The sequence below is a fragment of the Chryseolinea lacunae genome, from assembly GCF_016735595.1.
Taxonomy (GTDB): Bacteria; Bacteroidota; Bacteroidia; order Cytophagales; family Cyclobacteriaceae; genus Chryseolinea; species Chryseolinea lacunae.
Genome location: NZ_JAERRB010000006.1, coordinates 57,672 through 115,342, shown reverse-complemented (window position 1 = coordinate 115,342; position 57,671 = coordinate 57,672). Strand labels below are relative to the sequence as shown.

Sequence of the window (57,671 nt, the reverse complement as noted above, 5' to 3'; positions counted from 1 at the left end):
GCTGGTAGACATTGCCGATCTGCACTGGGCCATCATTTCGGAAATTGACCTGAGCGAAGCCATGGCCCCGATCAACAGCCTGCGAAACTACCTCATTGGCATCACGCTGTTCATTCTGCTGTTCATTGTGGTGGTTACCTACTTTGTGTCCAATGCCATTGCGCGCCCCATTCTTCAATTACGCGAAATCATCGTAACCTTGTCGAAAGGCATGATGCCGCCGCGTCATCATCAGATCACATCGTCAGACGAGGTGGGCCAAATGGCGCATGCCATCGACCAGCTAACGGAAGGGCTGGAGCGCACCACTGCCTTTGCCAAGGAAATCGGGGGCGGCAATTTCAACACCACGTTCACCACGCTGAGCGAACACGACACCTTGGGCATGGCCTTGCTGCGCATGCGCGACGAACTGCACAGCTTTAACGAACGCGAACTGCGCGTGGCGCGCGAGCGGGCCGCAGCACTCATGGAAGGACAGGAGAACGAACGCCGCCGCATCATCAAAGACCTTCACGACGGTGTGGGGCAGCTGCTCACCGCCATCCGCATGCGCGTGGAAGCGCTGGAAGGCAACGCCGAATGGAAAGATGAAGTGAAAGGACACATCAACGCCACCATTGCCGAAGTGAAACGCATCTCCTACAACGTGATGCCGCAGGCCCTCGTGGACTTTGGTCTGGAAGCCGCCCTGAAGGGTTTGTGCGATACGGTTAAAAAGTATGCCGCCTTCACCATCGATTTTCGGTATATTAAGGAGTATGATCATACCTTGAATTTCGAAGTGAGCACGGCCGTGTTTCGCATTGCGCAGGAGGGCCTTAACAACATCGTGAAGCATGCGGCGGCCACCCATGTGAATCTTCACCTGCTGGACAAGGAAGATGAACTATATTTGTTGCTGGAAGATAACGGCCGTGGCTTTGACACTGCCGCGGTGCAACACAATGCCGGGCAGGGCCTGCGCAACATCCAGGAACGTGCAAAGTTGCTGGACGGCAGCGCAGAAATTCATTCCCTGCCGGGCGAAGGCACGGTGGTGGAAGTGCACATTCCCGTAGTGTAGTGTCCAACCCAAAGCAATTTCAAGACCCATGACAAAAATAAAACTACTTCTGGCCGACGATCACCCGCTCATCCGTGCGGGCTTCAAATCGTTGCTGGCAAAAAACGAACGTTTCGAGATTGTGGGCGAAGCCGAAAACGGCAACGAGCTGATGACGCTGGTAGCCGAAACATCGCCCAACATCATCCTCACCGACATCAGCATGCCGGGCATGAGTGGTCTGGAAGCTTTGCAGAAGCTGAAGAAATCTTTTCCCGACATCCGCTGCATCATCCTCACCATGCACGAGGAACGCGAATATATCATGAATGCGCTAAAGGCCGGCGCAGAAGGCTACCTGTTGAAAAATATTGAATGGCCCGACCTGGAAAAAGCGATCGTCACCGTGTTTAATGGCGGCAAATATTTCAGTCCTGTGGTGGCCAACATCCTGGCCGACTCCGTGGCCCGTCCCGAGACCTACGATGTGGGCGAGATCACACCCCGCGAGAAAGAAGTGCTTGAGCGCGTAGCCCAGGGCAACAGCACCAAACAAATTGCCGACATGCTGGGCATCAGCATCCGCACCGTGGAATCGCACCGCATCAACATGCTGAAGAAAATGAAGGTAAACAACACCGCCGAGCTGATCCGCAAGGCCATAGACATGAAAATTCTGACCTGATCCGGGAAAATACGGAGACGCACCCTGCGATAAATCGCCATCCCCATCGCGTACAATTCCGGAACGCACGCCCTCCTCTGACGCCGTTTATTTGTATAGAACCAAATAAGCAATGTTATGAAAAAGTGTATGAATGTGTGGATGAAAACCATAGCCATGATGGGTTTAGTAATGATGAGCGTTTCCTTTGCAAACGCACAAACCGGCAACGATCCGGCATGGCCTATTTCAAAAGATGTGCAACGGGTGGCCAACAAAAAGGCACTGAACGACCCCAACCTGGGCAAGTCGCACATTCGCGCAAAGTCTACTGACGCCGGCTGGGTGGTTTCCAAAGGTGTTCATCGCGGAAGCGGAACAGCCATGGCCAAGGGCAATGTGGCTTCAAAAGGATATCCTGCGTGGGCCATCTCCAAGGGCGTTCAGCAAATTGGACGCTAAGGCATCGCGATCTCAATATTAGTTTTAGGTAGTGCAAGCACAGGGATCTCTGGTCGGCAACGGCAGATGATTCCTGTTTGCATTTTACCCCCTTTCCACCGTTTCATAACAGTTTGAATTTTGTTATTTTTGATCAGATCAGTTTGTTCGCCGGCTGGTGGACAGACCAACCGGCATCACAAAATTCCAACGCTATGAATGACGTTCTTCCCAAACCCGATCATAAATACAACGCCGTTGCCGAGCGCATCGAAACGCTGATCACCAAAAATGTTTTTAAGGTGGGCGACAAGTTGCTTTCGGTGCGGGCCCTCAGCAAGGAGCAGGGCATCAGTCTCAGCACCGCTTTTCAGGCCTATTATTTATTGGAGAGCAAAGGCCTCATTGAGGCGCGCCCCCAGTCGGGCTATTACGTGAAATATTCTCCCGAACACATTCTCGATCTTCCCCGCACCAGCGAACCACTCGACGACGCGCTGCCCGTCACCATCGACGACATGATCAACAGCGTGTATGTGGACCTCAATGCGAAAAACATTCTGAATTTTTCGATGGCGGCACCGGCCATCGAGTTGCTGCCCACAGCCAAACTCAACAAAGCCGTGACGCACGTGCTGCGCGAATCGAAAACCAGTTGCCTGCACTACGAACACATTCAGGGCAACGTGGCGCTGCGCCGGCAAATTGCGCGACAGGCGTTTAACTGGGGTGGCACACCCAGCGAGGAAGACATCGTGGTCACCGCGGGTTGTGTGGAAGCGTTGTCGCTTTGCATCAAGGCCATCACCTCGCCGGGCGATGCCATTGCCATTGAAAGCCCAACCTACTTCGCCATTTTTCAGGTGATGCAAAGTCATGGATTGAAAGTGGTGGAGATCCCAACCGACCCCGTGCTGGGGCTCGACATCGACTATCTGGCGCAAGCCATACCACGCTTCAACATCAAGGCGTGCCTGGTGGTGAGCAACTTCAACAATCCCTTGGGAAGCTGCATGCCCGACGCACGCAAAAAGCATCTCGTGGAAATGCTGGCAAAGAAAGACATACCGCTCATCGAAGACGATATTTACGGCGAACTCTACTTCGGAAAAACACGCCCGAAAACGTGCAAGAGTTTTGATAAGAAAGGACTGGTGCTGCACTGCGCATCATTCTCAAAGTCGCTTGCGCCTGGCTATCGGATCGGGTGGACCATTCCGGGTAAGTTCAAAGACAAAGTGATCCGCCTCAAACGCATGCACACGGTGTCGACCAACACATTGGCGCAGGCTGCCGTGGCCGACTTCCTCAGCAACGGAAGATTTGAACTGCACCTGCGGCATTTGCGCAAGGCATTGCACACACAAGCCCTTCGCTACCTTCAGGCGGTGTGCGAATATTTCCCGGAAGACACCTGCATCTCGCGTCCACAAGGCGGCTTCACGTTGTGGATCGAGATGAATAAAAAAATCAATGCCTACAAGCTTCACAAGCGTGCCCTCAAACACAACATCGGCATTGCGCCGGGGCCAATATTTTCGTCGCAGGGAAGATTTGAAAACTGTTTTCGCATCAGCTATGGCGAGCCGTGGAGTCCGAAAATTGAAGAGGGCCTGAAGACCCTGGGCAAACTGGTGAGAGAGTGGCGGTGAGATTCTTATTTTACGCTGGCGGTGTGAGTGATTTTATAAACCGCCGCGATGTTTCTAAAAATCCTTTCTTCAAATAAAACTCGTGCGTACGGCTCCGTCTCATGTTGCTGGTAACTTCCACGGCGTGGCATCCCTGCTCTGAAAGAAATTTGTAGGAAGTTTCCAACAAGTGGTGACCAATGCCCGTGGAGCGCAACTGCTCATTCACACAAAACGCGGTGATGCGCGCCAGCATGCCGGGAGAGTGAAACACTTCGAACCAATGGAGCGAAATGAAACCCGACACACCCTGGTTTTCTTCGGCCACCAGCAATTGAAAGAAGGGCCGGCTGTAGTATTCAATTTTTTCTTTCACAAACTCAGGGTTGCTTTCCGGTGGCGGATAACCTAGTTGAGCGAGCAGCGTGCCAATGGCAGCAGCGTCCGATGCGATAGCCTGGCGAATGATCATGTTATGAAGTTAGAAAAAATGCGCGAACAATAGCGCGGTGTGTCATCCTGTATAAAAAGCAGACAGAAACCACGATTTGATGACGTGGAATGACGTTGACTTTACGTCGTGTGTTTGCTACCGTATTGGTGAATGGATAACCAGGCATATATGCCGGTAAATGCGTGCTGAAGAAAACAATGTTTGCAGGTTTGGGTTGGACGACATTATTCCTTTGCCTGCCGCATCCGTAGCCAAAGATCATTCGGAAAAACAGGATGAAGAACACTATGCCAACCGTTGGCAGCAACTGACTTTGCGCATCTGCATCGTGTGATTCAAACTTTTTTATGCAATCGTTGTAGTTATCAATAAGTGGAATAAAATTACATGTTGCGCAAATCACCGCAACGTTTTAATAGCTTTGTCTCGTTAATATCATCAAAACCGAAGTCGGTTGATGATTGCAAAACAAACGATATGAATACAATACAACTTATTGGTCTTGCCGCAGGGATGTTGACAACCATTGCCTTCCTGCCCCAAGTTCTTAAAACCTGGAAAAGCCGGTCGGCAAAAGATTTGTCGCTGGGAATGTTCTCGATGTTCTGTCTCGGTGTAGCCCTGTGGTTGGCCTATGGCATTCTGGTGCGCGACATCCCCGTCATCGCTGCCAACCTGCTCACGCTTATGCTGGCGTCGACCTTGTTATTCTTCAAACTTCGCTTCAAAGAATAAGAACACCACGTCCATTCGTTTCAATGAGACGTAGGCAACGGTCTATAAATAATATATAGAGTAATAGAATAGTCAGGAGGTTGTCTCAAACGGGACAACCTTTTTTGTTTTATGGGATACGTCAGATTTTGACGCCGGCGATTTCCAGGATGCTGGCAATGCACGATGCAAAACCTTCTACCGTGGTGGGCTTGGTAAGAAACTCGGTGGCGCCCGCTTCGAGGCAATATTCTTTTTCCGACTGCGCCGAGGAGGTGGTGAGGATCACCACCGGGATGTGTTTCAGGTCGGCGTCTTCCTTAAGCTTAACAAGCACTTCGCGGCCGTGAAGCTTGGGCAGGTTCAGGTCGAGCAGAATAACGTTGGGGAATTTTTTACACGATTTGAGGAATGGAATCACCGCGTCGCCCTGTTTCACCACGTCGAGGTTAAACGCAATGTCCTTTTCCAGGAGCGCGTCGCGCATCAATTCTACGTCGTCCGGATCGTCTTCTACTAACAGTATGCTCAGGGATTCCATAGTGCTGCGGTTGCGGGGATAAAAACAGGCACAGATTTTATCCTACAAATCTAAATTTTATTTTGAGTTTTACTTACCCCCGTATGGCAAAAAACACATCTGACAGCGTAGCCCCTGCCGCAAAACACAGGGTTGTGGGCATCGGCGCTTCGGCGGGCGGTTTGGAGGCTATTCACGATCTCTTTGATTATCTGCCTTCGAATACCGGATTTTCTTTTATCGTAATTCAACATCTTTCGCCGGACCATAAAAGCCTCATGGGCGAACTGCTTTCCAAGCACACCGACATGCAGGTGCATGAAGCCACAGAAGACACGGCCATCGAACCGGATTGTATTTATGTGATCCCCAGCAAAAAGCTAATGACAATCAATGCCGGGCGACTGCACCTCGTAGATAAGCTTCGCTACAACGGCCCCAACAACGCCATCGATGTATTCTTCGAATCGTTGGCCGATGATCAGGGTGACAATGCGGTCGGCATCATTCTGTCGGGCACCGGCACCGACGGAACCAAGGGCATTGAAGCGATCAAACGCAAAGGTGGTTTAGTGATCGCACAGGACCCGCTCACGGCGGCCTTCGACGGTATGCCTAACAGTGCCGTAGCCACGGGCTATCCCGACCTCATTTTGCCGCCTGAAATGATTGGCGAAGAGTTGATGGAATATTACAAAGACTCCCCAACACTTCAGGCGCTTCACAACATGAGCCGCCAGGACGAAAACATGATGCGTGAAATTCTGGAGGTGCTTTTTAAATTAACACGAAACGATTTTCATCACTACAAACGCCCTACATTATTGAGGCGCTTGGCCAAACGTATGACCGAGCTGGGACTCACCACGCTCGCCGAATATAAAGTGCGTCTTTCGGGCGACGAGGCCGAAGCAAAATTGCTGGCTCGTGAGTTTTTGATCAACGTAACAAAATTCTTCCGCGACGAGGAAGCGTTTGATTGTCTGCGTAAGGAAGTGATACCCGCCATACTGGCCAACAAAGCTACGGACGGCTCCGTGAAAGTTTGGGTGGCGGCGTGCAGCAGCGGCGAAGAAGCCTATTCGGTGGCCATGCTGTTTCGCGAAGCCATGGAAAAATTAGAGAAGCCCGCCATGACCCTGAAGATCTTTGCCACTGATATCGATGTGGAAGCGTTGGAGACGGCATCGCGCGGCGTGTATGGCGAAGCGATTGTGAAGGATATTCCTTCGCACTTGCTATCCAAATATTTTACACGTGAAGGTAAATCCTATCGCGTCACCCCCGAGTTGCGCAAGCACGTGGTGTTTGCCAATCACGATTTGCTGAAGGATGCACCGTTCAGTCATCTTGATCTGATCTCCTGCCGCAACATGTTCATCTACGTGAACGCGGCGCTTCAGCGCAAGGCGTTAAAGAAATTTCATTTTGCATTGGATTTGGATGGCTACCTGATGCTGGGACCCAGCGAAAACATTGGGCCACTCAAAGATGTGATGAAGGAAGTGAGCCGCAAATGGAAAGTATATCGCTGCTTCAGCAAGTCGGCCGTGATGGATGGCGACACCATGCTGGTGCCTCTCGACAGAAAAGCATTTGCCACCAGCCTCACATCCACCCCGCTGCGCAACGCCTCGATGAGCGTGTCTGACATTTTGAAAGACACGCTCATGGAAGACCGCAAGATCGCGGTGATCCTTATTGACAAAGACCTGACCGTGAAGCAGGCGGCGGGCAGCTATAAAAACTTCCTGTATTTCCCGGAAGACAATTTCAACTTCAACCTGCTGAAACTTGTTGGCGCCGACCTCGCCGTGGCATTGGGCGTGGGGGTTCGCAAAACCCTGGCCCAAAACGAAAAAACCGTGTTGAAGCGTGTGATGGTGCACGAGAACGACTCCGAGCGTTTCATCAACATCATTATCCGACCCTACCTGCAGCAGAATGAATTCCAGCAGTCCTTCATCGCCATCGTGCTCGAAGAAGAGACCGCAGAGCCAAAGGCGGTGCGCACCGTGAACATTACCTCGGTAGAAAGTGCCGACCGCATGGAGGAACTGGAGCGCGAGCTGCGCGACACCCGCGAAAACCTGCAAGCCGTTATTGAAGAACTGGAAACGGCAAACGAAGAAATGCAGTCGAGCAATGAAGAGATGATCTCTACCAACGAAGAGTTGCAGAGCACCAACGAGGAATTACAGTCTCTTAACGAAGAGCTGCACACGGTTAGTGCCGAACACCAGGCTAAGATCAAAGAGTTGTTCGAAGTGAACGACGACCTCAACAATTATTTCAACAACTCCGAAATCGGTCAGGTGCTGGTAGATCAGAAACTCATCATCCGGAAGTTTAGCCCTTCGGTACGCCGCATGGTGAATTTTATCGAGGCCGACATTGGTCGTTCTATTGTGGACATCACTACAAACCTCCCGGGGGTGGATGTGATCCGCGAGATAAAAAAGGTGATTTCTACAGGGCAGAATTCCGAAACGGAAGTGCACACCAAGGACGGTTTTTATTTCCTGATGCGCCTCACGCCCTACATCCGTCGCGACAAATCCATCGACGGTGTGGTGGTTAATTTCGTCGACATCTCGCACACCAAAAAACTTTCGGGAATCATTCAGGGTATATTCGAGAGCTCCACCAGCGGCATTGCCGCCAAGCGCGCGGTGCGCGACAATCAAAATCGCATTGTCGACTTCGAATACATTGCCGTGAACGAGGCCGCCGAGCGCATGTTTGGCGTGGCGCCGCGTTCTCTTACAGGCAAGCGTTTGCTCGATGTTTTTAAAGACGAGAGTCGTGAGTTCTTCAATACCTATGTGAATGTGATAGAAACCGGCGAATCGGCACAACTTGAATTCTACAACGAAGCCAACGACAAATGGTACGACACCAGCATCGTGAAAATGATGGATGGCATTGTGACCACGCATACCGACATCACCGCCAAGCGAAAGGACGCTGACATTATTGCGCAGAATTTTGAAGACCTTGAAATCACGTCAAAAAAACTTTCCGACAGCAACAACCAGCTTGAGCGATCAAACTTCGACCTCATGCAATTTGCGTCTGTGGCTTCGCACGATTTGAAGGAGCCCCTTCGGAAAATTCAGGCGTTTGGAAACCTTTTGCAATCCAAGATTAAAGACAAACTGTCGGACAGCGAGCTGAACTATTTTCACAAGATGATCAACGCTTCCAACCGGATGCAGATTCTTATCGATGATGTGCTCACCCTTTCCAAACTTTCCAACAACGGTCAGGCAAAGGAGTCGACCGATTTGAAGGAAGTGATCGAACAAATTTGTGAAGACCTCGAGATTTCCATACGTGACAAAAACGCCGTTCTGAAGATCGGTAAGCTGCCGGTGATCGACGCTGTGCCGGGACAGATGCGGCAAGTGTTTCAAAACCTGATCAGCAATGCCCTGAAGTTCGGAGATGCCACGTCGCCCGTCATCACCATTGAGGAACAGCCTTTGGACGAATCGACGGCCAACGCGTTTGGCGTTGATCCCCAACACTACACGCACATTGTGGTGAGCGACAACGGCATCGGGTTCGAGACGGAATACCGCGAAAAAATCTTCGGGATCTTTCAGCGTTTGCATGGTCGTAGCTATGAAGGCACGGGCATCGGGCTGGCCATTGCGCGCAAGATTGTCGAAAATCACGGCGGCTTCATTTATGCCGACAGCCAGCTCAACAAAGGTGCTGTCTTCCACATGATACTTCTTATGGCGCCGCAGTCGATTTTGCAGGTTTGATTCATGGTTCACCTTTGAACACAGCACTGTTCAGAATTGATCAGCACGTTTCAGCGTAACACTTTTTCCATAGCGAATTTCCCAGCTTTCCGGAGCGGCATTGTTCTTGAGTGTCGTGGCGCGTAATTAAACCGTCACAACATGATCACTTTCGTCCGCGTGCTGGCATTGCTTGCACTGGTCCTTATTGTCGAAGGATTCTTATAATGAAAATGCCGGAGCGATGTTATTTGATATGGACATGTATCACGCGGCGCCGTCCCATGTGGCGGCGGCGGAATAGATTTGGATTCGGCTAAAGCGTGATGGGGTTTCGTCGAGCTTTGAAATGTCGGCAAAGCCAAGTTCGCCCAGCAATTTCTGAAGCGACGCATAACGGATGGGGTAGGGCACCCACGCGTTGGCTGCGTCAGTGTCGTATTCCACGATGATCAGACGGCCACCGGGAAGAAATTGTTTTTTAAGTTGGCGCAGGAACGCGATTTTGTTCGACACAAAGTGGATTGAGTTGGCCATCAGAATGCCATGGGCCGAAGCGGAGCCGTGATCGTACTGCACAAAGTCCTTTTGTGTTGTGCTGACCGTGACGCCGGGAACCGAAAACGTGATGGAGCGCAAGGCCGCGCCGTCTTTATCGATCGCGTGAACGGTGCTGCCTTCCGGAAGAAGCGTAGCCAAAGCATGCGAAAACAAACCTTTCCCTGCACCAAGGTCCATCCAAACCTGACCGGCAGACGAAACAGGGATTCCCTTTTTGATAAGCTGAATGGCAACGGATAACTCCACACCGAATAATTACGTTACTCAAGTTTCGTTTTTTTGCGGTGTGGTCAAAGCAAAATTTTAAAAAAATGCAATCGGCCACGTTCACACGCATAACGGTATCGCTGTGTCGCGCAAAGCGTTAGACCCGAAAAACACCGTGAATGTGTGAAATTCGCGGATGTTTTCGGATTTCAAGTATCCCTACGTGGGCTTTCGTGGCTTGCGTGTAATGCTATCGTTGCGCGGTATTTTTTCAGAACGAAACGTTGGCAAACCGGCCAAACGAATTCGAACCGACCCAAAGTCCGATTTTGCCAGAGTGGTTGGAGTTTAGTTTTTTCACCGTCAACGCCGGTGTGGTGGCGCGGTTCACAAAAACTCTCACTTCGTCGTCGGTCACCTCCACACGGGCGTGAAACCATTTGTCGGGATCGGGTGCCGGCTTAATTTCTTTTTCGAACTGGCCGGTGCGTTCTTCGCGCAAACGGCTCCAATCGTATTGAGGCATGCTTATGTACTGCACCATGTGATCGCGGTTCAATTGTTTTTCGGCTACGAAATTGAACGGCCGGAAGTAGATGCCGTCGTAGGTGGAATCGTTTTGTGCGTGAAAGGCGATGCCCACAAAACTGCTACCGGGTTTGTTGGCGCCCATCACATCGAACTCGATGGCGCCGTTCGAAAACGTTTTGCCATCGAGCCAGGCAACGCCGCCCCGTTGGTCGGCAGCAACCAACTCCACACCCTGGCGGCCGTCGCTTTCATAGGGTGTGAGCGACGCCTTCACCAGCGTGTAGGTCTGGGGTTTTGTATTTTTTGATTGGCCGTGTGCCGCCCCGGACAAGGCCAGTAGCACGACAATGACGATGCGGGTGATGTGAATTTTCATAGGGGAACCAGGGGCTGGGAGTTGATGGATGGTTTAGATTATTTTTTTTCTTCTAGGAAAGGGATAATGAAGTCTCGGAGCATTTCCGGGTTTAGGATGAGCGACACGTGGCCGCTGTTGGGCAAGACGAGCAGGCGCGCGGTGGGGATGATCTGAAGCATGCTCACAAACGCATCGGTGCGCGTGTAGTCGTCGCGGTCGCCGGCTACGATGAGCACGGGGCAGGCAATGCGCGAAGCTTTTTCGTTTGACACCCACACCGGTTCCATCCACGCCTCCCGCAGCATGTCTACCCATTCGGAGAAACGTTGGGGCTCGGGCATAATTTTTTTGCGCTCCTTCAGAAAGTCCGGGAGGTTTTGCTCTTCGGTTTTTCCCTGAGTGCGCCAGGTTTGTTCGTAGGCCTCGGGGCGGTACATGGTTGCATTCAATGGCCCTCCCATGCTAACCAGTTTTGTTACAATCGCGGGAAATTCGGCGGCCAGGATGTTGCCGGTGATGGCGCCGTCGCTAAACCCCATCACGGCTGTTTTTTCAATTCCTTCTTTCTTCAGCACCGCCAGCGCGTCCTGCGCAAACAACGCATAGGTCATGCGCTGGTGCCCGATTTCAGATTTGCCGTGCCCGCGGGTGGCCACGGCAATCACCTTGAAATGTTTCGACAGATCGGGATAATATTGTGAATATTCGCTAATGTATCCATAATAACCTCCGTGGAGCAACAACAACGGCGGCCCTTCGCCATAGATCTCATAGTAGATTTTGGCATCGCCCGACGTCACATATTTTCCGGTCTTGGGGTTGTTGCCATAGGGAATGTCCTGCCCGCGAACGAACGCTGCGGACAACAGCAGAATAAACAAACAGGCTGTGATTTTCATAGGGGAATTTTTTAAAAAGAAGTTACGCAATTATCGGAAGTTGGGAGATGTCAATCGAAATCAATTTGCGATCTTTTGGAAGTCAAATGCCGTTCATTTTCTAAACACGTAAGATGTCCGCCACCGAAAGAGACTATATTGTTCTATACCGGACGCAAGTGGAGCAACGCCTGATGCTGGGCAGCAGCGATGGCAAAGTGAAACAACGCGACCTGGAGTATCTCGCCACGCACATTGAATCGAAATGCAACGTGAAGCTGAGCATCTCCACCCTGAAGCGCCTGTGGAAAGATGAGTATGCCCAGGACCCGCACCCATCCACCCTCGATGCCCTGGCTTCGGCGCTTGACTTTGCCGACTGGCAGAGCTTTAAAAAGGCGAACGCTCAAAACATGATCCACGCCTTTCCACCGGTGGCGCCTCCGGCAAAAAAAGAGCAGGCAAGGTCGGCCATGCCGTGGGTAGTGGTGGTGTTGGTGGTGATCGCGGGCGGCACCGTGGCCATGCTGGGTTTCCGGTCCGGCAAAAAAACACTGACGTTGCCCGGCAACATTCCATTCCGTGCCGACAAAACCGTGACACACGGCGTGCCCAACACCGTGATGTTTAACTACGACGTGAGCAACATCGACGCTGACAGTTTTTTTATTCAACAGTCGTGGAATCCCCGAAACCGGGTACGCATCGATCCGAAGAGAAACTACTTGTCGTCAATCTACTACACCCCGGGGTTTCACCATGCGCGGCTCATGGTGAACGATTCGGTGGTGGCCTTCGCCCGCGTGCACATCAAAACCGACGGCTGGTTCCCCATGCTCAAATACGACCTCACCGACAACCGGGCCGTCTATCTCGATCGCAAAACGATGATTACCGCCGGCGCCATGGCAGCGACCGAAGCACAACTGAAAGCAGCTAACGTAGACACCCAAAAGGAATTTTTTCTGCGCTACTACAACAGCCGCGATTTTGAAGGCGTGACCAGCGATGCCTTCGATCTGGAAACGCGTGTGCGTGGCGACAGCCTGATGACCCAGGTGTGTCCGCTCATCGAATTGATGATGGTGTGTGAGGAAGGAATATTTTTTGTGCCGCTCACCACAAAGGGTTGCGTAAGCAACCTGGCTCTACAACTAGGGGAGGTGTATCAGAACGGACGCGACACCAACCTTTCGGCTTTGGGTGTGCCGCTGCATGAGTGGCAAACCCTGCGCATCCGGAATGAAAATCATGAAGTCACTATTCTCCTGAACGGCCAGCCCATGCACCAGCTTTCGTATCGGAACAACTTTGGAAAAATGGTGGGCTTCATCTACACCTTTAACGTGCCCGGTGCGGTGGATTTTATTCGGTTGCGAAACGGAGAAGGCAAAGTAGTTTACGCAGATGAGTTTGATTAGACACTATTCAGTGCACTGTTGAACACGTACGCCATCACGATCGGGCTAACATTCTGCTTACTTCATCACGCTATATTTTTTTGATGTCACGATGCACGTGTGAAGGCGTTGAAGATAGCGTCTGCAAACTAAAGGCCAGATGTTCGCTACGCCGGCCAATGACCGTTCGAGCGAACATCCGGTTAAAAAAAATCATTGCATCGAAAACTCATACACGATATCAAACTCACCGGCAGAGGCAAGTTGTCGCGTCACATAGCCCTGGTCGTTGTATTCGTAGGTGAAATGTGTTTCGCCTACCGATCCGTTTGAATTTTCCACGCGCCACGTGCGCGGGTTGTTCTGGAACAGGGTGTGATAAGGGTGATAGAAATTCAGAAAGAATGCGCCGGAGTATTTCCGGTTGTCGAAGTCTTTGTAGTGTGTGGTGGAGACGATCACGAAGTCCAGCACGTCGGCGTGATAGTCGGAGTATTGCATTTGAACAGCGTTGTTCTGTGCGTCGTAGGTAAATGTTTTTTTGGAGACCGGTATGAAGTCATCGTCGGCCGTGGCTTGCAGAATCACCCAGGCCTTCACGCGATCGTGGTCGTCGTAGGCGAAAAAGTTCATGCGCTCCACCGCGTTGTTGACATACTCCAGCGACTCGGTGAGCCGGCCGCCTTCATAGTGAAACTCGATCGATTCGGCAGCGCCGGTCGTTGTGATTTTTTGAATGCGTCCGTCGGCATAGTGCACGGTGTAGACCGTTTCCAGCGAATCGCCTTCGTCCAGTAGCCCGGAGGTGATTTGGCTGATGCGATTGTCATTGTCGTAGGTGAGCACGCGATAAGAATGTTTGCCGTACGACATTTTTTCCGCCCGGAGGGTCTTTAGGCCGATGGGCTTTGGACCGGCATCGGGGTCGGAACATTTCACCGACACCATGGCCAGTGCAATAAAGTAGAGCGAGGGGATTTTTTTCATGCCTTAATAGACACAACCTCCCGCCGAATCGTTGGAATGGACTGTAAACGCTGAAAAATCAGAGTCGTTTTTTATCCACCTGTTCGGCCAGTGTTTTTGGCGCCACGGTTGCGTAAGCCGTGTGCAGTGCGTCTTTGAATATGGACTTCCGAACGGTTTTCAACTCAATCATTGTCCAACCTTGTTTTCCCCAAGCCCCCGGCACGGGGTAGATAATAGCATCGTCGTATTTGGAAAACACCGACTGATCGATGGCCGACAGTTTCACCACCGCTTTCTGCCCCGGCACGTCCAGCGTAGCAAATATTTTCTTTCGTATGCGAAACGACGTCTTTTCGAAATGTGGCTGTTGCACGGCTTCGGGCAATGCGAGTGCCCAGGCTTCAACTTCTTGTATGGTCACCATATGTGAAGATCGGTTTAATACCCGAAGTTCGGTAGGGCGGTGCCCGCAAAATTGGATAAATGCGACATCGCCGTGGGGAATGGCTAAAGATAAATTCTTAAATTCCAGTAACCAACCCTTGTGGGGCGGGTATTCCCAACATAAACCCTGGCGCACATGTTCAAGAACTATCTCGCAGTTGCCTTGCGCAACATCCGGCACAGCCCGCTCTATGCGTTCATCAACGTCTTCAGCCTGGCTGTGGGGCTGGCGGCCTGCATGATTATTTACTTGTTCATTAAAGACGAACGCAGCTTCGACGCGTTTCATGCAAAACATGACGTGATCTATCGCGTCGACGAAATTCAAAACTTCAGTGGTACGAACCAGCAGCGCGTGGCGTTGTCGATGCCCGGTATGGGACCGGCCTTGTTGCAAGACTTTCCGGAAGTGAAAAACTATACACGCTTCTATGACCAGGGCAACGTGGTGGTGAAAAAAGAAACGGTGCAGTTGCTCGTGCCCGAAGTGAAAGCCGTAGACAGTACGTTTCTCGATATTTTTGATTTTGAGATGCTGGCCGGCGATCGTGCTTCGGCTTTGGATGAGCCACAAACGCTGGTGCTAACGGAAGAAAGCGCACTGAAATTTTTTCCTTCGGCCGAACGTGCCGTAGGAAGCCTGCTCACCATCTTCGACGAAGAATTTAAAGTGACCGGTGTGTTGAAAGACATTCCTGAAAATTCGCACCTCCAGTTCGGGGCGCTGGTGTCGATGACCACCTTCACCCGGAAGAATCCGGACTTCAACAACCAATGGGGCTCTAATTTTGTGAACACCTACCTCGTGCTTGAGCCGGGTGTGAACGTGAAGGCGCTGGAGAAAAAGATGCCGGAGTTTCTGGTGCGCCGCATGGGCGACAAAGACATCGGCAAATACATCATCATGTTTTTGCAAAGGCTCGAAGATGTTCACCTGGCATCGACCGACATTGAGCACGACTACAACAACTACCGCAAGTTCAACGGCAAATACCTCGATGTATTTTTTGTGATTGGCGTGTTCATCCTGCTCATTGCCGGCGTCAACTTTATGAACCTAACCACCGCCCGAGCGTCGCATCGGTGGAAGGAAATTGGTGTGCGCAAAACGGTTGGTGCGAAAAAGGTGCAGTTGTTCGGACAATTCATTTTCGAATCGATATTTCTGGCCACCGTGGCCTTGCTGCTGGCGGTGTTGCTCAACCTGCTGTTTGTGCCGCTGTTGAACAACGCGATTGGCCGGCAACTGGTGTTGTGGTCGCTGGTTGAACACCCCTGGGAAATCTTAGCGGTGATGGCCGTCACGCTTGGCCTGGGTGTGCTCACTGGCATCTATCCGGCGTTCTACATGACTTCGTTCAACCTGTCGCGCGTGTTGAAAGGTGGCGGCAAGACGGAGGGCAGATCGATTTTTAGAAGCGGCCTTGTTGTGGTGCAATTTGGATTGGCGCTGGCCATGATTGTGAGCACGCTGGTGGTGTTGCAACAATTGTATTTCATGAAGAACAAAGACATCGGTTTTGACAAAGACCAGATTTTGTTAGTGAACATGAACCGCGAAGCCAACGAAAAATTTGAGACGCTAAAAACAGAGCTGCTAAAAAATTCAGCCATCGTCGGTGTGACCGCGTCGGGCCAGCGCCTGGGCAACAATTTTCACCAATGGGGATTTAAAGTGAAAGCCGACACAGGCATCGTAGATATCACCCCTTCGAATGTTAACGTGGACTATGATTACCTGAAAGTGTATGGCATCAAACTGAAAGACGGCCGCGCGTTTTCAAAAGACCGCGCTACCGACAACGGCCTGGCCTTCATCATCAACGAGTCGTTTGCCAAAGAGCTGGGTTTGAAAGAAGTGGTGGGCACACCCGCGGGGCACAGCTGGTATCCCAACGATTCGCTGGGCACCATCATTGGTGTGGTGGAGGACTTTAACTTCAACTCGTTGCATCACAAAATCAACACGCTGTCCATGGTGGTGCACCCCGGTTGGGGCTATAGCGAAATGTCGGTGAAGTTCAACGCGGCGCACACCGAGGAAGCGGTGGCTTTGGTGAAAAATCTGTGGGACACGCAAGTGCCTTCCTATCCGTTCACCTATTCCTTCCTCGACGATCACTTTGCTGAACTCTACCGGTCCGATCAGCAGATGAGTTCGGTAGTAGCCATCATGGCGTCGCTGGCCATTCTCATATCGTGTATGGGGTTGTTTGGCTTGGCGGCCATCACTACAGAAAAGAAAACAAAGGAGATCGGCATCCGCAAGGCGCTGGGCGCAACCGAAGGACAGATCACAGTGCTATTGTCAAAAAATTTCACAGTGCTTGTGATGGTGGCATTCGTTCTGGCCAGTCCGTTGACGTATGGATTGCTTCACGCGTGGCTGCAGAATTTTGCCTATCGCATCAGCATCAACCCGCTGGTTTTTTTGCTGGGCGGTGTGTTGGCGCTGGGGGTGGCGTTGGCTACCATTAGTTATCACACGATTCGGTCGGCACGTGCCAATCCGGTCAAGGCGTTGCGATACGAATAAATAAAGATAAGAGATACGGCGCTAGGGTTAGCTCGTACCAGGCCGGTGGGTGAAGCACTCACCGGCCTTCCGCTTTTTAGAGAAGGGCATTTGAGCGAAGATCTTATCTTTGCGGCGAAGCCATGCAGCATCCCATACACCATCCCAATCCCGACCGCGAAGCGGCTGCCGCACTCGAAACGGAAATTGCTGCTTTGGAGCAGGCTTTGGGTGAGGCCGAGGTGCGTGTCAACACGTTTGAGCGCCACATCCGCACAGCCCTGCACACCCAGATTGTGCGCTTGCAGGAATTGACAACGCTGTACAAAAAGCTTAAGGCAGAAAAAAAAGAAAAACGACGCGCCCAAAAAAAGAAGGGAAAAAACTATCAGGAACCAACAGCCCTGGTGAGAAGCGCACGATCGGGCCAACAAAATTTTCCGGCAAATGCCGACCCCGAACAACTGAAGCGTCTCTATAAGGAGGCCATCGTGCACGTGCATCCCGATAAATTTGCGCAAAACGATGCGTCGCTTTCCGATCGCGCCACCGCCATGACGGCCCACCTCAATGCACTCTACGATGCCGGCGATCTAATGGAATTGAGCGCGCTGCACCGGCACATCCTGAGCGGCAATGCCATGGCGCACGTTCCCTATCAACCACAGACGCTTATGGACCCTGTGGCCATGGTGAGCTACCTGCAACACAAACGCGACGAGCTGAAGCAGGCGCTTCACGACATCCGGACCATGCAGCTTTTCGAGGTGCTGGAGTCGTATGCAGACCCGATGCAATTCATCGGCGAACTTCGCGTGCAGTTTGACGAACGCATCCAGGTGTTCACAAAAAGAACGCGGAAGGCCTAAAGAAATTTCGGCGTGTTGGGGGGATGCCTATCTTTGCGCGTTCAACCTAAATCAGAACAAAAACCATCATGACAAAAACAAAGCTCGTCATCAACAACAACGGTTCGGTGAAAGTAGAAGGCGATTTCGAAATTGTGGACGCCCAGGGAAATGCCTACGGGCTTCAGGGAAGAACCATTGTGTCGCTTTGCCGCTGTGGCCGTTCGGCCAACAAACCCTTTTGCGACGGCTCGCACAAAGGTCACTTCGAGCACGACGCCGTAGCGTTCGAACTGCCTCCTAAAAAAGTGTAGCGTTGGCGCCACACCCGCATTCATAATTTTTCAGAGCGAGTCGCGCAGCGTGATGCGAAACGGAATTTCCACGTGTGCCGTGGAGTTTTCCAGGATGAGCTGCGCGGCGCGCTCGCCCATCTGATGAAAGTCGGTGGAGATGGTTGTGATGCCGTTGAGGATAAATTTTTTCAGGGGAATTTCGTTGTATGAGATCACGCCCACATCCTGGCCCACCACCAGTTGCATGGCCAGAATTTTGTCGATCAAAATCACCAGGTCCTTTTCCATGAGGTTGATGTAGACCTCACCTTTGCTCACGGGTTCGTCTGCAATGTTGTGCACCACCTTGCTGGCAAACGCATATTGATGACAAAACCGCCGGAAGCCTTTCAAAATTTCTTCGGGGTGATAGGTGCCCTCGGGGAAAATAATTTTCAACGTGTGGTATTTGCTCAGGCGTTCGAGAGCATCTTCCAACGCGCTATAAATATCTTTTTCAAAATTTTCATAGACCGCGCCAAATTCATCTTTCACACCCGGTACCAGTTTGTCGAGCAGAATCAGTTTTTCTTTGGGAATGGTGTTAATGATCTCGTATGCATTTTCGTTGCCTTCTATAAAGTGCGCGATGATGACATAGTAGGCATAGTCGTCTTTCTTTTGCAGGAGCAATTTCTTGAACAGCGAGAAGTCATTGTTATAGATATAGAAGTCGATGGTGGCCAGGTCGCCCAGCGTGGCGGCGAAGGCATCGTAGATAATTTTTTTGTGTTCGCTCAGTTTGTTGAACAGCAGGAATACTTTTTTGGTGTTGCCCACATCCACGCTCTTGATGAAGTAGCCTTTTCCGGGAACGGACCCCAACACCCCGATGCTTTTCAGGTAGCGGTAACTTTTCTCGGCCGTGTCGCGCGAAATTTCCAACTCAAAACTCAAGTCGTTGATGGACGGCACGATGTCGTTTTTTTTGATGTGCTCATGCTGGATGGCCTTGAGGATGGAATTGGCCAGTTGGATATACTTGGGTGTGGATGAATATTCGTCGATGACCACGTGACTATAGAACGAAGGCGCCTTCATAAGATCGGAGCAAAGCGTGTTAAAAGGATGTAATTGAAAGGGTAAATTAAATACAAGGTAAACAAATGACAGGAACATTTTTGTCATGATGGTGCAGGATAGTGAACCTGCCGCGGGCCGGTATCTTGGACTAGATTTTAGTTATGCTCAGGCTCTATTCCATCCCCGGTAGGCAACGTTCAGGAAATCACGCGGCGAAGGCCGTTGCTGGAACCCGGCGGCCGGCGAGGCGGGAATAAGAACAGGGCCTGAAATCGTTGGGAACAAAAAAACGCACAAAGGGAATTTCAAACAATCATACATCATGGCTAGTGAAAAGGGAAAAAATGCTTTAACGTCGAAGACTTTCAAGCACGTCAGTTATTTGTGGGATGAGGAAAAGGCTTTGTCGCTGGCAGGCGATGAAGTGGGCTTGCTGATTTACCGTTCTAATTTGCTGGGCGCCGATTTGCGGCTCACCAACTATGGCGGCGGCAACACCTCGTGCAAGGCGCTGGCCAAAGATCCGCTCACCGGAAAGGAAACGGAAGTGATGTGGGTGAAAGGCTCGGGTGGCGACATCGGCACCCTGAAACGCAGTGGCCTGGCTGCCCTCTACGTGGACCGCTTGCGAAGCCTAACGAATGTTTATCGCGGCGTGCGCTACGAAGACGAGATGGTGGAACTCTTCAACCACTGCATCTACGACCTTGCCTCGAAAGCGCCTTCCATCGACACACCACTCCACGGCTTTTTGCCCTTCAAACACATCGACCACCTGCATCCCGATGCGGCCATCGCCATCGCGGCGGCGAAAGATGGAAAACGCATCACACAGGAATTGTTTAGCGGCACCATCGGCTGGGTGGAATGGCAGCGCCCGGGCTTCGACCTGGGCCTGAAACTGAAACAATGTCTCGACGAAAACCCCGGCATTCGCGGCATCATGCTGGGCTCGCATGGACTGTTCACATGGGGTGACACGGCCTACGAAAGTTATGTGAACACCCTGGAAGTGGTGGAACGCTGTGCCGAATACCTGGAAGAAAACTATGGAAAAAAACGCGCGGTGTTTGGCGGCGAAAAGCTGAAGAGCCTGCCCGCCGCCCAACGCCTGCAACAAGCGGCCGCCCTGGCCCCGGTGCTGCGCGGTTTCTGCTCAAGCCACACCCGCATGATCGGCCATTTCACCGACGACGACCGCGTGCTGGAATTCATCAACAGCAACGACCTTTCGCGTCTTGCGCCCCTGGGCACCAGCTGCCCCGATCACTTTCTGCGCACCAAAATCAGCCCGCTGGTGCTGACCCTCGCGCCCACCGAAGCGCTGACCGATGTGAAAGCGCTGAAGGAAAAATTGACACCTGCATTCGAAGGTTATCGCGCGCTCTACAAAGAATATTATGAAACGTGCAAGCATCCCAACAGTCCGGCTATGCGCGATCCAAACCCCGTGGTGATTCTCTATCCCGGCGTGGGCATGTTCACGTTTGCCAAAGACAAACAGACTGCCCGTGTGGCAGCAGAGTTCTACATCAACGCCATCAATGTGATGAAAGGTGCCGAAGCGGTTTCGGAATACACCTCGTTGCCGCGGCAGGAAGCCTTTAATATAGAGTACTGGTTGCTGGAAGAAGCCAAGCTGCAACGCATGCCCAAACCCAAAGCGTTGTCGGGCCGCGTGGCCCTGGTGACAGGAAGCGCAGGCGGCATCGGCAAAGCCATCGCGAAAAAATTTGCCGACGAAGGCGCCTGCGTCATCATCAGCGACAACGACGCCGCGCGACTGAAATCGGCCGAAGAAGAATTTACCAAACAATATGGCAAAGACGCTTTTGCCAACGCCCTGCTGGACGTGACACGCCATGAAGATATTCAAGGATCGATGGATGTGGCCGCCCTTGCGTTTGGGGGTGTAGACATCATCGTGAACAACGCGGGGCTTTCCATTTCCAAGCCGCTGGAAGATCATACCGAAAAAGATTGGGACATTTTGTATGACGTGCTGGTGAAAGGACAGTTCCTGATGACGCAAGCCGGCGTGAATGTGATGCGCAAGCAAGCGCTGGGTGGCGACGTGCTGAACATCGTGAGCAAAAATGCAACCGTGTCGGGACCGAACAACGCGGGCTATGGTTCGGCGAAAGCCGCACAACTTCACCTGAGCCGTTTGAATGCGGCCGAACTGGGGCCCGATAAAATTCGCGTGAACGTGATCAACCCCGATGCCGTCATTGCTGATAGCAAGATCTGGGCAGGCGCGTGGGCCGAAGGCAGAGCGAAAGCTTATGGCGTGAAGGTGGAAGAGCTTCCCGCATTCTATGCCAAGCGCACCTTGCTGAACGAAATTATTTTACCCGAAGACATTGCCAACGCCTGCTTCGCGTTTGTGGGAGGACTCCTCAATAAATCTACCGGCAACGCGTTGAACGTAGACGGCGGTGTGGCGGCAGGTTTCATGCGCTAAAAATTCCGTAACTTTTACATACCTGACGACAAACGGACTGAAAATGCAGCTTGAAAAATATACGATCGATCAGCACAACGAAGGGTTGAGCGCGTCGCACAAAAGAAAGTTATCGGCCCTCACCTCCGACATCGCGAATGCGGAAGCGATTCTGGAAAGACTGGTTGCCTTCCAGGTAGCCATTCCCAGCTGGGCATTGGGCACGGGCGGAACACGCTTTGCACGTTTTGCCGGCGGCGGCGAACCGCGAAGCCTCGAAGAAAAAATTGAAGACATCGCGTTGCTTCACAAACTGAATCGCTCCAGCGGCGCCATCTCGCTTCACATTCCGTGGGACATCCCGAAAAACGGGGCCGCCATCAAAGTGCTGGCAGCGCAACACGGCATCCGCTTCGATGCCATGAACTCCAACACGTTTCAGGACCAACCCGGTCAACCGCTGAGCTACAAGTTTGGTTCGATGCAACATGTTGACAAAGCCGTGCGGCGCCAGGCCGTGGAACACAACATCGAAGTGATTGAACATGGCATGGCCCTCGGCTCGGAGTCGCTAACGGTGTGGCTGTCGGACGGATCGTGTTTTCCGGGACAATTGAATTTCAGAAAGGCTTTTGAAAATACACTAGAGAGTTTACAGGAAGTCTACAGCGCTTTGCCGGACGCGTGGAAAATGTTTGTGGAGTATAAAGCCTTCGAACCGAATTTTTATTCCACCACCGTGGGCGATTGGGGGCAGTCGTTGCTCTATGCAACGAAGCTGGGACCGAAAGCGTATACGCTGGTAGATCTCGGCCACCATTTGCCCAACGCCAACATCGAACAGATTGTGGCGCTGTTGCTGATGGAAGGAAAGTTGGGCGGCTTTCATTTCAACGATTCAAAATACGGCGACGACGATCTCACGGTGGGCAGCATCAAGCCCTATCAACTGTTTCTCATTTTTAATGAACTCGTAGAAGGCATGGACGCCCGTGGCATGAACCACACCACCGACCTGGGTTGGATGATAGACGCCTCACACAACGTGAAAGATCCGCTGGAAGATCTATTGCAATCTGTAGAAGCCATCATGATCACCTACGCACAAGCCTTGCTGGTGGACCGCGCGGCATTGCAAGCGGCCCAACAAAACAACGACGTGGTGCGTGCACAGGAAGCGTTGCAAAATGCGTTTCGCACCGACGTTCGCCCGCTGGTGGCAGAAGCTCGCTTGCGCGCGGGGGGTGCACTTGATCCGCTTCAGATTTTCCGCAAGGAAAACGTGCGCGAGCATCTCGTGAAACAACGCGGTCTGAAAACCATCGCCACCGGATTGTGATGGAAGCCCAGCCGGTCATTCTCATCTTCGACGTAGGCAAGACGAACAAAAAAATACTCTTGTTCGACGAACACTATCGCCTCGTCTTTGAAGACTCAACACATCTTCCCGAAACCACCGACGAAGACGGCATGGCCTGCGAAGATGTGACGTTGCTCACACAATGGCTCCGAAATTCGTTTGAGCGTCTGTTGAAAGACACACGCTTTGCCATCAAAGCCGTGAACTTCTCCGGCTACGGCGCAAGCTTTGTGTATCTCGATGCACGAGGTGAACCGGTGTTGCCGCTCTACAACTATCTGAAGCCGTACCCCGAAGCGCTTCAAAAAAAGTTTTACGACACCTACGGCGGCGAAGCAGATTTTTCAACCGCCACGGCATCGCCGGTGTTGGGCAGTCTCAACTCGGGCATGCAGCTCTATCGCATCAAGGCCGAAAACCCGGCGAAGTTCGCGACCATAAAACATGCGCTGCACCTGCCGCAATACCTCAGCTGCATACTGACGCGAAAACCGGTTTCGGAAATCACAAGCATTGGTTGTCACACAAATTTGTGGGACTTCACCAGTCGCAACTATCATGTGTGGGTGGAACGTGAAGGTCTTGCGGAAAAATTTCCACCGATTCACAAAAGCACCGAAGTTGTTATGACTACGAGCAACGGACAAACGCTGCCCATCGGCATCGGTCTGCACGACAGTTCGGCTGCCCTCATTCCCTACCTCGCCAACTTTCGCGAACCGTTCATGCTGTTGTCTACCGGCACGTGGTGCATCAGCCTCAATCCATTCAATCACAAGCCGCTGACGCGCGAAGCGTTGGCGCAGGATGGACTTTGTTACCTGACGTACGAAGGGTTGCCGGTGAAAGCCTCGCGCCTCTTTGCCGGCTACGAACACGAGCAACAAGTGGCGCGCATGGCAGAACACTTTGGCCTCTCCACATCGGCCTTCACAACGCTGGAACACGATGCTGCACTGCTCGACAAACTTCGCCGCACAGGATGGGAAGCCCGAAGCCAGCGCGACACCTTGCAACATTCGTCGTTTGCCGACACTGACCTGACATCGTTCGCCAGCCCTTCGGAAGCGTATCATGCGCTGATCATGAACATCGTGGTGCGCCAGCGCATGTCGTCGGCGTGGGTGCTGGAAGACACGGACGTAAAGCGCATCTTTGTTGACGGAGGGTTTAGCAAAAACGACATCTACATGTTTCTGCTGGCCGCCAGCTTTCCCGCCATCGAGACCTTTGCCGCTTCGGTGCCCCAGGCGTCTGCGCTCGGAGCAGCCCTGGTGATGCACGAATACTGGAACAAAACTTCGCTTCCGGTCGATCTCATCGGGCTCAAATACTACTCGTGCGGTGCGGAGAAATTCATGCAATGACATACCCCGTGCTTGCTTGCGCGTGATTTTGGTCGACTGAGCGCATAGCCGGTTTGTTCACAACTCTTCTCGTCACGGTTCAAATTGTTTCAACCTTGGTAGTGGTTTGTTAAAGCCATGCCGGGCGCTAACGTTCGCGGAGGATTTGACTGTAATTTTGGTTGACTACCAACACCGCGATCTCATGCCCTTCACGCCATCCCAAACCTGCAAAGCCGTCGCATTCGTCGCGCTGCTTTTTGTCACGAGCGTTAGCCCCGTTCAGGGCCAGGCGATTTCGAAATACATCGTCACCGACCAATTCGGATACCTGCCTGCGTCGCAGAAAATTGCGGTCATCCGCGATCCGCAAACCGGCTTCGACGCGGGCGAGTCGTTCGCACCCGGGGCGAGCTATGCTTTGGTAGACAAGACCACCAACACGCCGGTGTTCACGGCCAACGCCACCGCCTGGAACGGTGGAGCCGAAGATGCCTCGTCGGGTGACAAGGTGTGGTGGTTCGATTTTTCGTCGGTCACGGCACCCGGAACCTACTATGTGTTGGACGTGAGCAACGACGTTCGCTCCTACGAGTTTGTGATCAACGACAATGTTTACAAAGAAGCGTTGAAGCATGCTGTGCGCGCGTTCTATTATCAACGCTGCGGGTTCGAGAAGAAAGCCGAACACGCCGGCGCGGCATGGGCCGATGGCGCAAGCCACATGAAACCGTTGCAGGACAAAAATGCACGGCAGTATAACAAGGCAAGCGACGCCTCTACTGAAGTGGATGTGAGTGGTGGATGGTATGATGCCGGTGACTATAACAAGTACACAAACTGGACGGCCAACTATGTGATCGACTTCATGCATGCCTATCAGGATGTTCCCGGCGCCTGGAGCGACGACTACAGCCTGCCGGAGTCGGGCAACAAAATTCCAGACCTGCTTGATGAAGCAAAGTGGGGTGTTGATCATTTGGTGCGCCTGCAAAAAAGTAATGGCAGTGTGTTGAGCATCGTGGGCGAATCGCACGCCAGTCCGCCGTCGAGCGCAACGGGGCCCAGTGTTTACGGAACGCCGAGCACGTCGGCCACGCTGAATACCGCCGCGGCGTTGGCGTTGGCATCGAAAGTGTATGGCGGACGCGGCATGAAAGAATATGCCAACAAGTTGAAAGAGAAAGCCGTGAAAGCCTGGGATTGGGCCACGGCAAATCCAAAAGTAGTCTTCAAAAACAACGACGAAGCTTCAGGCACGTCGGATCTTGGTGCAGGCCAGCAGGAAACCGACGACTATGGCCGGTTGGTGTTCCGTGTGAGAGCGGCATGTTATCTTTTTGAAATCACGGGCGAGACAAAGTATCGCGACTATGTGGATGCACACTACGCCGAAATTCACCTCGTGGCCTGGTCGTTTGCCTACCCGTTTGAAACCGCCAGTCAGGAAGTGCTTTTGTATTACACAAAACTGCCCGGTGCAACGGCATCGGTAGTGAACAAAATAAAAGACACCTACAAAGCCGCCATGAACGGCGACGAAAATTTTACAGCCTTCTACGGCGCAAAAGATCCATACGGTGCGCACATCAAAGACTACACCTGGGGAAGCAACTCAACCAAAGCCAGCATGGGGTTGATGTATGCCGACATGATTACGTACGGCATCGATGCTTCAAAAAATGACGACGCGCGCAAAGCGGCAGAAGGATTTATTCACTACCTGCACGGAACAAACCCGTTGAGCATGCTGTATCTGTCGAACATGAATGCCTATGGCGGCGACAACAGTGTGAATGAATTTTACCACTCGTGGTTTGCCAACGGCAGTGCGAAATGGGATCGCGTGGGCACATCTACCTACGGCCCCGCGCCAGGATTTCTCACCGGCGGCCCCAATCCTTCCTACGACCGCGACAACTGCTGCGCCACCAACTCGTGTGGCGACGCCAACGCGGTGTGCAACAGCGAATCGCTGGTGCCCCCGAAAGGACAGCCTTCACAAAAATCATATAAAGACTTCAACACATCGTGGCCGTTGAACTCGTGGTCGGTAACCGAAAACAGCGGCGGCTATCAGATCAACTACATTCGCCTGCTGTCGCGTTTTGTGCCGGCCAACAACGACTGCAGCGGCACACCCAATGGCGCGGCGTCGCCCGATGCCTGCCAGCAGTGTGCCGGCGGCACCACCGGCATTGAACCTTCAACAGACGAATCGCAGTGCAACGCCGTGACGGCGCTGGAAGACGATGAACGGCTGGCTTCGGTTGAGGTGGCGCCTAATCCCACCACAGGCGTGTTCACACTCTACACGATGCGGGCGGGTAAATACGATCTGCGAATCGTCAATGCGCTGGGCAACGAGGTGTTAAAAGAGACCCACATGGGTAATGCCACGGTAGACATGCAACAGCAACCGCCGGGTGTGTATGTGGTGCGGATTGGGACGTGGGCGGTGAAAAAACTTGTGAAGATTTGAGTCGGAAACCGCGCGCATCCGTGGCGCGACGTGGCATCCTCGCTAGTGGAGCCTGGTTAAAAGTTGTGTTTATCGAATGGAAAGCCTCATTTTAGCCGACCTCGCCATGCGCGTCGGGGATCGGTATGGAAATTCAAAAAAAAATAATAAATTACTCATCACAATAATCCCGGGCCGACGCCTTTAAAGAAATAAGGTTTGTTTTCGCCGAGGGTCCCGGGAAAGACCGTCTCTGAGTTTGGTGTATATAGCGGCTTAAATTTCTTCACTACAACCTAAATGAAACGGCCATGTACATGCGCAGTATTGTTCTCTTTCTGGCAATTGCCCTGATGTCCTGCCAGGGAGGTAAAATTCCATGCCCGCGAATTAAAACGGCAAAGCTTCACAAACACTATCGCCCTTCGGCGGCTGCCCTTTCGGCAAAGGCCGAGCGCGAAGAAAACGACGAACTTCAACATCAACGAAGCCCGTCGGCGCGATACGTTCAGGATGTGTCGGTAGAAGATTGGGATTGCCCGCATCCCGGCGCAAAAAAATACAAACCCAAATCCGTAAAGGAAAATATCAAACGCAACCTCAAGAAGATCAATTCAGATTCGCAGAACACCGTTCCAGCCGATTCTGTTTCTTCGCGTTGACCAACACCGGGCTAGGGGCCGTTAGACTCTGGCTGGACTTAATAGATTATTTTTATTCAAGGTGCGAAGCGCTTCGTTTTTATAGTTGCGCCCAATGGGAATTTCGTGCGTGCCCACTTTTACTGACGATGGTGTGAACGAAAGAATTTTGTCGACGGGCACAATGAACGAACGGTGGATGCGCACAAACTTTCCTTCTGGCAAAGTTTTTTCCAGGTAACTTATTTTTTGATACGTGACTACCTGTCGCTGCGTGGTTTTTACACGCACATAGTCGCGAAGGCTTTCGATGTAGAGAATGTCGTTGAGATAGACCTTCACCATTTCGCGATCTTCTTTCAGATACAAATAGGCTTCCTCAAAAGGTTTTGGCGCGGGTGCTTCTGTCGGTGTGGGTTCAGCGGCCGTGTTTTTTAATTCAAATATTTTGCTGATGCCGCGCAGAAAGCGGTCGAACGAAATGGGTTTCAATAAATAATCCACCACGTCGAGGTCATAGGCGTCGAAGGCGTATTGGCGGTAGGCGGTGGTGAGGATCACGCGGGGGCGGTCTTTCAAAGACTTGAGCAAATCGATTCCCGTAACTTGCGGCAATTGAATGTCGAGCAGGATCAGGTCGACGGTAGTTTTCTGTAGCAGTGTGAACGCTTCGATGGCATTTTCACAACTCTGCACAAGACTGAGTCCGTTCACTTGCTTAACATACGACTCCAGCAGTTGTCGCGCCAAAGGCTCATCGTCCACCACAAGGCATCTGATCATGAGTATGCGGGATAAGGTTTGACTTCAACGGGTTTACGAATGCGGGCCCCGGAAAGTTCTATCTTCAGCACAACCAGGAACGTTTCGTCTTCCGAAAGAATCTGCAACGTGTGACGTTCCGGATAAATAAGGGCCAGCCGTTTCTTCACGTTCTGCAGGCCAATGCCCGAAAAGGGTTGTGGGGCCGATGGTGTGGAGGCGACGCTGTTTTCTACTTTCAGTAACAATTGATTTTCCTGCAATTGAATGTCCACCCGAACCCAGGCCTGGTCAATCTGGTTGTGCACGCCGTGTTTGAAACTGTTTTCCACAAACGGCAGAATCAGCAGAGGCGCGATAGCGATATCGGTCACGTCGTCATACACATTCACGGCCACGTCGAGGCGTTCGGTATAGCGCATGGCTTCGAGCGCGATGTAATTCCGGAGGTGATGCAATTCTTTTTCCAGCGACACTTCGGGTTGATTGCAGTCGTGGAGCATGTAGCTCATCAACTCCGACAATTTGTGCACCATTTCGTGGGCCTTCTCCGGATTGTGCAACGTGAGCGCATACAAATTGTTGAGGGTGTTGAAAAGGAAGTGCGGATTCACTTGCGACTTGAGCAGTTTTAGCTCCGCCTCCAGTTTTTCTTTTTCCAGTTGTTGTGTGGTTTGTTCCAACACCTGCGCCGCTTGCTGGTGATTGTACCAATGTTTGAGCAAATGGAAAGAGGCCACGATCGCCACTAATGCATAGAGGGTGACCATGTAGATCAAAATTTTTGGAACAAAGAACAACGGGAGTTTTAATCCGTCGGGATAATAAAGCGGATACACGACAAAATAGGACAACACGCGAAACAGAACACCGAACGCAATCATTGAAGCGACGAGTGCGAAAAGAAACTGACCGTAGCGTTTGTTGATGAGAAGTTTGTCGATGAGCACATACAGGGTGAAATAGGTGGCGGCGATTTTCAGCGGCAGCTCCAGCAGCGAAATGGAAAAGCGTTGTGCAAAATTTCCGTCGATCATGCCCCAGATAACGCCTTCATACAGCAGGAAGCACACCCAGAACAGCAGGTGCAAGGCCACACGACTGCGCAACAGCAACCGGGTCACGGCCACATCGAACAGGGTTTCCGGAGCTTTCAATTTTTGGGACGGAGACATGCTACGAAGTTCACAAATTTTCGGATCACGGCTGCTCTTTTTAGACAAACGACGATAATACCTCACAGATGCCGACCGGTCCTGCGCAATGCCTTTTGCGTGGCGACATCGGGCATATGAACCCCGAAGCGTGGGGGTGGTCTAAATTTCAAGCATGACATGGAGAAAGTAATCTCCTTTGTTCCGGCATGAACGCAACCTCCGTCATATCCCCAACCACGCAACGCTTTTCCTGGAAGCGGTTGGTATGTTGGCTATGCTATGCAGGCTTGGGATGGATGTTGGCGGGGTGTGCCGCGCTGCAACAACCCGGTCATGACGATATGCCACAGCGTGTACGCTTCCAACCCTACGGGAGAATTCCGGTGATTGAGGCGAAGTTGAATGGCAAGCCCGCGTTTTTTATAGTCGACACGGGTGCCTCGGTGTCTATACTGAACGAACAGGCCGCGCGGCATTTTGGCTTTCGCATCGCAACCGAAGGTATGTATGAAGCCGTGGAAGTTACGGGCTTCAACGGAACGTCTACCATGCACCATGCCGGCCGTTGTATACTCGAAATAGGCGATCTGCAAATACGCTCGCTGCGCTTCAAGAGCCGCGACATGTCCGATTTTTCTTCCGTGTTCTTTGACCAGGAACGGATTCGCATCGCGGGCATATTGGGCGCCGACATGCTGACGCAATACAACATGACCATAGACTTTGGCACAAAGACCCTTGTGTTCAAAGCCACACCGATCTCAAAATAAAAAAGCTCCCGCGATGTCTTCATTAAAAAACAACATCAACGACTTTGACCACGCGGAGTTGCTCCGCATGATCGAATACCTGCAATCGAATCTGCACCGCCGCACCGAACAGCTTCAGCGCGCCCGCACCACCGTGAGTGGCTTGAGAAGTCGGCTCAACCGCATGAAGACGATGCTGGCCAATCAACGACAACGCATTCTGGAACTTTATCAGATGCCCTCACAGGATGAATCTTCTATTGATGTTGAGGCCGCAACGCCCATACGCGATGAATGAAGTTTTTCGGATGAGAATGATTTCATGCCGTGATGCATGCTTGACCATTCGCGTTGTGCAGGTTTGGGATGACGTGTTCCGGTGCATCGGGCGTTGCTTGAATTATTAGCGTGAAAATATTTCCCCGAACACGAACATTGCAATCGTTAGCGTCGTTTTTAACATACCGTCGGTCCAAAAAGTATCGCAATAACTTTCGTTAACGTTTCATTTAGGATATATTTACAATAGACCCTGACTGAAATGATGCACGATTTCAACACTATGCGCCATTCACAACGCCCCGGCATGTTGTCGCTTGGCGTGTTGTATCTGTGTATGTTCGGGCTCATCAACACAATTTTTTTTCCCACCATTCAGGAATCATTGTCATCTGAAGTATCGATACACGCCAAAACCGATTCGTCGTTGATGGAAGTGATCCTGGAAACATTCTTTGATGTGTCGGACGATGGTACCGAACATCAGGACGATGAAGATGATCTTTTAGAAAAAGAACAATATATCATTCCCACCCCTTCACTTGTTTCTAGAGTGGCGGCCTTTGCTGAACGAAAAAGGGCCCCGCGCATTTCTTACTCACTCAGCACTCCCACTTTAGAAAAGACTACACCACCGCCCAAGTATTCGTAGTAGCGGCTTTTGATTTTCGTTTGTTTCCAGGCTGACGCGCACGCCTCGCGCCACCGGGCAACAATGACGATCCTTTCATTTTTGCCCCACGGCAGAATGATGCCTCTATTACACAAAATTCACATTCGCGATCGCGGACGTGCAAATTTTCTCTATGTATACTAATGGGCTTAACCAATATGAAAAACGCATCAATTTTTATTGTACTTGTCAGTGCACTGGCAATGGCTTGTGGTCATGAACGCAAAGACGACGCCAGCCAGAAACTGCCGGTAACGGAACTCATAGTAAAAGACACCATCGTGCAGCGCGAATACGTGGGCGACATCAACGCCTTCCGAAACGTAGAGATCCGCGCCCGCGTGCAAGGATACCTCGACTACATTTATGTTGACGAAGGCCAGGAAGTGAAAAAAGGCCAGCCTCTTTTCCGCATCAACGACGAAGAATACCGCGCAGCCTACACGCAAGCCAAAGCCAACCTCAGTAGCATTGAAGCCGATGCAAAAGCAACGGAGCTCCAAATGCGGCAGGTGAAACTGTTGGTGGAAAAGGAAATCATCTCCAAAACAGAGCTCGACATGGCACAAGCCAAACTGTCGGCCATACGCGCCAAAATTGAGGAAGCGCGCTCAGCCTTATCCAACGCCGAGATACGTCTTTCGCATACGCACATCAAAGCGCCGTTCGATGGTGTTATTGACCGGCTTCCCTTCAAAATGGGCAGCCTCATCGACGAAGGTTCGCTGCTCACCACGGTGTCGGATCTTGAATCGTTCTATACCTACTTCAACGTGTCGGAGAAAGAATACCTGGAATACATCAAACAAAAATCAGACAACACACAAGCCAACGACGAAGTGGAGCTGATTCTCGCCGACGGAAGTCTCTACGAACAGAAAGGCCAGATTGAAACCATGGAGGGCGAGTTTGAGGCCAGCACCGGCAACATCGCTTTCCGCGCGCGGTTCCCCAATCCGAAGAAGCTCATCAAGCATGGCGCCAGCGGTCGCGTGCGGCTCACCAGTGAAATGGAAAACGCACTCTTTGTTCCACAGAAAGCCACGCTCGAAATACAAGACAAAACCTATGTCTATGTGGTGGACGACAAGAACCAGGTGCGCATGCAAAGCTTCACGCCAAAGGTTCGCTTCTCACATTTCTACATTGTGGAAACGGGATTGAAGCCGGGCGACAAGGTGGTGTATGAAGGCATTCAAAACATACGCAACGGCATGAGCATTACGCCGGCCTATCTTCCGCTCGACAGTCTCATTCTCATGGCCGAACAAAAACCTGTGGCCGTGGCCAAGATCTGAGAAACCAGTGATTCAACATTCGTATTAAACAGACGCTAAAAGATGTTCAGCACTTTTATAGAAAGGCCTGTGCTCTCACTGGTCATCTCTCTATTGATTACGTTATTGGGTGTGCTGGCTTGGGTTGAGCTGCCCGTCACCCAGTTTCCCGATATCGTTCCTCCGGCCGTTACGGTCACCACCAGCTATGTGGGAGCCAACGCGGAGGTGTGTGCAAAAGCCGTGGTCACACCCATTGAACGCGCCGTGAACGGTGTGCCCGGCATGACCTATATGACCTCGGTGTCGGGCAACGACGGCACGAGCATCATCCAGGTATACTTCAACGTGGGCACCGACCCCGACCTCGCGGCCGTGAACGTGCAAAACCGCGTGTCGACCGTGATGGACGAAATGCCGGAAGAAGTTATCAAAGCCGGTGTGCAGGTGGAGAAGGAAGTGAACAGCATGCTGCTCTACCTCAACCTCACCAGCGACGACCCCAGTGCCGATGAAAACTTCATCTACAACTTTGCCGACATCAACGTGCTGGCCGAGTTGAAGCGCATCGAAGGCGTGGGCTTTGCCGACATCATGGGCGCCCGCGAATATTCGATGCGCGTGTGGCTGAAGCCCGACCGCATGGCCATCTATGAAGTGTCGGCCGACGAGGTGATTCAGGCACTGCGCGATCAAAACGTAGAGGCCGCACCGGGCAAGGCGGGCGAAAGCTCTGACCGCTACAAACAAATGTTGCAATACGTGTTGCGCTACACAGGCAAGTTCAACGAGCCCGAGCAATATGCCAACATCGTGATCCGCGCTACCGAAGAAGGCGCGATGCTGAAGCTGAAAGACATTGCCGAGATAGAATTTGGCTCGATGGACTATGGCATTCTGTCGAAGCTCGACGGCAAACCATCGGCGGCCATCCTGCTGAAACAACGTCCGGGTTCCAATGCACAGCAGGTGATCGCGAATGTGAAAAACCGCATGGAGGAATTAAAGACCCTCTCTTTTCCTCCAGGCATGAAATACACCATCAGCTACGATGTGTCCCGTTTCCTCGATGCGTCTATCCATGAGGTTGTGCGCACGCTGGTCGAGGCATTTTTGTTGGTGTCGTTGGTGGTGTTTCTTTTTCTGCAGGATTTTCGGTCTACGCTCATTCCCGCGCTGGCTGTTCCAGTGTCGCTCATCGGCACGTTTTTCTTTATGCAGCTGCTGGGTTTTTCCATCAACCTGCTCACGTTGTTTGCCTTGGTGCTGGCCATCGGCATTGTGGTGGACAACGCCATTGTGGTGGTGGAGGCCGTGCACGTGAAAATGGCCGAAGGGTTGTCGCCGAAGGAAGCATCCATCGCGGCCATGAATGAAATCAGCGGTGCCCTGGTGGCGATCACGCTGGTGATGTCGGCGGTGTTTGTGCCGGTGGCATTTATGTCGGGACCCGTGGGAATTTTCTATCGCCAGTTTTCGCTGACGTTGGCCATCGCCATTGTGATTTCAGGTATCAACGCGTTGACACTGACACCTGCGCTGTGTTCGCTCATGCTGAAGAGCACGCATGGGCATGCCGTGAAGGAAAATATGCTGCAGCGGTTCTTCCGGAAATTCAACGCAGGCTACGATTCGTTGTCGGACCGCTATCAGAAATTGGTGGGTGTACTGGCCAACCGTCGCGTTGTCACCATGGGCTTGCTTGTTTTCTTTTGTGTAGGATCATGGGGATTGACCACCGTGTTGCCTTCGGGGTTTATTCCTACGGAAGATCAGGGTATGATCTATGTGAACGTGACCACGCCGTCGGGCGCAACGGTTGAACGGACCGAGCGTGTGATGGACGATGTGCAGGAGGCCACGCTGGGCATGAAGTCGGTGGAATCTGTTTCGACCTTGGCAGGGTTCAGCCTCATGACCGACGGCGCCGGTTCTTCGTATGGCATGGGCATGATAAACCTGAAGGCCTGGGATGAGCGCAGCGAATCGCTGGAAGAAATTGTGAAGGAGCTGGAAGAACGCACCAAGAATATCTCCGACGCCAGCATCCAGTTTTTTCCACCACCCACCGTGCCTGGTTTTGGAAACTCCAGCGGCTTCGAGTTGCGTGTGCTTGACAAAACCGGCACCGGCGATCTGAAGCAAACGGCAACAGTGACACAGGATTTTATCAAAGCGTTGAAGGAACGGCCCGAGATTGCCAACGCGTTTACAAGCTTCGACCCCAGCTTTCCACAATACCTCATACACATCGATCAGGAAACCGCCGCGCAAAAAGGCGTAACCATCGACAAGGCCATGAGCAATTTGCAAACGCTGATCGGAAGCCTCTATGCCACCAACTTTATTCGCTTCGGACAAATGTATAAAGTGATGGTGCAGGCCGACGCGCACTACCGCGCCAACCCGGAAGACCTGCTGGCCCTGCATGTGAAAAATGATCAAGGCGACATGGTGCCATACTCTGCCTTTGTGAGACTTGAAAGAGTGTATGGCCCCGAACAGCTCACGCGCTACAACATGTTCACGGCCGCCATGGTGAACGGCGAAGCGAAGCCGGGCTATAGCAGCGGCGATGCCATCACAGCGATTAAAGAAGTTGCCGCCGAAAAATTGCCACGCGGTTTCACCTATGAATGGTCGGGCATGACGCGCGAAGAAATTTTGTCGGGCAATCAGGCGATTTTCATTTTCATGATCTGCCTGTTGTTTGTGTACCTGTTGTTGTCTGCGCAGTATGAAAGCTTTCTGCTCCCCATGCCCGTGATTCTTTCCTTGCCTACCGGCATTTTTGGAGCGTTCCTGTTTTTGGCGGTGTTGGGGTTGCAAAATAATATCTACGCGCAGGTAGCCCTTGTGATGCTCATTGGCTTGCTAGGAAAGAACGCCATTCTCATTGTGGAGTTTGCCATTGTGCGACAGAAGGAAGGACGCACCGTGTTGCAGGCGGCCATCGATGGCGCAGCGTCAAGGTTGCGTCCCATCCTCATGACGTCGTTTGCTTTTGTGGCCGGGCTCATTCCGCTTTGCATCGCGTCGGGTGCGGGGGCATTGGGCAACCGCTCCATCGGCACGGCCGCCGCGGGAGGCATGATCGTGGGCACACTCTTCGGTGTGATCCTGGTGCCGGGCCTCTATGTGATCTTTGCCGGGTTGGCATCGCGCCGTCGCGAAGCACCCGCCATGACAAAACCCGTGCACGCTGTGAATTAACAAACTGACTGCTAAGAACCTTATGACATTTCTGAAATCCCCCTATATTCTTTCTGTTCTCGTTGCTTCTTTCTTGTGCAGTTGCAAAGTGGCACAGCCCCTGTTGCCCGAGGCCGTGAAGGTGCCCGAGGCATTCGGTGGAATGCCTGACACCACAAAAAGCCTGGGCTACACACCGCGCACAATTTTTTTTAAAGACGAACACCTGACGCGCCTCATTGGCGAAGCTGTAGAAAACAATCCGGATGTGCAGATTGCCTTGCAACGCATCGAGATGACGCGCGCGTCGGTTCTGGTTCGCAAGGGAGCGCTGTTGCCCTCGGCAAGTCTCTTTGTGGCGGGTGGTCAGCAAAAGTTCGGCGCCCACACCATGGATGGCGTGGGAAATTTTGATACCAACTTTTCCAACAACATCACCGACGACAAACGCATGCCCGAACATCTTCCGGAATTTTATGCTGGCCTGCAAAGTTCCTGGGAAATTGATCTTTGGAAAAAACTCCGAAGCCGCAAGCGCGCTGCCTTCCTGCGATTGCTGTCGAGCGAGAAAGGAAAACACTGGGTCACCACCACGCTGGTGTCTGAAGTGGCCGTGTTGTATTACGAACTGCTGGCCCTCGACAACGAGTTGAACATCATCCATGAGAATATCCGCCTGCAACAAAAAGCTGTAGAAGTTATTCTCGTTCAAAAACAAGCAGGTCGCGCAAACGAACTGGCAGTGAAACAATTCACGGCGCAATTGCTCAACACACAAGGATTGGAGTATCGCATACGACAAGAAATTGTGGAAGGCGAGAATGCGTTGAATACGTTACTGGGTCGCATGGGCAAGCCTGTAGAAAGAGGCCAACCCATTCTGGAACAAACGCTGCCCATGGAAATCTCCGTCGGCATTCCTGCGCACATGCTGCGCCGTCGGCCCGATGTGCAGGCAGCCGAGTTGAACCTGCTGGCGTCGCATGCCGATTTGAAGTCGGCGCACGCGGCATTTTTTCCGTCGCTCACCATCACATCGTCCGTGGGCTTGCAGTCGTTCAGTTCATCCTACTTCTTTAATCTTCCGGGGTCGCTAGCCTACAGTGTGTTGGGTGGATTGACGACGCCGTTGTTTGAGCGCAACACCATTCGCGCCGACTACAAGGCAGCCACGGCGTTTCAGGCAGAAGAGTTTCATCACTATCGCAGTGCTGTGCTCAACGGCTATCGCGAGGTGGTGACCAGCATGAACCGCATCGAAAATCTGAAAGCTGCATCCGACCTGAAAGAACAGGAGGTGGAAGTGCTTCAGAATGCTGTAGCTACGTCGCGCGATTTGTTCAACACCGGCTATGCAAACTATCTTGAAGTGGTGTCGGCGCAGCGCGGAGTGTTGGAAGCTGAGTTGGCATTGGCCGATACGCGCAAGGCACAGTTTCATTCGCTCATTGCGTTGTATAAAGCACTGGGTGGTGGCTGGGAGTAGACGAGAGTGTTTGTATGAAGTATAAAAAAAAGACCGCAGTGAGAAAGCACTGCGGTCTTTTTAATAGCAATGCGCTATCCTGCAAGTTGACAGGCGATGTTAAAAGTTAGTAGCGGTAGCCACTGCTTTAACCTGGAGCATGTCTTTTTGAACGGCGCTGATTTTTTGTTCCGCGAGTGCATAAGCATCAGGACCCAGGAACAGGTTCAACACATTTTCGTTGCTCTCCACGACGCCAAGAATCACGCTTGCTGCTTTTTCGGGATCGCCGCTTTGGTTGCCGTTGTAGCTGTGCTGGTGTGCGTCCTGCATTTCTCTCACGTTGCGATAGTCGGCAATTTCGTGACGGGGAACACGAAGCGAACTTTCCATGAGGAAGTTTGTGCGGAAATAGCCCGGCGACACGGCCGTTACCTGAATGCCAAACGGAGCCACTTCGGCCGCCAGCGATTCGGAAAGACCTTGCACGGCAAACTTGGTGGCGCAATAAATGCCAAAGCCCGGAAACGCGCCGGTGAATCCACCGATAGACGAAATGTTGAAGATATGTCCCGAACGTTGCGCGCGAAGGTGAGGAAGCACCTGGCGTGTCACGTTGAGGAGACCAAACACGTTCACATCAAAATTGCCGCGCGCTTCTTCGTCGCTCAGCTCTTCGATGCTGCCGGCCAGTCCATAGCCGGCGTTGTTCACCACCACGTCGATGGCGCCAAAATGTGCCAGCGTGTCGGCGATGCTTTTCGCTACACTCGATTCGTTTTTCAGATCGGTTTGAAGCGGGAGAAAATCCTCACCGTCTGAGGCAACGGCTTTTGCAAGCTCATCGCGATTTCGCGACGTGGCCGCCACGCGATAACCTTCGCGGAGTAATTTCTTAACAAGCGTTAATCCCAATCCTTGAGAGGCACCGGTAACGAACCATACTTTCTTTTTCATACTTAGTTGTGTTTTGTTTTGATGGATCAAAGGTCGTGTGTAATCATGTCTGCCTTCTTGCGCTTTTGAAACGGATACTTGTAGAATTCAAACACCGTCAGGAAAGTGTTTCAAATACCAAATCAAACTCATCTAAAAGATGATCGCCATGCTTGACAAAACAAACGCGTGTGCGCAGAGGGATCAGCGAACGGGATAGTGGGCGTGATGAATTTTGGTGATGAAGTGCACCAGTTCGACGCGATAGGTTTTTTGAAGGGCGTCGGTGAAAAGATAGTCCGATGTTTTTTCGCTCTGTATTTTGGAAACAATGCCCATCAGCGCTTTTTCTTGTTTGTGGTCCAGCGCATAGGTGCAGGGCTGTGTTGCCGACATCGAACACAACGCGTCGATTTGATGCGCCGTTTTTTCGGGCATGTCTTTGGTGTGTAGGGAAAGCGTTAGTTTGCCGGTTACCCGTTGTGACGTGTAGTGGATGACGTAGGCCTCTTTGATTTTTTTCAGCACTAGTGCCATACCGCAGGAGATTGCATGGGCATGACTATGCGCGATACGCCGAAGGCGTGGTGTTGGTGTGTTTCTTGAAGAAGTGATTAAAATGAGCCGGGTCTTCAAAGCCCAGGCAATAGCTGATCTCGGCCACATTCCAGTGCGTATGTTTCAGCAACACTTTGGCTTCACTGGCCAGGCGGTCGAAAATATGTTCGCTGGTGGTCTTGCCCGTGGTCGTGCGGATGGCCCGGTTAAGATGGTTGACGTGAACGGCAAGTTGTTCGGCAAAATCGCGGGCCGAGCGAAGGGTAAAACGTTGTGACGGCGATTCAATGGGAAATTGTCGTTCGAGCAATTCGGTGAACACCGCCGTGATTCTCGCGTTGGCGTCGGCGTGTTGATAGAGCGTTTCGGTCGGCTGCATCTTCAGTGCATAGTGGATGATTTCCATCAGGTAGTTTCGAAGCAAATCATACTTATACACATAGTCCGAGCCTATCTCTTCCAGCATTTTCTCAAACACATTGGCCACATATTTATCCTGACTCTTGGTGAGTACATAGCTTGGTTTGTTGCCCGGTTGGAACATGGGCAAATCGCCAATGCCCTGGCGCAGGGTTTGTGTGAAGAAGGCTTCTTTGAAGATGCAAAAATATCCCGTGGGGTCGCCCGAAAGTTGCTCGAATGTGTAGGGCACTTTCGGGTTGAAGAAAATGAGCGATGTGCCCGACACTTCCAGACTTTTGTCGGCATAGTGATACACGTGTTTGCCCCGCATCACCGACACTTTATAAAAGTCGCGCCGACTGTACTGCACAGGTGCCTTGTCGGGACCCATGCAATCCTCCAACCGGAACACGTTGAAATGGCCGATGTCCTTCCGCAGGTTTTCGGGCATCCAGTTGAACTTGTTCTTATAAAAGTCTTCCAGGGTTTCCGTCTTTTCCAGAGCGGAATTGGTTTCGGAAGACTTCTCTGTCTGTTTAGTTTTTCTTTTCACGATAGAAGATATAGCCGCCGTGGTGCAATGTATTTTCATCGGCAAAATTGCCGTCGGCGGTGAAGCCGGTGTCGTCCCAATAGTAAATGTAGTCACCCGTCACTTCGTATCGTCCGGTATAGGCACTTTTCTTTGTGCCACGGGCTTCGTCATAGCGGCCCTCCGGCAAGAGTTCCTGCCGGATAAAGCCATCGCCCGTCACCCACATGCCCACATAGTTGTGCTGCTGGTCCATAGTCGTTTGTTTGTAAGTCAAAGGTATGGATACGGCGTGGGGTTGGATTGCAGTTTTCAAATCAATCCTTGCGAAATTCAAACAATGGATTTTCAGCAAAGGGCGTTTTTATCCCAAAGTATCGGCGACATAAGAAAATTTACATACCCAACGCCCGAAGTTTTTCCGCGTAGTCGGCTTTGCCCATGTCCTTCATCATGTCAGACGATTTGCTGAGCAGGAATAGGTTGAGCTCGTTGCGTTTGCCGGTGCGCCGGTCTTCCTGCACCTCGTCGTAGGCGTATTGAAACAGGGAAGCGGCCAGGCGCTGCGCTTGTGCGTCTCTGCCCAGGGCGGTGAGCATTTCGGCGGCTTGCAGGTTGGTGTAGGAGGGAAGAAGATGGTCGGGATACAATTTGCCGACGGCCAGTTGAAGAACCTTGCCGGCCCGTGTGGTGTCGCCTTCCATGAAATAGGCTTCGGCCAGGGTGTTAAAAGTTTGGCGGATCGGCACCACCATGCGGGCTTGAAAATCTTCGTAGTTGAAGTAGACATCCGGGTTGGCCAGGTTGCTGTAGTCGGCGTCTTCTATCAGGTTTTTATAGCACAGGTCTTTATCAACGGCAATGGCTTTGCCGGATGCAGGTTTGGGTTGGAGCCGGAATAGCGAGCCTTCCTGCACCACATAGGGTTTCACGTCAAGGCCAAGCGTGTTGAGCGACGTGAAGTTGAAATACAACGGCCGCTCCCAGCCGTTGCTGACAATCAGGTCAAGCAACGCGAGCACATTTTTTTGCATATAGTTTTCAGTGAGCTTCAGCTGTATTCCAGGAGCGACAACAGCCGTTTGATGCGATGAAGCCGTCAGCATATTTTGCACGGCAGAGTCGTTGTGTTCTGTCTTCACGGTGAGGATGCGCGACGGCACGATGTTGTAGGAGTCGCCGTGCCCGGTCATCACGCGCAAGCCGGCGTGTTCGGCATTGAGCAGCTCCAGGTATTTTTTTGCGTCAATACCTCCCTTGATGCTTTCCTGGATATACAGAACATCGTTGGGTCCATATTGACGATAGGCCTTGTCGCTGAGCGTGAGTTTGAATGGCGTTGAATCGTAGTAGCGTTTGGTTAGTTGCCCGATATACCAATCTGTATTGAAATAGCTCAGCACCATCACGCGAACATCGGTGCGAAATCCTTCCACCTCCTGCACATACCACAACGGAAACGTGTCGTTGTCGCCGCCCGTGAACAAGATCGCGTTGGGTGCGCATTGCATCAGCGTGTTGCGGGCATAGTCGACCTGAAAGGTTCGCCCGGAACGGTTGTGATCGTTGTAGTTCTGATAGCAAAGCCAGGCCGGCAGCAGCACGCTGAAGCCGGCCGTAACGATCCACGCCACTCCCGGCTTCGTGAAAAAATTTCCGACAACAAAAAAACCAATTCCCACCCACAGGCAAAATGCCATATAGGAACCTACATAGATATAGTCGCGTTCGCGTGGCTCCACAGGCGGCGAGTTCAGATACAACGCGAGGATCACGCCCGTGATAAGAAAGAAAATGACGACCGAGAAAAATCCTTTAGGATCTTTTTTGTATTGATAGAGCAATCCCAACACTCCTGCCAGCAGCGGCAGCATCCAGTATTGATTTCGTGCAGGGTTGGGATGAGATCCACCCAGCTTCAGGCTATCCCACGGCATGAGCGTGCCCGAACCTTGCACATCGCTTTCGCGTCCGGCAAAGTTGAAGAGGAAGTAGCGGAAGTACATGTGTCCTAGTTGCGCGGTGAACATAAACTTCACGTTGTCTGAGAACCGCGGCTTTTCATCGGCCCGCAGCCCGAGCCAGTTGCGATAGGCTTCGGTGTGATCAGGATCGTTACTGTATAGCCGTGGCAGAATGGTTTGGCGCGACGGCTCATACTTGTATTCGACAAGTGGCCCCGAGAGTTCATATTCGTTTTTCCCCTTCACATAGGCTTTACTTTTCACGGCGAACTCTTCGATGTTGGCGTCGAAGTAAGGTCCAAACGCCAACGGACTGGTGGGATACGATTCACGATTCATATACGCTTTCACCATGTATAAATTTTCCGGGTTGGTTTCGTCAATCGGAGGGTTGTGTCCTGAACGGATGAAGAGCATGAGGTAGGGAAGAAAGCCGGCCACCAGAAAAACAACAGACCATGTATAGTGTGCGCGCTGCGAAAATCGGCGCAGCAGGAAATAGACAATGGCCGTCATCAGCACCAGCAACACCGCGACGCCGGAATAGAATGCAAAGTGCAACGTGTTCACAAAAAAGAAATCGAACGAGAATGCCAGTTCAAAAAGGCCGACGGCAACCAGGCGGTTGATGAGAAACACGATGAGAAACCCGGCGCCGGATGCGACAATGATATTCTTATAGGAAGGTGCGCGGTCTTTTGTGTACCAGGCGAAGGGCAGCACGGGCAACGCCAGCAAACACATGGGGTGGATGCAGTAGGCGAGGCCGGCAACATAAGCCACAAGCACCAGCCATCGCCCGCGTGCCGGTTCGGGTTGGTCTTTGCCTTTCAGGATGAGCCACACCAGCAGAGCCAGACAAAAACAGGCGGCGGCATAGGTTTCTGCTTCCACGGCCGAATACCAAAACGAATCTGAAAACGCAAGACACAAGCTGCCACCCAACGCGGCCAGGATGATGGCCCGGCCACTTGCGTGCGCAGGCGTCAGGCTTAGGATGAGGTAGTGGATGATGTAGTAAACTACCCACACCGTGAGGGCCGAAAAAAGACCGCTCATCATATTGATGGTCCAGGCCACCTGCTTCACATCGCCGAACGAAAGCATGGTAAACATGCGGGCCACCAGCAACGCCAGTGGTGTGCCCGGCGTGTGCGGCACCTGCAACTTGAATGCCGACGCAATAAATTCGGAACAATCCCAAAGGCTGGCCGTTGGTTCGAGGGTGAGCAGATAGATTGCGAACGCCACAACAAAAGCCAGCGCGCCGACCGCGTGTTTCAGGGGCGAGGCTTTCCACCGTTTCAACAGGTGAAGGGATGCGAAGTGGTCAAGACCAAGAATGCCCACGATGGGTAATGCAAACCCGATCAGCAACAATGGTGGGGCGATCCAGAGTGTCAACACGCCGAAGCCGTTGTCGGCCGGGTCGATGGCCATGGCGATGAAGCCTGCCGAAAGAAAAAGAATGGCGCCGATGAAAAAAGATAGATCGCGCCGCGAAAAGTTTAGTGAGCCGTTTTGCATACGATGGGGATGTTTATGCAATGCTACGGCCCATCGCAGGCGGGGCGGGTTAAAGTATGTAAAGAAGTGTTAATGGAGTGTTAAAGTGCGGCGTGTTGCAACAGGTTGGCATTTTAAATCTTATTTTTAATCTATGAACAGAAAACATCTGGGACGAATCATCATGTGGGGCACGGTGGTGCTCACGTGCCTGCTGGTGGTGCAGGTCTATTGGTTCAAACGCGCCTTCGATGCCGCCGAACAACAATTTGACCACCGTGTTCAACTTGCGCTGAAGCGCGTAGCCGACTCTGTAGCCCACGACACGCAGGTGAAAAAACTTTCGTCCAATTTCTTTTTTGTGGCCACCGAAACCAACCTGAACGACCAGGCCCTTGACCGTTTGCTGAAAGAAGAATTCCTGTCGCGAAGCCTCGACATCGACTATGAACTGGGCGTGTACAATGCCGACGACGACACGCTGGTGTATGGCAACTATGTGAAAGCCACACAACCCCACGTGATGGCCACAGATGAATCGTGGCAAACGGGCGAGGCCGGAAAAAACTTTGCCGTCTATTTTCCAAAGAAGGAAAGCTACGTGGCCGCACAGCTCGACATCTGGATTTTTTCAACATTCATCCTCGTACTCATGATGGGCTTCTTCGCCTATGCTATTGTGTCGTTGTTGCGTGAACGCAAGTTTGCCGAACTGAAGAACGACTTCATCAACAACATGACACACGAATTTAAAACGCCAGTAACCAACATTCGCATCGCCGGTGAAATGCTGAAGAACAAAATGCCGGAAGGGTTGGGCACGCAGGTGTATGTGGATATTCTATTAAAAGAAAACGAAAAACTCCGTCAAAAAATAGATCAGGTGTTGCTGGGGTCATCGGTCGATCACCTGAAGCGTCCTGCGCTGGAGCGTGTGGATGTGCACCAGATCATTGTGGAATGCGCCGAAGCCTTTCAGCTGAAAGTGCAGGAACGCAGCGGCCACATACAACTTCAATTCGAAGCCGCTACCGCCTTCATTCTCGGCGACCGCGAACTGCTGACGCAGGCCATCAACAATGTGATTGACAATGCCGAAAAATATTCGCTCCACGCACCACACATTGTTGTGCAGACCCGCGACAATCACAAAGGCATCGAAATCGACATCATCGATCACGGCATCGGCATCGATCCTTCGATGAAACGCAAGGTGTTTGAAAAATTCTTCCGGGTGCGGCAAGGCGATGTGCACGTGAAGGGTTTTGGCCTTGGGTTGAGCTTTGTGCAAAATGTGATCCGCTCGCACCGCGGCGAAGTGAAGCTGTTCAGCGAATTGAATAAAGGAACGGATGTGAAAATAGTGTTACCCATCGCATGAGCAAAGGTCCAAACATTTTGCTGGTAGAAGACGATGAAAGCCTCGGCTTCCTGTTGAAAGACACCCTGGAAGGATGCGGATGGAGTGTGAATCTGTATCCCAACGGTGAGAAAGGGCTTTCAGCTTTTCACAGTCACGCGTTCGATCTGTGCATTCTCGACATCATGCTGCCGCACAAGGACGGGTTCGACCTGGCCACGGAAATCAGGAAGTATAATCAACAGGTTCCCATCATCTTTCTCACGGCCAAGAGCCAGACCGAAGACCGGATACGCGGCTTTGAAGTGGGTGCCGACGACTATGTGTGCAAACCGTTTAGCATCGAAGAATTTAAATACCGCATCGGCGCCATCTTGAAGCGGTCGCACGGCACCACCAGCCTCACCGATCGTGTCTCGATTTTGAAAGCGGGCCAATCCACGCTCGACATTCACAACCTGTCGCTCAACGCCAACGGCGTGGTGACACGGCTCACTTATAAAGAATGCAAGATGCTGCAGATTTTTTTCAGACACTGTGGCAAAGTGATCGGTCGCGAGGTGTTTCTGAAAACGGTTTGGGAAGACGATGGTTTTTTTGTGGCCCGCAGCATGGACGTGTTTGTGTCGCGCCTGCGTAAATACCTGCGCAGCGATGATGCCCTTCGCATCGAAAATGTGCGCGGCGTTGGCTACATTCTGAAACCCTGATCTAAAAATTTCTACAATTTTCGACTATCTTGCCTGACGCGCCGCATATGCCGCGTCCGTAAAAAACCTCTCCATGAAATATGTATTCGCTATCGGCCTGCTCACCGTCGCACTGAGCGCGAGCAGTCAGGATCAAAGCACGGTGACGCGTATCGATTCCGTTGTCACCTGGCTGCACAGCCGCCAGATGTTTAATGGCACCGTGCTGGTCGCCAATCACGGCAAGGTGCTTTACAAAAAAGCATTCGGCATGTCAAACCCAACGACGAAGACTTCGCTCACCCCGGCATCATCGTTCAACCTGGCGTCGGTCTCGAAGCAATTTTTTGCCATGATGGTGATGATGTTGAAAGAGCGCGGCAAGCTTGAGTATGACGATGCCGTGCAAAAGTATCTTCCCATCTTTCCCTACCCCAATGTCACCATCCGCCATTTGCTGAACCAAACATCGGGACTGCCGGAGTATTTTGACTTGGCACAGGCCAACATGAGCTTGCTCGACACGCTTACGAACACTTCCATGTTAGACTTGTTGGCCTACAAAAAAGTGCCGTTAACATTTTTGCCTGGAACGAAATGGGAATATTGCAACACTAATTACACTACCCTTGCCTCTGTCATCGAGAAAGTTTCGGGCGTGAAGTGCGATGAATTTTTCCGGAAGAACATTACGATGCCGTTAAAGATGACGAACACGTATATCTACCATCTGAAAATGAAATCATATCCGGCATCGCGCGTGTTTGGCTTTGGCTATGACGGTGGCAAACCGGTGCTGAACGATCTTACACAATTTGATGGCATTGTGGGCGATGGCAACGTCTATGCTTCCGCAGAAGATTTGTTGAAATGGGATCAGGCCTTGTATACTGAAAAACTTGTGAAACGCGAGACGTTGAAAGAAGCATTCACACCCGCAAAACTCCTGAACGGTGAATCGACGCGATATGGTTTCGGCTGGTTCATTGACGATGGCGGCCGCCGTATTTCACACACCGGTTCGTGGGTCGGGTTCAACACACAGATTATTCGCAAGGTAGACACCCACGAAACGCTGATCGTCCTTGACAACGGCTCACGCGTGCAAGGCCGGCCGTTCATCGTCGACGTGTGGGAAGGAAAGAAGGCGACACTTTTGGAAACAGAGCTCATCACCAACGTGAAACTAATTACCGGCGTTGGGTTGCCAGCCTATAGTGCAAGCGTAAGAATTGTTGGCGACCGCATCCGCGACATTGGTGCGCTTGCTCCCTATGAAAACGAACGCGTAACGAATGGAAATGGCGCCGTGCTTTCACCAGGTTTTATCGACAGCCACAGCCATCACGATCGCGGGCTGAGCGATGAACCAACATTTCTCGCCGCGATCAGCCAGGGCATCACTACGGTGGTGGTTGGCCAGGATGGAGATTCCGATCCAATCGATTCGCTGCAGCGCAGCCTCAAACGCACTCCCATCAGTCTTAACCTCGCCACCTACACGGGTCACGCTACCCTGCGACAACACGTGATGCGTCAACGCCTTTTCCGCGCTGCACGCCAGAGTGAAGTTGATTCCATGAAGACACTGTTGTTGCGCGAGATGGACAAAGGCTCGTTGGGTCTGGCCACAGGGTTGGAGTATGAGGCGGCCTTTTTCTCAAACCGCGAAGAAGTGATTGAACTCGCCAAAGTGGTGGCATCCAAAGGGGGGCGCTACATCAGCCACATCCGGAGCGAAGACATTCACATCGAAGAAGCCGTCAAAGAAATTGTCGACATCGGCCGACAGGCAAAATTGCCCGTGCAAATCTCGCACATCAAAATAGCCTTGCGCAGTGCCTGGGGCACATCGCCGTCCATCCTGAACCGGCTTCAAAAGGCCCGCATGGAAGGCATCAACATCACGGCCGATGTGTATCCCTATGCCATGTGGATGTCGACGCCGCGCGTGTTGTTCCCCAATAAGGACTTCAACAACGAGAAAAGCGCGGTGTTTGCTACGGAGGAATTGTTCGATCCGTCCAAATCGGTGATGTTATATTTTTCGGCAGACCGTTCCTATGAAGGAAAGACCGTTTCAGAAATTGCCGCGCTCCATCATGAGTCGCCACCCCGCGCGCTGATGCGCCTGATAAAAGAGGCTGACGAGAAAAAGGGATCGGCCGGCATTGCGGGTTATTCAATGTCGGAGACAGACATCGTCAACTTCCTGCAATGGCCCCACGCCAATGTCTGTTCCGATGGCGCACCCGATGGCCACCCACGCGGTCATGGGGCATTCACACGGGTGTTGGGAACCTATGTGCGCGATCAGAAAATCATGCCGCTCGAAACAGCGATCTATAAAATGACCGGACTCACCGCCGAACATTTGGGCTTCAAAAATCGTGGCATCATTGCGCCCGGCTATTTTGCCGACCTTGTGCTTTTTGATCCGGCCACGGTGAAAGACAACGCCACCATGAAAGATCCGATGGCCTTGTCGACGGGCATTTTGAAAGTGTGGGTGAACGGCCGCTCCGTTTACGAGAATCAGAAGTCCACCGGAAATTTTCCGGGACGGTTCATTACACGATAGTGCCTACTCAAATTTTTCGGTGGCGGGGTGAAACGTTCTCCAGCTGTGCCAGAATTCCTGGTAGGCCTTCACACGCTTCAGGCGTTGGCCTGGGGTGGTGAGGTCGCGGCCCGAAAAATCGTAGGGCTTGCCGGCGGCGAACAGGGTGTCGTTGCGCAGCGTGAATGTTTCGGATTCGGATGGACGCTCGAACACGGAAAAGGTCTGGGCATCTTTAGTCATCGCCAACACCACCGGTGTGTTGCCCACTTTGTCGTTCACCACGTGTTGTGAGGTGAGCTGTATCCAATCGTAGGCCTTGCTGGCGTTGCCCGATTGAATGCCCACCACCCACGATTTGTCTTTCCACGAAAGACTGTCTGTGCGTGTGAGATTGCCTTTGCTTTTTCCTTTTTCAAATCTTCCCACGGAATCGATGCGTGTGCGCGAGGCGTTGTCGAGTTGCATCACCAGCGCGTTGGGATACAGCTCAAACAGTTTGTCGAGGTTTAGTTGAAACGATTCCACTTCCGGCAACACCTGGCCTTTCAGTTCTCCGGTCACAGCCTCGCCGGTTGCTTGTCGCCACCAGCTTTTTGTGGTGGCGTCTTCAAACATGGCGTTGAAGTGGTCCATGCCCACGAGGCGAAACGTTTCGTGTTTTCCATTCACCACGGGTTCGAACACGCGGCCGGTGCGGCACACGCTGCAATAGGTCACGATAATATTTTTTCCACCGATGCTGTCCTGTACCTGGTGATGGTAGGTGAGAAAACGGATGGGATAGGCTTTGGTCACACCGTTGTGTTCCACGGCCACCACAATGCTGCTGTCGTTCAACATGCTTTCGCCTTGTGGCTTAAACGTGAGCACTTCGGGTTGGGCGAAGATGCTGTCGGCGGTCATCTTGAAATTGAAATAGTAGGCCACGACCAGCACGGGCAGGCAGGCCACAACGGGAATCCATTTGCGTCGTGTTTGGAATGCAGCCGAGGCACCGGCGGCAATCAGGATGATGGCGACAACCCGGAACCACCAGCGATACGAATGGAGGAAGTAGGCAATGTCTAGACTTTGAATGTCCTGGCTTCCCGGCATGGGCATGATGAAATACACTTTCAGGATTTCGAAAACGGCAAGCAGGATGAGGCCGGCGTAGAATATTTTTTTCATAGGGTGAAACAAGATTTGGGATGGGGTACGCAAAAAAATGAGCCGCGGTCAAACACGGCTCACTATTCTAAAGATAGAAATTTTTTTTATGCGTTTCTACTTTGCGCGTTTCGTTTGTGCTTCCAGGATGGCCATCACCAAGTTGGCCGAATTGCGCGCGGCGATCTGATAAAAATCTTTGATGTCGGTATAGGCCTTGCTGCCGGCGTTGTCGCTCATGCTGCGGATCACCAGAAAGGGAACCTTTTGTTGAAAGCTCACCTGGGCCACAGCCGCGCCCTCCATTTCGGTGGCCTCGGCGTTCATTTGTTTGCGCAACTCCTGTGTGGCCGGCTCGGAAGAAACAAACACATCGCCCGTCACGATGGTGCCTGTGATAAGTTGGGGTGAGCGCTGGCCTTTGGGTGTGTTTATTTTTTCCAGCGCCAGTCCCTTGCCGGCGCGTTTGGCCAGGTTCACCAGGCTGGTGTCGCAGGCAAAGTAGATGGGGTTTTCCTGCATGCTTGCGGGGTCGCGCGTGGGCCGGCGGGTGATGCCCTGCGGTGTCAGCGTGCCATAGTCGTGGTGCGCCACCGTGGTACCAATCACCAGATCGCCGGGGCTCAGGTTTGGGTTGATAGCACCGGCAATGCCCGTGAACAGAATTTCTCTGGGATGAAAATGTTCGATGAGGAGAATGGTGGTGAGTGCCGCATTCACTTTGCCGATGCCCGTTTGAGCTACCACCACATGTTGGCCGTGCAGTTTTCCTTCGGTGAACGCGATGCGCTGAATGATGAATTCTGTTTTGTTCTCCACCTGGGTCAGCAGGAATTTTATTTCTTCCGGAAATGCACCCAACACTCCGGTGATGTCTGACACTTCGGTGTTTGCAGGAGGCGCATCGGGTTTCACTTCCACAATGGCCTGACCCTGTGCGGATGAAAAAAGGATGCAGCTATAACAAAGGACGGCGATGATCTTATGCATGTTCATGTTCGGTTAATTTTATTCTAAAGTGAGGGCCACGATGGCGAAGACATCGATGATCCAAAGCGCTATGCTGATTTCTTTATGTTTGCCGTTGGCCAGTTTCAGGATGGTCCACGATAAAAATCCCCACACAATGCCTTGCGTGATGGAATAGCTGAAGGGGATGAGCACCATGGCCAGAAACGCGGGGATGGCTTCTTCCATTTTCAGCCACTGAATTTTTACTACGGGCCGGATCATGTATGCGCCAACCAAAACCAACGCCGGCGCGGTGGCCACGGCGGGAATGGCCGTGAGCAACGGCGACAGAAAAAGAAACGGCAAAAACAGTAGGCCACCCGTTATGGCCGTGAGGCCTGTGCGCCCGCCGGCTTCAATGCCAACGGCCGATTCGATGTAGGCTGTTCCCGGGCTTGAACCAAACAGCCCGGCAAGCGTGGTGGATGCCGCGTCGGTGATGAGCGACTTTTTTATGTTACGCGGTTCGCCCTGCTCATCCACCAGTTGTGCGGCTTCCGACAAGGCTACAAAGGTGGAGAGGCCGTCGAACATGCCCGTGAACACAAACGAAAAGATGACGGGTGCCAAAGCCCACGACAAGGAATGCACGAGGTCAAGCGAAAACAAAAGACTGAAGTCGGGTGCGGCAAAAAAACCTTTCCACGTCACCACCGGCACATCGCCACCCCAAACCCGCCCCAGTGTGCAGGCCACCAGCGTGGTGGCAAGCATGCCGAGCAGCACGGCGCCTTTCAGGTTGCGCGTGATGAACCATCCGGTGACGAAGAGGCCAAACAGAAAAACAATGAGCGATGGATTTAACTTTCCAGCACCGATCACCGTGGCCGGATGATGCACGATGAAGCCCGCATTCACAAAGCCGATCAACGCAATGAACAACCCAATGCCGCCGGTGATGGCATAGCGCAACGGCAACGGAATGGCTTTCACAATGTGTGTGCGGATGTTGAAAACAGAAAGCAAAAGAAAGATGATGCCGGCCCAAAACACGGCACCCAATGCTACGGCCCACGGCACGTGCATGCCCAGCACTACTGAAAATGTGAAGAAGGCATTGAGGCCCATGCCCGGTGCAACCAGAATGGGGTTGCGCGCATACAGCCCCATCATGAGGCTGCTGAAAAATGAAACCAGCACGGTGGCCGTGAGCACCGCAGCAAAGGGCAGTCCGGCCTGGCTCAACACGGCGGGGTTCACCACAATGATGTAGGCCGTGGCCATGAACGAAGAAGCGCCGGCCACAATCTCCGTCCAACGGTGCGACTGGGTTGTGGGCTTGGGGGTGTGCGTTGACATCGTTTGGAAGGTTGGGAGCCTGAAAGTAACGAGTTGCATTTAATTTTTATAGGCCGGCCGGAGATAAAGAATCGCGCCACGTGACCAACGTATTTCAATCGGGTGCAAATTTTTTGAATGATCAACACGGAAGCCCGCGGCGTCATTAGGTTTTTGAAAAACGCCGGTGTAAATTTCCAACATCCCCCAAACCTCTCTGCGCGGGATCAAGGATGACCGTGATCAGCTACAGTTTCAACACCACCTTCATGTCCTGCTATTTCAGATGTGTAACGCGCCACGCGTTGCTAACGACCCTGGCCTTTGCATGGGCCTTCGACGCCAACGCGCAAACACCGATCAATTTCAAGACCGAAGCCCAGCTGCTCAAAAAAGTAATACAACAAAAACACTATAACCCACCGCCGCTCAACGACGCCTATTCTGCCCGTGTGTTCGACGACTTTCTGGACGACCTCGATCCCGACCGCATGCTCTTCACGGCAGGTGAACTAAAGTCTCTGCTGGTTTTTCGCGACAAGCTCGACGACGAGTTGAATGGTAACAACTGGGTCTTCCTGCCTACCATAACACAGACCTACAAAAAATGCCTGGCGCGGGCTGCGTCGTCCATTCTTCAACACACCCAAAGCCCCTTCGATTTAAAGACAAAAGAAACGTTGCCCGACGACACCACCTGGGCCGCCGATGAAGCAGCACTGCAAACGCGCTGGCGTCTGGATTTGAAGTTGGATGTGCTGGCACGTTTGGCAGATATGAAACGAAAGTATCCGGCGGAAGCCGAAGATGCCTTTTTGAAAAAGCACGAACCCGAAGCCCGCGAGCAAGCCAAAGCCAATAACATTGCCCGCGGCAAACGAATCCTGTTTCATCCCAACGGCTACGACAACTATGTGGGCTTTGCTTTTCTGCACGCCATGGCCAACAGCGTGGATGCACACACCAACTATTTTTCGCCCAAGGAGATGGAAAGTTTTATGGGAGCTCTCAGCACCGAAGGTTTCTTTTTTGGTGTGACGCTAAAAGAAAATGAACTGGGTGAAGTAGTCATCGACAAACTCACCCCCGGTGGTCCCGCCTGGAAATCGGGTGTTGTCTATGTAGGCGATGTGGTGCAGCGGCTGCGGTGGGAAGGGCGCGAGTGGATGGATCTTTTTGGATTGGACCTTGAAGAAGCTGGCAACATCATGGAAGAGTCGAATCAGCTTGCCCTCGATTTCGAACTTCGGAACGTGAGCGGTCAGCAAAAAACCGTGCGCCTCCGGAAGGAAAAAATATCGGACGAAGACAACATCGTGAAAAGTTTTGTGATGCAGGGACAGAAAAAAATAGGCTACATCTTTCTGCCGGGTTTCTACTCCAATTGGGGTGATGCCGGTGGCGCGCGCTGTGCCAACGATGTGGCAAAAGAAATTCTGAAGCTGAAAAAAGAAAACATCGAAGGCCTTGTGCTGGACGTGCGCTTCAACGGTGGCGGGTCGCTTGAAGAAGCCGTGGCCATGGCCGGAATTTTTATCGACGCCGGTCCCATGGGCGTGTTGAAAGACAAGACGGGCAATGTAGTGTCCGTAAAAGACATGAACCGCGGAACGATCTATGACGGACCGCTGGTGTTGATGGTGAACGCGCTCAGTGCCTCGGCATCCGAATTTCTGGCGGCGGCGTTGCAAGACTATCGCCGGGCCATCGTTGTGGGGGGCCGCACCTATGGCAAAGCCACCGCGCAGGAACTCTTTGCCCTCGACCTTCAAAGCACGGCGGCCACCTATGCCAAACGCAAAAGTCTTAATGGTTACTCGGCCGTGACCCTCGAAAAAATTTACCGTGTGAGCGGCAAAACGGCGCAGCGCAAAGGCGTCACACCCGACATTCTGTTGCCCGATATGCTGGAAGGACTTTCGCTGCGCGAAGAAAACAATGCGTCGCCGGTGTTGCCGTCGGATTCGATAGCGAAAAAAACCTACTATCAACCGCTCACGCTGTTGCCACTCCACGAATTGAAGGCCAAGAGCGCGCTACGCGTATCGGCATCGTCGGCCTTCAGGGCACACGAGCAATACGGCGCGTTGCTCAAAGAGATGCACGAATCAACGGAGGCTGTGCCGTTGCACTGGACCGAATATGTGAATTGGCGAAATGTCCGGGGAAAGAACCTGCAGGAAATGGAAAAACAGTTGTCGCCCCTAACCTCTACGTTCACCGTGACGGGCAGCAACTTCGAACAGCAGCGCCTGGCCATAGACGAATACGGCCGAAACTTTAATGAGACGTGGATAAAAAAACTTCAACAAGATATTTCGTTGGAGGAAGCTTTTTATATTCTTTGCGACTACATAAACCAAAAGAAAAAATAACAATGAGAAAAAAGTTGGCCTTAATCTTAGTCTGCGTCCTGTCATGCCTCTATTCACCGGCAGTTACCGCCGCCCGTGTTGCGGCCGGATCGCCAGTGGAGCACATGAACCTTCTTTCGGAACAGGAAGAAACGTTGTCGTTGAAGTACCTGAGCTACATGAGCGAAGTGGCCCATGGCGGCAGCGCACGCAAAATGGAGAAGCGTCGTCAGGACTTGCTTGCGGCGGTGCGCACCGCCATTCGCGAAGGCGGCAAAGTGAAACCTTTCGAAGGCGATGTCAGCCTGCGCAACGCCTATGTTGGCTACTGGAATGTCTTACTGTCGGTGTTGAACGAAGACTATCACAAGATCATCGACATGGAAGAAGTGGCCGAGCGGTCATACGACGCCATGGAGGCCTACCTCCTCATGCAGGAGAAGGCCGACGAAAAATTGAACGAGGCCTATCTGAAAGTGCCCGCCGCTTATCAGGCTTTTGCAGCCAAACACAACGTGCAGCTCTCGGAAGGACAGAGTACCAAACTCACGCGCAAACTCAACCAAACCGGAAAAGTGAACACCTATCTGCATCAGTTGTTTCTCATATATTTCAAGAGCACCGTGCAGGAAAGCAACATGATCGAAGCCTTGAACAAAAAAGACATCAACGGCATGGAGCAAAACAAGAATGCCATGAAATCCTATGCCGAAGAAGGCCTCGCGAAGCTCGACACGTTGAAACCTTTCAAAGGCGATGGCTCCGTGATCACCGCCTGTCGCAAGGTGTTGGAGTTTCAGAAAAACGAAGCGACAAAGATCAGTGCACTTTCAGATTTTACTCTGAAGAACGACGAATTCGAGAAAATGAAAAAAGCTTTTGACGCCAAACCGGCCAACAGCCGCACAGCCGCCGAAGTGGATACCTACAACAAAAGCATCGCGACCTTCAACAAGTCGGTGCAGGACTATAATAAAGTGAACAACGAATTGAATACCGGTCGCAACAAGGTGCTTAACAATTGGGAAACGTCGCGCAAGCGGTTCATGGACCTTCACGTTCCGCACAAGTAGAAAAAAATAAATCACTCACAAACACACGATGAACGCGATAACCATAGCAAAGCCAGGCGACCCCGACGTGCTCACACTGAAGCCCTGGCCCATGCCCTCGCCCGCTGATCATGAGGTGTTGGTGAAAGTGGCCTCGGCTGGCGTGAACCGCCCCGATGTTTATCAACGCAAAGGAAATTATCCGCCGCCGCCGGGTGCGTCGGAAATTCCGGGACTTGAAATTGCCGGCACTGTTGTGGCGGTGGGAGCGAAGGTGGTGCGTTGGAAAGTGGGCGACAAAGTTTGCGCACTGGTGGCCGGTGGTGGTTATGCCGAATATTGTGTTGTGCCGGAAGGACAATGCTTGCCCGTACCCACACCATTGTCGATGGCCGAAGCGGCGTCTCTCCCCGAAACGTTTTTTACGGTGTGGAGCAACGTGTTCGAACGCGGCCGCCTGAAGCCCGGCGAAACCCTGTTGGTGCACGGCGGCTCCAGCGGTATTGGGGTAACGGCCATTCAACTGGCCAAAGCATGGGGGGCGACGGTGTACATTACCGCCGGAAGCGCAGACAAATGCGCAGCCTGCATAGCCCTTGGGGCGAACCATGCCATAAACTACAAGACTGAAAAATTTGGCGACGTGGTGAAGTCCATCACAAACAAAAAAGGTGTTGACGTCATCCTCGACATGATTGGCGGTGACTACACGGCCATCAACCTCGACATCCTGGCCGACGAAGGAAGGCTCGTCCTCATCAACACGATGGGAGGCGACGAAACCAACGTGAAGCTGTCGCAGATCATGCGGAAGCGACTTACCGTGACGGGCTCCACATTACGCGCGCGCGACACAGCATTCAAGACCGCCGTCGCCCAGAGCCTGGAAAAACACGTGTGGCCATGGCTGGAAAGTGGTCGTGTTAAACCCATTGTCTATAAAACATTTCCGTTGCAAAATGCTGCCGACGCCCACCGGCTAATGGAGACCAGCGAGCATATCGGCAAGATTGTTTTAACGGTGGAATAAACCGCCACATCATGCACTACGGATATTGCACAGGCGTCTTTCCCGTCCAGCGTTTGAATGCTCTTGAAAATGCACTGAGTTCATTGTAGCCCAACATGTGCGAAATTTCTTTTACCTGATAACTTCCTTTCTTCACATACTCCAGTGCCAACATTTTGCGCACGGCATCCGAGAGCTCCAGGAACGTAACACCTTCTTCTTTCAATTTTCGTTGCAGGCTCCGTGGACTCACGTTGAAATTGGCGGCCACGTCTTCAAGCGACAGGATGCCCAGATAGGCATGGGCCAGCAGATATTCGTGAATGCGTTTTTGCAGGGTTGGTGCAGACTTCAATGCCGGTGTGCCCGCGTTCACTTTTTGAAGCAGCAATTTTTGGAGTTCATAGCTTGCCGTCAGGATCGGTTCGTTCCAATAGCGGCTATCGAATTCGAGCGAATACTCATTGCCTTTGCGGGAGGGCTTGCAACGCAGCACGCGTTCGTATTCTGCAAGGTTGGTGGTGCTGTCGTAGGGGAACTTCACGGCTTCGGGTTTGATCTTCACCAGCAGCAAACCGTCGAGCTCGTGAATGATGAACACGAGCAACAGGTCGCGTAGCTGTGCGAAAAGAAACGGCGATTCCTGTTGGGCATTTGTGCGCGGCACCAGCAGGATACTGAATGTTTTTTTGTTGTGCTTCACGTCCATCGAAAAAAAATCGGTGATGAGATGGCTCAGCGAATTGGCGATGGTGAGTGCGTCGCCCACCGTGTTGCTGGCTTGTATGATCTGACCCACCACCCCTAGCGCCGCCAACTGCAACGACTCGCCAAAGTGAAGCCCGAACAACGGGTCCTCGCAAAGATGGCTCGCGTTGTGCCAGAGGTCGTGTACCTGTTTCGGGGTGAGGTCCGTCGCCGTTCCTTTCTTCACAGCCTCCAGATCCACATGCGATAGTTTACACAACTGTTGGGGTGAGATTCCTTTCTGCACTGCATAGGCCAGCAGGCTCAGCATAAATTGTCGTTGATGTTCTTCCATGCCGTAAAAGTAAAGTCGTGAAATGAGATCGCCATGGCGCCAAAAAGCCGATGTCGTGAAATGATAATCGAATGACGCCTAAAGGTAAATCCTGCGTGTGGAGCGCACCATACTTTTGTCATATAAAATTTCACAAACCAAAACGAAACAAATATGATAACGCTCAGAAATGTTCTGCTCATCAACGCCATCAGTTCAGGTGCCACAGGTTTTCTGCTGGTGGTGTTTCCGGGTTTCATTGCCAACCTTTTTGCCGTTGACGCGGTGATGCCTTTTGCAGAGGTTGGTATTTTCCTGTTGGTGTTCGCCGCCTTTGTGCTGTATGAGTCACGACGCAAAACGGTGAACGTGTCCCGTATCTATGGCATCGTAGCCGCTGACACGCTTTGGGTGATTGCCAGCGCGCTGCTGCTCGGCATTCGGCCCGTCGCATTTTCAGTTTTGGGAAACCTGTTTGTGGCGGGTGTCGCCTTGTGGGTGGCCGCCATGGCCTATTTGCAATTCAGAGGCGTGAAACAAATCGAAGCGTAATTTCTAAACCACAGCAACATGAAAACCAACATGCTTATTCTCTTCTTCGTCGGGATAGCGACCATGGCCACGGCACAAAAGACAGAACCGGTCACCACTACACCCGAACAAATTGTGCGCGAATTTCTTTTCGCCGTGCAACAAGGCGACCACGAAAAACTGAAAACGCTGCTCCATCCGAACGTGCAGTGGGAGCAGCCCGGCAACAACCGGCTATCCGGAACCAAGAGGTCGATGGCCGAAGTGTTCGAGATGGGACGCATCATGGGCGAATGGTCGGAAAAAACCGTGAAGCTCGCCGCCATCCGCCATTACGGCGTGACCGGCAACACCGTGGCCGTGCAACTTCGCTGGACCGCTGCACAACCCACCGGCAACGTACTTGACGTGAGCAACATTGATATCTACACGGTGGAGAATGGAAAGATCACGCACGTGAAGATTTATTCGGAGAATATTCTTCAGGAGGATAGGTTCTGGGGGAAGTGACCACCGCCATGACAATGATCGATCGATAGCTTCCTGTGAATAATGGCCTGGAATCGGACGCGCCTATCCGCTAGCGGACGAAGGGAGTTCTGTCGTCAATAAAATCCGGCCCGTAGTCAACCTGCAGCGGCGGGTTATCAATAACACCGAC

General features: G+C 52.2%; 49 protein-coding genes (1 of these 49 only partly in view). 30 read left to right on the top strand and 19 right to left on the bottom strand.

Translation table 11 applies throughout. The annotated features are described in order from the left end of the window. The 4 genes from JI741_RS18185 to JI741_RS18170 all read left to right on the top strand — a co-directional run. A protein-coding gene (locus JI741_RS18185; protein ID WP_202012244.1) for a sensor histidine kinase crosses the window boundary here: on the top strand, positions 1 to 1,066 show its 3' portion. 782 nt of this gene lie to the left of the window's left edge; the window shows 1,066 of its 1,848 coding nt (coding positions 783-1,848); the start codon falls outside the window, past its left edge; its stop codon occupies positions 1,064 to 1,066. A 28-nt stretch (positions 1,067 to 1,094) separates the two neighbouring features. Beyond that, the gene (locus JI741_RS18180; RefSeq protein WP_202012241.1) at positions 1,095 to 1,730 is read left to right on the top strand and encodes a response regulator; all 636 of its coding nucleotides are present in this window, start codon (positions 1,095 to 1,097) and stop codon (positions 1,728 to 1,730) included. Positions 1,731 to 1,847: 117 nt separating this feature from the next. Next, positions 1,848 to 2,171, top strand: a complete 324-nt coding sequence (locus JI741_RS18175; RefSeq protein WP_202012239.1) for a hypothetical protein — start codon at positions 1,848 to 1,850, stop codon at positions 2,169 to 2,171. Positions 2,172 to 2,365: 194 nt separating this feature from the next. Continuing rightward, positions 2,366 to 3,802 (top strand): aminotransferase-like domain-containing protein, encoded by a 1,437-nt coding sequence (locus tag JI741_RS18170; RefSeq protein WP_202012237.1) that lies wholly within the window; start codon positions 2,366 to 2,368, stop codon positions 3,800 to 3,802. Positions 3,803 to 3,812: 10 nt separating this feature from the next. Here JI741_RS18170 and JI741_RS18165 read toward each other — a convergent pair whose 3' ends face one another. After that, positions 3,813 to 4,253: a GNAT family N-acetyltransferase gene (locus JI741_RS18165; RefSeq protein WP_202012235.1), complete on the bottom strand. Its 441-nt coding sequence runs from the start codon at positions 4,251 to 4,253 to the stop codon at positions 3,813 to 3,815. A gap of 160 nt (positions 4,254 to 4,413) precedes the next feature. Here JI741_RS18165 and JI741_RS18160 point away from each other — a divergent pair, with 160 nt between their 5' ends. Next, positions 4,414 to 4,569 (top strand): hypothetical protein, encoded by a 156-nt coding sequence (locus JI741_RS18160; RefSeq protein WP_202012233.1) that lies wholly within the window; start codon positions 4,414 to 4,416, stop codon positions 4,567 to 4,569. Positions 4,570 to 4,712: 143 nt separating this feature from the next. Beyond that, a complete protein-coding gene (locus JI741_RS18155; RefSeq protein WP_202012231.1) occupies positions 4,713 to 4,970 on the top strand; it encodes a SemiSWEET transporter in 258 nt (85 codons plus the stop codon). A 121-nt stretch (positions 4,971 to 5,091) separates the two neighbouring features. Here the strand turns inward: JI741_RS18155 and JI741_RS18150 are convergent, their stop codons facing one another. Next, the gene (locus tag JI741_RS18150; protein ID WP_202012229.1) at positions 5,092 to 5,490 is read right to left on the bottom strand and encodes a response regulator; all 399 of its coding nucleotides are present in this window, start codon (positions 5,488 to 5,490) and stop codon (positions 5,092 to 5,094) included. Positions 5,491 to 5,573: 83 nt separating this feature from the next. Here JI741_RS18150 and JI741_RS18145 point away from each other — a divergent pair, with 83 nt between their 5' ends. Further along, positions 5,574 to 9,242 (top strand): chemotaxis protein CheB, encoded by a 3,669-nt coding sequence (locus tag JI741_RS18145; protein WP_202012227.1) that lies wholly within the window; start codon positions 5,574 to 5,576, stop codon positions 9,240 to 9,242. A gap of 246 nt (positions 9,243 to 9,488) precedes the next feature. On the opposite strand, the gene JI741_RS18140 is transcribed toward JI741_RS18145, so the two are convergent. The 3 genes from JI741_RS18140 to JI741_RS18130 form a co-directional block, all read right to left on the bottom strand. Next, entirely contained in the window at positions 9,489 to 10,028 is a 540-nt protein-coding gene (locus tag JI741_RS18140; RefSeq protein WP_202012225.1) for a class I SAM-dependent methyltransferase, read from the bottom strand. A 232-nt stretch (positions 10,029 to 10,260) separates the two neighbouring features. Next, positions 10,261 to 10,896 carry a 3-keto-alpha-glucoside-1,2-lyase-like domain-containing protein gene (locus JI741_RS18135; protein WP_202012222.1) on the bottom strand — a complete coding sequence of 212 codons (636 nt, stop codon included), beginning with the start codon at positions 10,894 to 10,896 and terminating at the stop codon, positions 10,261 to 10,263. A gap of 38 nt (positions 10,897 to 10,934) precedes the next feature. Beyond that, positions 10,935 to 11,777 (bottom strand): alpha/beta fold hydrolase, encoded by an 843-nt coding sequence (locus JI741_RS18130; protein WP_202012220.1) that lies wholly within the window; start codon positions 11,775 to 11,777, stop codon positions 10,935 to 10,937. Between the two features lie 113 nt (positions 11,778 to 11,890). Here JI741_RS18130 and JI741_RS18125 point away from each other — a divergent pair, with 113 nt between their 5' ends. Beyond that, a complete protein-coding gene (locus tag JI741_RS18125) occupies positions 11,891 to 13,177 on the top strand; it encodes a hypothetical protein (protein WP_202012219.1) in 1,287 nt (428 codons plus the stop codon). Positions 13,178 to 13,369: 192 nt separating this feature from the next. Here the strand turns inward: JI741_RS18125 and JI741_RS18120 are convergent, their stop codons facing one another. Continuing rightward, on the bottom strand, positions 13,370 to 14,143 hold the full coding sequence (locus JI741_RS18120; RefSeq protein ID WP_202012217.1) for a hypothetical protein: 774 nt from the start codon (positions 14,141 to 14,143) through the stop codon (positions 13,370 to 13,372). A gap of 58 nt (positions 14,144 to 14,201) precedes the next feature. Further along, positions 14,202 to 14,549 (bottom strand): MmcQ/YjbR family DNA-binding protein, encoded by a 348-nt coding sequence (locus tag JI741_RS18115; RefSeq protein ID WP_202012215.1) that lies wholly within the window; start codon positions 14,547 to 14,549, stop codon positions 14,202 to 14,204. A 156-nt stretch (positions 14,550 to 14,705) separates the two neighbouring features. On the opposite strand from JI741_RS18115, the gene JI741_RS18110 reads away from it, so the two are divergent. The 3 genes from JI741_RS18110 (at position 14,706) to JI741_RS18100 (ending at position 18,246) form a co-directional block, all read left to right on the top strand. Continuing rightward, the gene (locus tag JI741_RS18110; RefSeq protein WP_202012213.1) at positions 14,706 to 17,105 is read left to right on the top strand and encodes an ABC transporter permease; all 2,400 of its coding nucleotides are present in this window, start codon (positions 14,706 to 14,708) and stop codon (positions 17,103 to 17,105) included. A gap of 122 nt (positions 17,106 to 17,227) precedes the next feature. Next, a complete protein-coding gene (locus JI741_RS18105) occupies positions 17,228 to 17,953 on the top strand; it encodes a hypothetical protein (protein ID WP_202012211.1) in 726 nt (241 codons plus the stop codon). Positions 17,954 to 18,021: 68 nt separating this feature from the next. Beyond that, entirely contained in the window at positions 18,022 to 18,246 is a 225-nt protein-coding gene (locus JI741_RS18100; RefSeq protein ID WP_202012209.1) for a CDGSH iron-sulfur domain-containing protein, read from the top strand. A gap of 30 nt (positions 18,247 to 18,276) precedes the next feature. Here JI741_RS18100 and JI741_RS18095 read toward each other — a convergent pair whose 3' ends face one another. Beyond that, complete coding sequence (locus JI741_RS18095) at positions 18,277 to 19,308, bottom strand: substrate-binding domain-containing protein (RefSeq protein WP_202012207.1); 1,032 nt, start codon at positions 19,306 to 19,308, stop codon at positions 18,277 to 18,279. Between the two features lie 304 nt (positions 19,309 to 19,612). Here JI741_RS18095 and JI741_RS18090 point away from each other — a divergent pair, with 304 nt between their 5' ends. From JI741_RS18090 to JI741_RS18070, 5 genes are all read left to right on the top strand, one after another. Then, positions 19,613 to 21,754, top strand: coding sequence for a bifunctional aldolase/short-chain dehydrogenase (locus tag JI741_RS18090; RefSeq protein WP_202012205.1), 2,142 nt, complete (start codon positions 19,613 to 19,615; stop codon positions 21,752 to 21,754). A 43-nt stretch (positions 21,755 to 21,797) separates the two neighbouring features. After that, positions 21,798 to 23,072: a sugar isomerase gene (locus tag JI741_RS18085; RefSeq protein WP_202012203.1), complete on the top strand. Its 1,275-nt coding sequence runs from the start codon at positions 21,798 to 21,800 to the stop codon at positions 23,070 to 23,072. After that, positions 23,072 to 24,460, top strand: coding sequence for an FGGY-family carbohydrate kinase (locus tag JI741_RS18080; protein ID WP_202012764.1), 1,389 nt, complete (start codon positions 23,072 to 23,074; stop codon positions 24,458 to 24,460). Before JI741_RS18085 ends, JI741_RS18080 begins: the two co-directional genes overlap by 1 nt. A gap of 145 nt (positions 24,461 to 24,605) precedes the next feature. Next, entirely contained in the window at positions 24,606 to 26,921 is a 2,316-nt protein-coding gene (locus JI741_RS18075) for a glycoside hydrolase family 9 protein (RefSeq protein ID WP_202012201.1), read from the top strand. A gap of 296 nt (positions 26,922 to 27,217) precedes the next feature. Beyond that, complete coding sequence (locus JI741_RS18070; RefSeq protein WP_202012199.1) at positions 27,218 to 27,562, top strand: hypothetical protein; 345 nt, start codon at positions 27,218 to 27,220, stop codon at positions 27,560 to 27,562. Between the two features lie 21 nt (positions 27,563 to 27,583). Here JI741_RS18070 and JI741_RS18065 read toward each other — a convergent pair whose 3' ends face one another. Together JI741_RS18065 and JI741_RS18060 are read right to left on the bottom strand one after the other, a co-directional pair. Continuing rightward, entirely contained in the window at positions 27,584 to 28,324 is a 741-nt protein-coding gene (locus tag JI741_RS18065) for a LytR/AlgR family response regulator transcription factor (RefSeq protein ID WP_202012197.1), read from the bottom strand. Beyond that, positions 28,321 to 29,478, bottom strand: coding sequence for a sensor histidine kinase (locus tag JI741_RS18060; RefSeq protein ID WP_202012195.1), 1,158 nt, complete (start codon positions 29,476 to 29,478; stop codon positions 28,321 to 28,323). Before JI741_RS18060 ends, JI741_RS18065 begins: the two co-directional genes overlap by 4 nt. Before the next feature lie 323 nt (positions 29,479 to 29,801). Here JI741_RS18060 and JI741_RS18055 point away from each other — a divergent pair, with 323 nt between their 5' ends. The 6 genes from JI741_RS18055 to JI741_RS18030 all read left to right on the top strand — a co-directional run bounded on the left by JI741_RS18055 (position 29,802) and on the right by JI741_RS18030 (position 37,116). After that, entirely contained in the window at positions 29,802 to 30,230 is a 429-nt protein-coding gene (locus JI741_RS18055) for a retropepsin-like aspartic protease (protein WP_202012193.1), read from the top strand. A 13-nt stretch (positions 30,231 to 30,243) separates the two neighbouring features. Continuing rightward, complete coding sequence (locus tag JI741_RS18050) at positions 30,244 to 30,507, top strand: hypothetical protein (protein ID WP_202012191.1); 264 nt, start codon at positions 30,244 to 30,246, stop codon at positions 30,505 to 30,507. Between the two features lie 243 nt (positions 30,508 to 30,750). Then, the gene (locus tag JI741_RS18045) at positions 30,751 to 31,140 is read left to right on the top strand and encodes a hypothetical protein (protein ID WP_202012189.1); all 390 of its coding nucleotides are present in this window, start codon (positions 30,751 to 30,753) and stop codon (positions 31,138 to 31,140) included. A 179-nt stretch (positions 31,141 to 31,319) separates the two neighbouring features. Further along, on the top strand, positions 31,320 to 32,459 hold the full coding sequence (locus tag JI741_RS18040) for an efflux RND transporter periplasmic adaptor subunit (RefSeq protein WP_202012187.1): 1,140 nt from the start codon (positions 31,320 to 31,322) through the stop codon (positions 32,457 to 32,459). A gap of 42 nt (positions 32,460 to 32,501) precedes the next feature. Then, positions 32,502 to 35,651 (top strand): efflux RND transporter permease subunit, encoded by a 3,150-nt coding sequence (locus tag JI741_RS18035; protein WP_202012185.1) that lies wholly within the window; start codon positions 32,502 to 32,504, stop codon positions 35,649 to 35,651. Positions 35,652 to 35,673: 22 nt separating this feature from the next. Then, on the top strand, positions 35,674 to 37,116 hold the full coding sequence (locus JI741_RS18030) for a TolC family protein (protein WP_236676152.1): 1,443 nt from the start codon (positions 35,674 to 35,676) through the stop codon (positions 37,114 to 37,116). Between the two features lie 99 nt (positions 37,117 to 37,215). Here the strand turns inward: JI741_RS18030 and JI741_RS18025 are convergent, their stop codons facing one another. From JI741_RS18025 to JI741_RS18005, 5 genes are all read right to left on the bottom strand, one after another. Next, positions 37,216 to 38,052, bottom strand: a complete 837-nt coding sequence (locus JI741_RS18025; RefSeq protein WP_202012184.1) for an oxidoreductase — start codon at positions 38,050 to 38,052, stop codon at positions 37,216 to 37,218. 183 nt (positions 38,053 to 38,235) lie between these two features. Beyond that, positions 38,236 to 38,568: a hypothetical protein gene (locus tag JI741_RS18020; RefSeq protein WP_202012182.1), complete on the bottom strand. Its 333-nt coding sequence runs from the start codon at positions 38,566 to 38,568 to the stop codon at positions 38,236 to 38,238. A 25-nt stretch (positions 38,569 to 38,593) separates the two neighbouring features. Beyond that, a complete protein-coding gene (locus JI741_RS18015; RefSeq protein ID WP_369411824.1) occupies positions 38,594 to 39,544 on the bottom strand; it encodes an AraC family transcriptional regulator in 951 nt (316 codons plus the stop codon). Beyond that, positions 39,528 to 39,779, bottom strand: coding sequence for an Atu4866 domain-containing protein (locus tag JI741_RS18010; RefSeq protein WP_202012180.1), 252 nt, complete (start codon positions 39,777 to 39,779; stop codon positions 39,528 to 39,530). Before JI741_RS18010 ends, JI741_RS18015 begins: the two co-directional genes overlap by 17 nt. Before the next feature lie 139 nt (positions 39,780 to 39,918). Beyond that, a complete protein-coding gene (locus JI741_RS18005) occupies positions 39,919 to 43,014 on the bottom strand; it encodes a glycosyltransferase family 117 protein (protein ID WP_202012178.1) in 3,096 nt (1,031 codons plus the stop codon). 133 nt (positions 43,015 to 43,147) lie between these two features. Here JI741_RS18005 and JI741_RS18000 point away from each other — a divergent pair, with 133 nt between their 5' ends. The 3 genes from JI741_RS18000 (at position 43,148) to JI741_RS17990 (ending at position 47,623) form a co-directional block, all read left to right on the top strand. Continuing rightward, on the top strand, positions 43,148 to 44,374 hold the full coding sequence (locus JI741_RS18000) for a sensor histidine kinase (protein ID WP_202012176.1): 1,227 nt from the start codon (positions 43,148 to 43,150) through the stop codon (positions 44,372 to 44,374). Then, on the top strand, positions 44,371 to 45,063 hold the full coding sequence (locus tag JI741_RS17995) for a response regulator transcription factor (RefSeq protein WP_202012174.1): 693 nt from the start codon (positions 44,371 to 44,373) through the stop codon (positions 45,061 to 45,063). Before JI741_RS18000 ends, JI741_RS17995 begins: the two co-directional genes overlap by 4 nt. 73 nt (positions 45,064 to 45,136) lie before the next feature. Then, positions 45,137 to 47,623 (top strand): serine hydrolase, encoded by a 2,487-nt coding sequence (locus JI741_RS17990; RefSeq protein ID WP_202012172.1) that lies wholly within the window; start codon positions 45,137 to 45,139, stop codon positions 47,621 to 47,623. 3 nt (positions 47,624 to 47,626) lie between these two features. Here JI741_RS17990 and JI741_RS17985 read toward each other — a convergent pair whose 3' ends face one another. From JI741_RS17985 to JI741_RS17975, 3 genes are all read right to left on the bottom strand, one after another. Next, positions 47,627 to 48,775 carry a DUF3179 domain-containing (seleno)protein gene (locus tag JI741_RS17985; protein ID WP_202012171.1) on the bottom strand — a complete coding sequence of 383 codons (1,149 nt, stop codon included), beginning with the start codon at positions 48,773 to 48,775 and terminating at the stop codon, positions 47,627 to 47,629. 96 nt (positions 48,776 to 48,871) lie between these two features. Continuing rightward, positions 48,872 to 49,750 (bottom strand): 5'-methylthioadenosine/adenosylhomocysteine nucleosidase, encoded by an 879-nt coding sequence (locus tag JI741_RS17980; protein WP_236676151.1) that lies wholly within the window; start codon positions 49,748 to 49,750, stop codon positions 48,872 to 48,874. A gap of 12 nt (positions 49,751 to 49,762) precedes the next feature. Further along, complete coding sequence (locus JI741_RS17975; RefSeq protein WP_202012167.1) at positions 49,763 to 51,064, bottom strand: NCS2 family permease; 1,302 nt, start codon at positions 51,062 to 51,064, stop codon at positions 49,763 to 49,765. Positions 51,065 to 51,348: 284 nt separating this feature from the next. Here JI741_RS17975 and JI741_RS17970 point away from each other — a divergent pair, with 284 nt between their 5' ends. From JI741_RS17970 to JI741_RS17960, 3 genes are all read left to right on the top strand, one after another. Then, complete coding sequence (locus tag JI741_RS17970) at positions 51,349 to 53,418, top strand: carboxy terminal-processing peptidase (protein ID WP_202012165.1); 2,070 nt, start codon at positions 51,349 to 51,351, stop codon at positions 53,416 to 53,418. 104 nt (positions 53,419 to 53,522) lie between these two features. After that, on the top strand, positions 53,523 to 54,470 hold the full coding sequence (locus JI741_RS17965) for an LIC11966 family surface protein (RefSeq protein WP_202012163.1): 948 nt from the start codon (positions 53,523 to 53,525) through the stop codon (positions 54,468 to 54,470). Between the two features lie 28 nt (positions 54,471 to 54,498). Beyond that, positions 54,499 to 55,479, top strand: a complete 981-nt coding sequence (locus JI741_RS17960; protein WP_202012161.1) for an NAD(P)H-quinone oxidoreductase — start codon at positions 54,499 to 54,501, stop codon at positions 55,477 to 55,479. 16 nt (positions 55,480 to 55,495) lie between these two features. On the opposite strand, the gene JI741_RS17955 is transcribed toward JI741_RS17960, so the two are convergent. Further along, positions 55,496 to 56,500, bottom strand: a complete 1,005-nt coding sequence (locus JI741_RS17955) for an AraC family transcriptional regulator (RefSeq protein ID WP_202012159.1) — start codon at positions 56,498 to 56,500, stop codon at positions 55,496 to 55,498. Between the two features lie 153 nt (positions 56,501 to 56,653). Here JI741_RS17955 and JI741_RS17950 point away from each other — a divergent pair, with 153 nt between their 5' ends. Beyond that, positions 56,654 to 57,031: a hypothetical protein gene (locus tag JI741_RS17950; protein ID WP_202012157.1), complete on the top strand. Its 378-nt coding sequence runs from the start codon at positions 56,654 to 56,656 to the stop codon at positions 57,029 to 57,031. An 18-nt stretch (positions 57,032 to 57,049) separates the two neighbouring features. Beyond that, positions 57,050 to 57,520 (top strand): nuclear transport factor 2 family protein, encoded by a 471-nt coding sequence (locus JI741_RS17945; RefSeq protein ID WP_236676150.1) that lies wholly within the window; start codon positions 57,050 to 57,052, stop codon positions 57,518 to 57,520. Positions 57,521 to 57,671 lie beyond the last annotated feature (151 nt).

Coding starts and splice junctions, on each gene's coding strand:
- JI741_RS18130 (WP_202012220.1), bottom strand. CDS start 11,777: ATGAAAATCACAGCCTGTTTGTTTATTCTGCTGTTGTCCGCAGCGTTC.
- JI741_RS18035 (WP_202012185.1), top strand. CDS start 32,502: ATGTTCAGCACTTTTATAGAAAGGCCTGTGCTCTCACTGGTCATCTCT.
- JI741_RS18110 (WP_202012213.1), top strand. CDS start 14,706: ATGTTCAAGAACTATCTCGCAGTTGCCTTGCGCAACATCCGGCACAGC.
- JI741_RS18020 (WP_202012182.1), bottom strand. CDS start 38,568: ATGGCACTAGTGCTGAAAAAAATCAAAGAGGCCTACGTCATCCACTAC.
- JI741_RS18095 (WP_202012207.1), bottom strand. CDS start 19,308: ATGAAGGCGCCTTCGTTCTATAGTCACGTGGTCATCGACGAATATTCA.
- JI741_RS17945 (WP_236676150.1), top strand. CDS start 57,050: ATGAAAACCAACATGCTTATTCTCTTCTTCGTCGGGATAGCGACCATG.
- JI741_RS18160 (WP_202012233.1), top strand. CDS start 4,414: ATGCGTGCTGAAGAAAACAATGTTTGCAGGTTTGGGTTGGACGACATT.
- JI741_RS17955 (WP_202012159.1), bottom strand. CDS start 56,500: ATGGAAGAACATCAACGACAATTTATGCTGAGCCTGCTGGCCTATGCA.
- JI741_RS18100 (WP_202012209.1), top strand. CDS start 18,022: ATGACAAAAACAAAGCTCGTCATCAACAACAACGGTTCGGTGAAAGTA.
- JI741_RS18080 (WP_202012764.1), top strand. CDS start 23,072: ATGGAAGCCCAGCCGGTCATTCTCATCTTCGACGTAGGCAAGACGAAC.
- JI741_RS17950 (WP_202012157.1), top strand. CDS start 56,654: ATGATAACGCTCAGAAATGTTCTGCTCATCAACGCCATCAGTTCAGGT.
- JI741_RS18105 (WP_202012211.1), top strand. CDS start 17,228: ATGCAGCATCCCATACACCATCCCAATCCCGACCGCGAAGCGGCTGCC.
- JI741_RS18175 (WP_202012239.1), top strand. CDS start 1,848: ATGAAAAAGTGTATGAATGTGTGGATGAAAACCATAGCCATGATGGGT.
- JI741_RS18000 (WP_202012176.1), top strand. CDS start 43,148: ATGAACAGAAAACATCTGGGACGAATCATCATGTGGGGCACGGTGGTG.
- JI741_RS18090 (WP_202012205.1), top strand. CDS start 19,613: ATGGCTAGTGAAAAGGGAAAAAATGCTTTAACGTCGAAGACTTTCAAG.
- JI741_RS18045 (WP_202012189.1), top strand. CDS start 30,751: ATGATGCACGATTTCAACACTATGCGCCATTCACAACGCCCCGGCATG.
- JI741_RS17990 (WP_202012172.1), top strand. CDS start 45,137: ATGAAATATGTATTCGCTATCGGCCTGCTCACCGTCGCACTGAGCGCG.
- JI741_RS18145 (WP_202012227.1), top strand. CDS start 5,574: ATGGCAAAAAACACATCTGACAGCGTAGCCCCTGCCGCAAAACACAGG.
- JI741_RS18040 (WP_202012187.1), top strand. CDS start 31,320: ATGAAAAACGCATCAATTTTTATTGTACTTGTCAGTGCACTGGCAATG.
- JI741_RS18155 (WP_202012231.1), top strand. CDS start 4,713: ATGAATACAATACAACTTATTGGTCTTGCCGCAGGGATGTTGACAACC.
- JI741_RS18125 (WP_202012219.1), top strand. CDS start 11,891: ATGTCCGCCACCGAAAGAGACTATATTGTTCTATACCGGACGCAAGTG.
- JI741_RS18005 (WP_202012178.1), bottom strand. CDS start 43,014: ATGCAAAACGGCTCACTAAACTTTTCGCGGCGCGATCTATCTTTTTTC.
- JI741_RS18170 (WP_202012237.1), top strand. CDS start 2,366: ATGAATGACGTTCTTCCCAAACCCGATCATAAATACAACGCCGTTGCC.
- JI741_RS18010 (WP_202012180.1), bottom strand. CDS start 39,779: ATGGACCAGCAGCACAACTATGTGGGCATGTGGGTGACGGGCGATGGC.
- JI741_RS17960 (WP_202012161.1), top strand. CDS start 54,499: ATGAACGCGATAACCATAGCAAAGCCAGGCGACCCCGACGTGCTCACA.
- JI741_RS18060 (WP_202012195.1), bottom strand. CDS start 29,478: ATGTCTCCGTCCCAAAAATTGAAAGCTCCGGAAACCCTGTTCGATGTG.
- JI741_RS17980 (WP_236676151.1), bottom strand. CDS start 49,750: ATGAACATGCATAAGATCATCGCCGTCCTTTGTTATAGCTGCATCCTT.
- JI741_RS18135 (WP_202012222.1), bottom strand. CDS start 10,896: ATGAAAATTCACATCACCCGCATCGTCATTGTCGTGCTACTGGCCTTG.
- JI741_RS17965 (WP_202012163.1), top strand. CDS start 53,523: ATGAACCTTCTTTCGGAACAGGAAGAAACGTTGTCGTTGAAGTACCTG.
- JI741_RS18030 (WP_236676152.1), top strand. CDS start 35,674: ATGACATTTCTGAAATCCCCCTATATTCTTTCTGTTCTCGTTGCTTCT.
- JI741_RS17975 (WP_202012167.1), bottom strand. CDS start 51,064: ATGTCAACGCACACCCCCAAGCCCACAACCCAGTCGCACCGTTGGACG.
- JI741_RS18070 (WP_202012199.1), top strand. CDS start 27,218: ATGCGCAGTATTGTTCTCTTTCTGGCAATTGCCCTGATGTCCTGCCAG.
- JI741_RS18115 (WP_202012215.1), bottom strand. CDS start 14,549: ATGGTGACCATACAAGAAGTTGAAGCCTGGGCACTCGCATTGCCCGAA.
- JI741_RS18150 (WP_202012229.1), bottom strand. CDS start 5,490: ATGGAATCCCTGAGCATACTGTTAGTAGAAGACGATCCGGACGACGTA.
- JI741_RS17985 (WP_202012171.1), bottom strand. CDS start 48,775: ATGAAAAAAATATTCTACGCCGGCCTCATCCTGCTTGCCGTTTTCGAA.
- JI741_RS18165 (WP_202012235.1), bottom strand. CDS start 4,253: ATGATCATTCGCCAGGCTATCGCATCGGACGCTGCTGCCATTGGCACG.
- JI741_RS18065 (WP_202012197.1), bottom strand. CDS start 28,324: ATGATCAGATGCCTTGTGGTGGACGATGAGCCTTTGGCGCGACAACTG.
- JI741_RS18180 (WP_202012241.1), top strand. CDS start 1,095: ATGACAAAAATAAAACTACTTCTGGCCGACGATCACCCGCTCATCCGT.
- JI741_RS18050 (WP_202012191.1), top strand. CDS start 30,244: ATGTCTTCATTAAAAAACAACATCAACGACTTTGACCACGCGGAGTTG.
- JI741_RS18025 (WP_202012184.1), bottom strand. CDS start 38,052: ATGAAAAAGAAAGTATGGTTCGTTACCGGTGCCTCTCAAGGATTGGGA.
- JI741_RS17995 (WP_202012174.1), top strand. CDS start 44,371: ATGAGCAAAGGTCCAAACATTTTGCTGGTAGAAGACGATGAAAGCCTC.
- JI741_RS18055 (WP_202012193.1), top strand. CDS start 29,802: ATGCCACAGCGTGTACGCTTCCAACCCTACGGGAGAATTCCGGTGATT.
- JI741_RS18085 (WP_202012203.1), top strand. CDS start 21,798: ATGCAGCTTGAAAAATATACGATCGATCAGCACAACGAAGGGTTGAGC.
- JI741_RS18120 (WP_202012217.1), bottom strand. CDS start 14,143: ATGAAAAAAATCCCCTCGCTCTACTTTATTGCACTGGCCATGGTGTCG.